The following is a 44,436-nucleotide window of genomic DNA, read 5'->3' as shown; positions in this document are numbered from 1 at the left end:
GGAGCCTTCGTTGACATTGCCGGGGTTGGACACGTCCAGGGTCGGGACGTCAGCGCCCGGATTGGGGTTGCCCGGATCCGTGCTTTCGGTGTCGACGATGGCGGCATTGCCGGTGTCGGTGATGCCGGCGGGCAGATCCACGCCGCTGGCGGTCTTGCCGCTCAGCGTGGCTTCGAGGGTCAGCTTCTCGCTGCCTTCGAAGACGGCGTCGTCGTGGGTCGGAACGGTGACCACGATGCCGCCGGTGGTGCCAGCCGGGACCTGGAAGCTGTAGGTGCCGTTGCCGTTGTTCACCAGGGTGACCGTGGTGCCACCGATGGTGACCACGGGCGTGCCGATGTCGTCGGACTCGATGTCACCGCCGAGCTTGAAGGTGATGGTGGTTTCTGCGTCGACGGCCTTGCCCAGCGTGATGTCGAACTTGGCATCGGAGCCTTCGTTGACATTGCCGGGGTTGGACACGTCCAGGGTCGGGACGTCAGCGCCCGGATTGGGGTTGCCCGGATCCGTGCTTTCGGTGTCGATGATGGCGGCGTTGCCGGTGTCGGTGATGCCGGCGGGCAGATCTACGCCGCTGGCGGTCTTGCCGCTCAGCGTGGCTTCGAGGGTCAGCTTCTCGCTGCCTTCGAAGACGGCGTCGTCGTGGGTCGGAACGGTGACCACGATGCCGCCGGTGGTGCCAGCCGGGACCTGGAAGCTGTAGGTGCCGTTGCCGTTGTTCACCAGGGTGACCGTGGTGCCACCGATGGTGACCACGGGCGTGCCGATGTCGTCGGACTCGATGTCACCGCCCAGCTTGAAGGTGATGGTGGTTTCTGCGTCGACGGCCTTGCCCAGCGTGATGTCGAACTTGGCATCGGAGCCTTCGTTGACATTGCCGGGGTTGGACACGTCCAGGGTCGGGACGTCAGCGCCAGGACCTTGGGTGTCGACGATGGCGGCATTGCCGGTGTCGGTGATGCCGGCGGGCAGATCTACGCCGCTGGCGGTCTTGCCGCTCAGCGTGGCTTCGAGGGTCAGCTTCTCGCTGCCTTCGAAGACGGCGTCGTCGTGGGTCGGAACGGTGACCACGATGCCGCCGGTGGTGCCGGCCGGGACCTGGAAGCTGTAGGTGCCGTTGCCGTTGTTCACCAGGGTGACCGTGGTGCCACCGATGGTGACCACGGGCGTGCCGATGTCGTCGGACTCGATGTCACCGCCGAGCTTGAAGGTGATGGTGGTTTCTGCGTCGACGGCCTTGCCCAGCGTGATGTCGAACTTGGCATCGCTGCCTTCGTTGACATTGCCGGGGTTGGACACGTCCAGGGTCGGGACGTCAGCGCCCGGATTGGGGTTGCCCGGATCCGTGCTGTCCGCCAAAGCGCTCACCCCACTAAAAAGTGGAAGCACCGTAGTCGCTGGTACAGCACGTCCATACTCCAGCGCCAGCGGCGACACTGCCTCAATGATGCTGGAAAGGCGCACAAAAGTGCTGCCGCCCTCGCTGCCGCCGGACAATGTGGCCGCAGTAGGATCCAGCTCATCGAACGGATCCTGGCCGGCATTGATGGCCGCAATGATCTGGTCAATCTGCGCATTCGCGGGGCTCGCCACAGCAGCCTCTTCCACGGTTGGCGGCTGGATCAGGTCCGCAGTGAGATGCACGTCCTGGTTCTCGCCCACCATCAGCGGTGGCTGGCCGTCCGCCTGCAACTGCACGGTGCTGCCGGAGGCCGTCACTATCTCGGCGTCAGCGGGGATGCGCATGCCTTCACGGAGCTCCGTCAGATTGCCATCAGGACCACGCATCCAAGCCTGGCCAGTGAGTTTGGTAACGAGAACGGTTTGAGCTGCCATGAGGTTCTGCCTATCCAGTCAGATTAAAAAGTGAAGGTGCACAGAGGCACCTCTCCAATATTTCAGCTGAAATGGTAGGGCCCAAGGCCCCAAGGCACTATTGGCGCCAAAGCCAATCGGGCTCTGTTTTATTCGATCTCTGCTGCTCCAGATCAAAAAAGCCTGAAGCCTGCAATATGCAGGCTTCAGGCTTTTCAGCAACCGACACTCCAGAGGCAAGAGGTGACTATGCGCTCATCTGCAGCCCCAAAATCAGGTTCAGGCCAACTGTTTGCGCCCGATACCGTGAACCTTCAATGTCAGCATCAATCGGTCCTGTACCTGCAGCTTCTCAAAAATAGCAGACAGATGAGCGCGCACGGTACGCTCGCTGATGGACATGCGCTCGGCGATCTCCGCATTGCTGTCACCCAGCGATGCATAACGTGCAACCTCCTGCTCGCGTGCCGACAATGGTTCGGCCCAGTCCGACTCCTGCTCAGGCAGGCGGGCATCCACATCACGCAACAGGCGCTGCAGCAGGGAACGACCAAGCCAGATATTGCCGCCAGCCATGCTTTGCAGCATCCGCGACAGCACCTCCGGGCTCGATTGCGCATGGGCATAGCCACATGCTCCGCGCGACAGCAGGTTCCGGCCCTCCTCATCGCTGGGACGGTTGCTGAGAACCAGAACCTGAAGATCCTTCAGCAGCTCAATCCAGCGTGAAGCAGTCGACTCTGGCAAGGATGGCAGGGCTGCATCCAGCACCACCACGGTACGGCCTTGCTGCTTCCAGCGTTGCAAATCGGCCAGGCTCTGGCCGCGCGCAGGCATCCACTGAGGGCCTGCGATCTGCTGCCATTCCTGCCACAGCGTGGCATCCTGAGTCAGCATCAATACAGGCAAGGCATTCATAGAGTTCCTTTGTAATTGTTGGCGATCCATGAACTAACGTTCGATCAGTGAATTGGACTTGGCACGCAGAATCGGCTTGAGCAGATACTGCATCAGGGTGCGCTTGCCGGTGAGGATATGCACCTCGGCCTGCATGCCCGGAATGATGGGACGCGAGTCATCCCCCACATGGGCTTTTTCCGTGCGCACCTTCACGACATAGAAGGAGTTCCCTTTCTCGTCCGTGACCGTGTTGGCCCCGATCTGCTCGAGCTTGCCCTGTAAGCCACCGTAGATGGCAAAGTCATAGGCCGTGAACTTCACCTCAGCCTGCTGACCGAAGTGCAGAAAGCCGATGTCGCGCGGATTGATCTGCACCTCCATGAGCAAGGTGTCATCCAGCGGCACGATGTCCAGAATGTCCTTGCCCGGCTGCACAACACCGCCGACGGTATTCGCCATCAAGGTGTTGACCGTGCCGCGCACGGGCGAGCGCACCTCGGCCAGCTTGACTCGGTCCTCCAGCGCCACCTTGCCTTGCTCCAGGGTCCCCAGTTTGGCCTGGGTTTCCGAGAGTTCGGAGCGAGACTGATTGCGCATATTCAGCTCCGACTCCTGAATCTTGCGCTCCGCTTCCTGAATCGCAGCCTGAATGCGCCCGATCTGCGCACCGGCCGCCTTGGCCTCGCCACAGAAGCGAGCCACATCCCGCTGCAGGCGCAACAAATCCACTTCAGACACTGCTCCGCTCTTGAGCAAGGGGCGAGTCACCGAAAGCTCCTCTGAAGTCAAACTGCAGCTGGACGAGGCCTGGTCGCGGTTGGCCTGGGTTTCACGCAGCTCTTGCTGACGTTGGCGCAACTGGTCACGCGCAATATTGACGTTGGTGTTGAGCTCCTGGGAACGGCTCTCCCACATGCGCCGCTCCATCTCAACGAGCTGGGGCGCCAGAGCCTGCACATCTTCCGGAGCCTTGAATGGCTCGCCCGATGCCAGGGCCTGAAGACGCGCGGCCTTCGCCTTCAATGCCAGAAGTTCAGCCTTGTTCTCACCGAGGGACGAGCTGTAGCGCGTTGGATCGATGCGCAAGATGACCTGGCCCTGCTCCACATGCTCGCCGGGATGCACCAGAATTTCCTTGACGATGCCGCCATCCAGGCTCTGCACCACCTGAACCTGGCGCGAAGGAACCACCTTGCCCTGGCCTCGCACCACTTCATCGATGCGCCCCAGGCAAGCCCAGAGCAGCAGAACCAGCACGGTGACCAGAGATACCCATATCAATAGACGCGAACCACGCGCCTGCTGCTGCCCTGCAGCCCACTGCGCATCGGCCTTGAGGTCATCCGGCTGATGCGTTCCGACAACCTCGCTGCCGTCAAGCAGCCATCGCTCCAGTCGCGTCCAGCGCGCCTTGAGCGCCTCCTTGAAGCGCGACGGCTTTTTTTCTGGTTTGGACTCGCTCATGCTCGCCCTCCTACTCCGCCAATCCGCCCCTGCTTCAGGGCCTCGATCACCTGATCCTTGGCTCCATCGGCAACAATTCTGCCGCCATCAATCACGATCAGCCGGTCAACCAAGGTCAACAGGGCCGTGCGATGCGTGACCAGCAAAATGGTCTTGTCCTGCGCGGCCTCTTCCAGACGACGCTTGAGCTGTGCTTCGCTTTGATTGTCCAGATTGCTGCTGGGTTCATCCAGCAGCAATATGGCCGGGTCGTTGATCAGGGCACGGGCAACAGCAATGGATTGGCGCTGGCCGCCAGAAAGTGACTCACCGCGCTCGCCAACCAACATGTCGTAGCCCTTGGGATTGCGGGCTACAAACTCATCGACACCGGCAATGCGTGCCGCATGCAGCATATCTGCCTCATCCGCGAATGGAGCCCCCACCAGCAAGTTGTGCTTCAAGCTGCCATAGAACAGCATCGGGTCCTGAGGCACATGCCCGATGGCCCGACGCAGATCCACGGGGTCTATCTGACGGGCATCCATCCCATCGATCAGAACCGAGCCTTCACTGGGCTGATACAGGCCAAGGACCAGCTTCTCAAGCGTGGTTTTGCCCGAGCCGATACGACCAATGATGCCAACCCGCTCTCCGGGTCGGAGCGAAAAGCTCACCCCCGAAAGACTGGCCTGCTCGCTTCCCGGATAGCTGAAGCTGACATTGCGAAACTCGATGGCGCCACGCAGATCCGGACGTGAGATGAACTCCCGGTCCGCTTCATGCTCGACCGGCATCTTCATATAGTTGTCAATGGAATTGAGCGAGGTGCGCGCATTGTGAAACTGCATCATCAGCCCCGCGACCTGACCGAAGGGCGCCAGGCAGCGTCCCGCAATCATGGAGGCGGCAATGATGCCGCCCATGGAAAGCGCCGCATCCTGCACCTGATACACGCCGATGACGACCACCGCAATGGTGACCAGTTGCTGCAAGGTCTGAACGAAGTTCACCGTACCGGACGAGATGAACTTGATCTTGCCCCCCATATAAGCAATGTACTGAGTGGAGCTCTCCCACAGACGCTGCACTCCGCCTTGGGCATTGAGCGTCTTGACCGCCTCCAGGTTGGTCAGCGACTCCACGAGCAGCGCGTTGCGCTGAGACGAAGCCTGAAAGGTCTTGAGCGTCAGACTCTCCATGCGCGCCTGGGCCCAGAAGGAAACCAGCAAGATCGCTGCGATCGCCACCACAGGCGGGATCAGCATCCAGGGCGAAACCCAGGCAATCGCCACCAGAAACAGAAGCACGAAAGGCAGATCCACCAAGGTCGTGAGACTTGCAGACGCAATGAAGTCACGGACCGATTCAAACGAGCGCAGATTGGCCGCAAACGAGCCAACGGATGCGGGTCGGCTCTCCATGCGCAAGTCCAGAACGCGCTCCATGATCTGCGCGGACAACTGCACATCCACACGCTTGCTCGCGGCATCGACCACATAGGCGCGCGTCGTCGTCAGCACAAAATTGAAGATCAGCACCAAAGAAATGCCGATAGTCAGCACCCACAATGTTTCCACCGCGTTATTGGGCACGACCCGGTCATACACATTCATGCTGAACAAGGGCATTGCCAACGCAAAGACATTGATGAGCACGGCGGCCAGCAAGGCATCGCGGTACAGGCGCCGGTTCTCCAGAATCACGGCCCAGAACCAGTGGCTGCTGCGAGGCTCCATGCCTTGCTGCACGGAGCGCTGCTCGAAGCGGAACTGCGGACGCACAAAGCACATCAGTCCCGTGTAGTCCTGCAGCAAGGCCTGCACCTCCACCTCGACAGGGCTATCCGACTCCGGATATTGCAGCAGGACGCGACCACCCTCCTGCGCCCTGAGCAACAGGCAGGCTCGACCGCCGTGAAGCAGCAGTATCGCCGGCAGCAAGCCCTGGGGGACATCGTCCATAGTGCGCTGCACGATACGCGTGCTGAACTGTGCGCGAGCCGCAGCCCGAGCCAGCAATGAAGGCGTCAGGCGCTGATCCACCAGCGGCAGACCATTGCTCAGGGCCTGAGCCGTATAGGGCTTGCCATGCAGGCTGGTGAGCTGCACCAGGCAATCGAGCAAGGGATCGGCATGGGTCTCATGGGCCGGCATGCGCCAGCCCTCGGCCGGCGCATGGCCCGCGCTGTGTGCACCCAGGAAGGCCGGGCCGGCATGCTCCGCCGCTGCTGCTGCGGCTTCCGGCGAAGCACCATGCCCTCGCTTCTGGGTCGCATCCGTACCGCTGACCGATGCCAATGTAGGTTCAACGTCTGGTCTGGTCATCTTCAACAATCAACCTATAAAAGCTCTTCATCATCATCAATCAGGTCCAGCGAATTACGCATGCGCTGGCGCGCCTGCTTGCGTTGGTTCAGCTTATCGAGCGCCTGAGGCGGAAGATCCGTCAGGCGCAAGGTCCCATTGGCAAGCAAGGCGTCGATCAAGTCCTCCAGAACGCGGATGAAATCCGCATCCAGTGCCGACAACTCCTGCCGGGAGGACTGCTCCGAAGGTGGTGAATCGCTTTTATCCATGTTGTTCATCAACTCCCACAAAAGATGCGCCAGACGCCAGCAATCATCACCGGCGCACAGCCGCGGCAGGTACCGGCGCTGCAGCCGGGGCTTTCGCAGGCGCGCCCTGTTCGGCCTCCACACTGAAAGGCACCGGCGTCAGATTGGCGGTGTCAGGCACCGAGGATTTGCAGCTGCGCAGCAGATCATCGGGCAAGGTCAGCGCCTGTTGCTCATCCGGGCGGCTATCGTCATGCGGCTGCGCAAGTCCCAGCACCGGCAGGATCTGACTGGACAGTGTCAGCCACTGGTACTCGGCCTTCTTCAGATCGTATTGCGCATTGACCAAGGCACGCTGGGCATCGAACAGCTCGTTCTCGGTGTTCAGCAGATCCAGCAGAGAGCGCTGACCGATCTTGAATTGCTGCTGATACGCCACACGGACCTTGGCGGTGGAAAGAACATGTTCACGCAGGAACGGCGTTTGCTGACGCAGACGGGCCATATTGTTCCAGGTGATCGACAACTCCTGCTGGAGGTTGCGGCAGGTGTAATCGCGCACGTCCTGCGCTGCATAACCCTGGGCAATTGTCTGGCGCAGGCGTGCCTCATCGGCACCTCCGCGATACAGGTTGTAGGTCAGCATCAGCTGCACCCGCGAGCTCTGCACATCCCAGTAGGCAGGCGAGTTCTGGTCACGATCCCGTCCTGTGGAAGCGAGCAGTTCGAGCTTGGGCATGTGTGCACCCTTGGCCGCCTTCTGACCGGCCTCGGCCGCTTGCACCAGAGCCTGCTTGGACAACAGCAGCGGGCTGGCGCGCAGGGAATCGCCGAAATCCTTGGCCACCCCGGAGACAGGCAGCTTGCCAGCCACCTCGGGCACGGGATCCAGCGTGGCCGCCGGATACTCGCCCACCACACGGCGGTAGCGCTGCAGCACATCGTTGAGGTTGTTGCTCTCGGTCATCAGATTGGTCTGCGCCAGGGACAGACGACCGCTGGCCTGCTCCAGGTCAACACCACGGCCCACGCCGGACTGCTGGCGCTCGCGCAGCTGCCCCAGCGTCACCTGGTGGGTGCCGAAGTTTTCGCGCGCCAGCTTTTCCATTTCGCGGTAACGCTGCACATCCAGATAGGCCGCCACGACATCGTTGGCCAGGTTTTCGGTGGTCGCACGCAGATCGTAGAACTTGGCCAGCTTCTCGAAGCCCAGCTGGCGGATATTGCTGCTGGTGGTGAAACCATCAAATATCAGCTGACGCAGCTGCAGATTCCAGCCCGGGCGATTCCAGTTCTGCGATGGAGAATCCTGAATATGGCTGCGCCACTCGCGACCGACCCAGCCTTGGGCAGTGACCTGGGGGCGCCAGCCGCCGCGGGCCACGTTCTGACCTTCAACCGACGACGTGAAATCCTGGAAACGCGCCTGCACTTCGGGGTGGGTCATCAGCGCCTGCTCCACCACTTTTTGCAGTGCGACGCCTTGTTCGTTGGCCTGTTGCGCATTCATGGTCGTCTGAGCCATACCCCCCATGGCCCACGAGGCCACACCCAGAGTGGCTACCACTTGTGCAATCTGACTGAATTTCATTGTTATCCCTCTTGTTTGACTCCGACCGGGCAATGCGATGCCTAGCCCGCCAACAAGTTGGCGAGAGCAATCGGTGCGACTTCTACAAATCGTTCCCGCGGACGCTGGTTGTTAATGTGGATCGGCTCGCTGCTGCCCGAAAAGGCATCGCATACGGCCTCAGAACTCGCAAAATGGAATTCTGTAACTCTCGTGCTCACAGTCTTTGGCGTCATGCCAACACCGCACAGGAGACTGACGGTCAGGTCAAGATTGTTGACTGATCGACAAAACTCACTATTTTTGCTTGACGAGCCACCACTTAGCAGTGGTGAAGGGATGACATCGCCAATCCCCTGGCCAAACAAGTCGCGCGGACAGGCTGTGGAGCGTCTATCGGCTAGACACAGCGCATTTGGAGATTTTCCTTTCCACGATAGCAAGGCGGAGCCTCCGGTTTCCGGCCGGTGTTCTTGACGCATAACCTTGCATGCGAAGCCGTGCGTTGATGGCAGATCTCCTGGCAACACCATCAAACAAATGGATTCAGTTGCAAATCTAGCACAAGGCATGAAAGGATTTGTTTCAAAAAACCACTAAACCAGCCGAACTTCGAATTTTTGCCAGGAATTGGCAATTCTTTTCATTCTTTCCTTATATCAAAGAAACCAAGAATCAATACCGTTTCCATCCACGCTATTCCCGTTGGAGCTAACGCAATCGGGTGAAATCAGACCCACTCCTACAGTGAAGTCGTCATCAAATACTTCACGCCGGATCGCCGCAGAAATAGAAAAAGGGCTTCTGACTCGATAGTCAGAAGCCCTTGTCTAATTGGTCGGAATGGCGGGATTCGAACTCGCGACCCCTTGCACCCCATGCAAGTGCGCTACCAGGCTGCGCTACATTCCGAAGACTTGAATTATACACAGAAATTCGACGTCAAAGAGAAAGCAGCGCCCTGATCTGCAAAAGCTCCTCTTTGACCTCCTCCATGCCCATGGCACCGGCAGGCTCCGAGCGGCCCTGCTCCAGCATTGAAGCCAGCAGATGGCTTTGCTCCAGCTCTTGCCCCTGCAGGGGCAGGGCCGGATGCACAAGCGCCGGCTGCTGCTCGACTGCCCTGCCGTGACCCGTCACCAGTTCACGCAGACGATTTCGTGCGCCGCTGATGGTGAAGCCCTGCTCGTAGAGCAGCTCGCGGATGCGGCGCACCATCAACACCTCATGATGCTGGTAGTAGCGTCGGTTGCCGCGCCGCTTCATGGGCTTGAGCTGCACAAACTCCTGCTCCCAGTAACGCAGCACATGAGGCTTGACGTCGCAAAGATCAGCGACTTCACCGATGGTGAAATAGCGCTTGGCGGGAATTGCTGGCAAAGATGAAGCCATGGCTGGTTGCAAGCGGTCAGTGAAGGAATGGGTGAAAGATAGGCAATCACGACTTGCACAAATCCGGATCAGGCACGGCGCTCTGTCGAGCGAAATGCCCGCTACGCATTCCTGTTTGCGCAAGTCCTAGCAATATAGCGCGAAGAGCTGACAGGACCTTGCACCGCGCGCGACGCAAGACTGTCAGCTCTTCAGTGACCGATGCTCCGCTTGACAGTGCATCCGCCGTGTGCCAATCGCTTAAGACCCCGAACTCTCGCCCTGGATCAGCTCCTTGAGCTTGCTGCTGGCATGGAAGGTCACCACGCGGCGCGCAGCGATGGGAATCAGCTCGCCGGTGCGCGGGTTGCGACCGGGCCGCGGCGCCTTGGTGCGGATCTGGAAGTTGCCAAAGCCCGAAAGCTTGACATCTTCGCCGTCCACCAGCTTTTGCGAGATCAGGTCGAAAAATGCATCCACCATGTCCTTGGCTTCGCGCTTGTTCAGACCAATTTCGTCAAACAGCAGATCGGCCAGCTGCGCCTTGGTCAGCGCGGGGCTGTCGATGCTCTCTACGGCAAGCTCCATGGGTCGATCTCCTTGTGGATTGAACATATCAGCGCAGACGAGCCGCAACGCGTTCAACCAGAGCCGCAATTGTGCCCTGCATGGCCGCGTCGATTTCCGCATCGGTCAGCGACGCAGTGTCACTGCCCAGCGTCAGACGCACGGCCAGGCTCTTCTCGTCCTGAGCCAGGCTGCCCGGCGCCGCTTCCTCGCCCGCCTTGAGCTTCTTGGGACGGAATACGTCGAACAGCACGGCCGAGCGCAGAATGCCGCCCTGCACACCTTGCTGCACGGCTTCCATCACCTGGGCGTGGGTCACGGCTTCCTTGACGACCACGGCAATGTCGCGCTCCACGGCCTGGTGCTTGGCCACAGGCTTGAACACAGGGACCTCGCGGGCCAGCACGGCATCGAGCTCGAGCTCGAACATCACGGGAGCCTGGGCCAGATCCCATTCCTGGCGCCATTGGGGGTGCAGTTCACCAACAAAGCCGATGGCCTTGCCGTCCAGCAGCACGCGCGCGCAACGGCCGGGGTGCATGGCTGGGTGTTCGGCAGGCTCGAAGACGGGCTTGGCCGGGGCCAGCAGCGCCTCCACATCGCCCTTGACGTCGTAGAAGTCGACCTTGGCCTCTGCCCTGCCCCACTGCAGCTGGTCGGCTGCGCCGTAGGCGAGACCCGCCACGCGCATGGGCTGATAAAAGCCCTTGACCGTGGTGTCGGAGTCGACCACGGACTCGTCCTTGAAGAACACGCGACCCAGCTCGAACACGCGCACGCGCTGAGCCTTGCGGTCCACGTTGAACTTGAGCACCTGCAAGAGCGAGCCCAGCAGGGACGAGCGCATCACGCTCAGATGGCTGGCGATGGGGTTGAGCAGCTTGATGGCGTTGTTGTTGCCAGCCAGCTCCTGTTCCCACTTTTCTTCGACAAAGCTGAAGTTGATGGTTTCCTGGTAGCCCAGGCCCGCCAGTTCGTGGCGCACGGCATAGGGACTGCGCTCGTTCTCGGCGCGCAGCTTGGGCGAGATCGGGGCCAGCGGCTTGGTGGTCGGCAGGTTTTCGTAGCCGATCATGCGGGCCACTTCTTCGATCAGATCCTCTTCCAGATTGATGTCGAAGCGGAACGTAGGAGCAGTCACCGAAATCACGCCTTCCGAAGCCACGGTGGCCGGCAGACCCAGGCCGTTCAGGGCATCCAGGCATTGCTGCTGCGTCACGGCCATGCCGATGACCTTGGCCGCACGCGCCACGCGCAGTTGCACAGCCTTGGAGGCGGGCATATTGGGCCGGTGGTCGTCCATGGCGCCGACCTGTGTCTCGGGCGTGCCGCAGATTTCCAGCACCAGCGCGGTGATGCGCTCGATGTGCTCGGTGGTGAACTCGGGGTCCACGCCGCGCTCGAAACGGTGACCGGCGTCGGTCGAGAAGTTGAAATGGCGCGAGCGGCCGGCCACGGCCTTGGGGAACCAGAACGCGGCTTCGATGTAGATGTTCTTCGTGTCGTCGGACACGGCCGTGGCGTCGCCGCCCATGATGCCGGCCAGCGACTCGACTTGCTTGTCGTCGGCAATCACGCCGACCTTCAGGAAATCGTCGATCTTTATGGTGTTGCCGTTGAGCAGCTTGAGCGTTTCGCCCTCCTTGCCCCAGCGCACATTCAGTCCGCCGCTGATCTTGTCCAGATCGAAGATATGGCTGGGACGGCCCAGCTCGAACATCACATAGTTGGAGATGTCCACCAGAGGGCTGACCGAGCGCTGGCCGCAGCGTGCCAGACGGTCCACCATCCACTGGGGCGTCTTCACTTGCGTGTTGACATTGCGCACGATACGGCCCGAGAAACGGCCGCACAGATCGGTCGCCTCGATCTTGACCGGCAGCTTGTCCTGCAAGGCCACGGCCGCAGCGGGGAAGGACAGGACTTTCAGAGGCGTGCCGGTCAACGCTGACAGCTCGCGCGCCACACCGTAGACGCTCAGGCAGTGCGCCAGATTGGGCGTCAACTTCAGCGTGAACAGCGTGTCGTCCAGGTTCAGGTACTCGCGCACGTTCTGACCCAGCGGCGCATCGGCGGGAAACTCCAGCAGGCCGCTGGCGTCTTCGTCGATGCCCAGCTCCTTGGCCGAGCACAGCATGCCAAAGCTCTGCACGCCGCGCAGCTTGCCGATCTTGATCTTGAAGGGCTTGCCATCGGCACCGGGAGGCAGCTCTGCGCCCACGGTGGCGCAGGGAATGCGGATGCCCACACGCGCATTGGGCGCGCCGCAGACGATGTCCAGCAGCTCGGGCTGGCCAATATCCACCTTACATACGCGCAGGCGATCGGCGTCGGGGTGCTGCACGGCTTCCTTGATTTCACCGACCACGATGCCGGTGAAGGGAGGCGCCACAGGATCCAGCTCTTCCACTTCCAGACCGGCCATGGTCAGGGTATCGGCCAGCTGCTGGGTGGTCAGGTTGGGGTTGCAGTATTCGCGCAACCAGGATTCAGGAAATTGCATAGTCAGACTCTTTGGCGTTCATGCCAGTCGCACCGCAAGCGGTCTGCCACTGGCTGGGCATGCGTATCTCAAAAAGATGAGCTATCAGCGCTCGGCGCATATGGATTTCAGCATCAAAACTATCTGAAATCATTTCATAGTATGCGCTAGTAGCTCACTTTTTTATTACTGAAACTGCGACAGAAAACGGATGTCGCCGTCGAAGAACAGGCGCAGGTCGTTCACGCCATAACGCAGCATGGTCAGGCGGTCGGGGCCCATGCCAAAGGCAAAGCCGATGTATTTTTCGGGATCCAGTCCCATGTTGCGCACCACATTGGGGTGCACCTGGCCGGAGCCCGCCACTTCCAGCCACTTGCCGGCCAGCGGGCCGCTCTGGAACTGGATGTCGATTTCGGCCGAAGGCTCGGTGAACGGGAAGAAGCTGGGGCGAAAGCGCAGCACCAGATCATCCTGCTCGAAGAAGGTCTTGCAGAAGTCGGTGAACACGACCTTCAGGTCCTTGAAGCTCACGTTCTCGCCGATCCACAGGCCTTCGCACTGGTGGAACATGGGCGAGTGGGTGGCATCCGAGTCCACACGGTAGGTGCGGCCGGGGGCAATCACGCGGATCTCGGGCATGGTCTGGCCGGCATCGAGCGCGTTGCGGTAATTCTTCACATGTTGCACGGCATGGCGCACCTGCATGGGGCTGGTGTGCGTGCGCAGCAGATTGGGCGCGTGCTGGGTGCCGCCTTCGACATAGAAGGTGTCGTGCATGGAGCGCGCAGGATGGTCTTCAGGCGTGTTCAGCGCCGTGAAGTTGAACCAGTCGGATTCGATCTCGGGGCCCTGGGCCACATCAAAGCCCATGGAGCCGAAAATGCCCTCGATACGCTCCATGGTGATGGAGACGGGGTGCAGCCCTCCCGCGCCACGACGGCGACCGGGCAGAGTCACATCCAGCACCTCAGCCTTCAGATGGGCCTGCAGCTCGGCGTCTGCCAAAGCTTTGCGACGGGCGGTCAAGGCCGCTTCGATCGCCTGCTTGGCCACGTTGATGGCGGCACCGCGCGACTTTTTCTCTTCGACGGAAAGCTGCGCCATGCCCTTCATGAGCTCGGTCATCTTGCCCGACTTGCCCAGAAACTGCGCCTTGGCATTTTCCAGATCAGCGGGGGTGTGGGCTTGCGCAAACAGTTGCTGTGCGCTTTCGACCAGAGAATCCAACTCGTTCATATCGACTCTTTATCGACTTGTAAAAATAAACAAGGGCTAGTGCCTTTTCAAGCCCTAGCCCTTGCTGTTTGTGCATCAGCAGCTACTGAACAAGACACGACTTCTGCAATCAAGTTCAAGCAAGATGCTCGCCCATCGGCAAATGCCTGTGGGGATTCTTGTCTGCAAAAGTCCTACAAGAGTAACTACCGATCGTGACCTCAGGCAGCCAGCTTGGCCTTGACTTGGTCGACGATAGCTGCAAAAGCAGCCTTGTCGTGCACGGCGATATCGGCCAGCATCTTGCGGTCGATTTCGATGGCAGCCTTCTTCAGGCCGTTGGCGAATTGGCTGTAAGTCAGACCCAGTTCACGTGCAGCAGCGTTGATACGAGCGATCCACAGCTGACGGAACACGCGCTTCTTGGTACGACGGTCACGGTAGGCATATTGACCAGCCTTCATGACCGCTTGCTTGGCAACGCGGAAGACGTTACCACGGCGACCGCGGAAACCCTTGGCCAGATTCAGAACTTTTTTGTGACGGGCGCGAGCCGTTACACCACGTTTGACGCGAGGCATGTGTTTTCTCCTAGTTCGTCAGTGAATTACAGGCCTGCGGAAGGCAACATCTTTGCGATGGAGCCCATATCGCCGGAATGCACGTTGACAATGCCACGCAGGTGACGCTTGTTCTTCGTGGTCTTCTTGGTCAAGATGTGACGCTTGAAGGCTTGACCGCGCTTGACGGTACCACCGGGACGAACGCGAAAACGCTTCTTCGCGCTGCTCTTGGTCTTCATTTTGGGCATGTGAATGCTCCTATTGAATTTGTGCTCGCAAGGCGGTGTGCAACCCGCACACACTTCGCTGGCCTCCGAGGCACTTGTTTGTCAGTCCGGCCAGGCCGGGCTGACTCTTGCAGGCAAGCCTGCAAATTCTTTGTCTGCCGCACAAAACAAAAGTGGGCCAAGCCCACTCTTGCCCGAAAGGCAAAACCGCAATTATGCCTTATCTGCAGCCTCAGGTGCAGCAGCGACGCCATCACCTTGTGGTTTTGCACCACCAGCAGGCTTCTTGCCACCTGCACGAGCCGGCGCAACCATCATGATCATCTGACGGCCTTCCAGCTTGGGGAACTGCTCCACCTGGATGGAATCGGCCAGATCGTCACGCAGACGGTTGAGCAGATTCAGACCCAGCTGCTGGTGCGTGATTTCACGGCCGCGGAAACGCAGCGTGATCTTGCACTTGTCGCCCTCCGCCAGGAAACGGCGGATATTGCGCAGCTTGATGTTGTAGTCACCATCATCCGTACCAGGGCGGAACTTCACTTCCTTGATTTCGATGACGGTCTGCTTGGCCTTGGCTTCAGCAGCCTTCTTCTGTTCCTGGTACTTGAACTTGCCGTAATCCATCAAACGGCAGACCGGAGGAGATGCGTTGGCCGCAATTTCCACCAGGTCGACATCCAGCTCGCCAGCCATGCGCAGCGCTTCTTGCAGCGGCACGATGCCCAGAGGCTCGTTGTCAGGACCAGACAGACGCACTTCAGGCGCCATGATTTCTCGGTTCAGTCGATGCTTGCGCTCTTCACGGTGGCGCCGATCGCGAAATTCAGTAGCTATGGTTTTCACCCTTGGATTGAAATGGCTACAACAGCGTAGCCGGCTAGCGTGCCTTGCACGCTGACCGGCCCGCCACAAAAATTAATCTGCTTCAGGCCTTGGCCGTGATGTCTTTGGCGAGCAATTCAATGAATGCATCAACCGACATCACACCGAGGTCTTTGTTACCCCGGGCGCGCACTGCAACCGCACCAGCAGCCTTCTCCTTGTCGCCTGCGACAAGGATGTAGGGCAGCTTCTGCATGGAATGCTCGCGTATTTTATACGTAATCTTTTCATTGCGCAGATCTGTCACTACCCTAAGGCTTTGATTCGGCAATGCTTTTTGCAGCTTCTGCGCAACTTCCTGCGCATAGTCGGCCTGAGCGTCCGTGATATTGAGCACGGCAGCCTGCACGGGAGCCAGCCAGGCAGGCAGCGCGCCCGAGTGATGCTCGACCAAAATGCCGATGAAACGCTCGAGCGAACCCAGAATCGCGCGGTGCAGCATGATGGGACGATGGCGCTCGCCATCCTCGCCCACGAATTCCGCATCGAGACGCTCGGGCATGTTCGGGTCCACCTGGATGGTGCCGCACTGCCATTCGCGGCCCAGTGCATCCTTCAGGGTGTACTCGATCTTCGGGCCGTAGAACGCGCCCTCGCCCGGCAGATACTCGAACTCGCAACCCGATGCACGCAGACCTTCGGCCAGCGCGTTCTCGGCCTTGTCCCAGGCTTCATCGGTGCCGATGCGCTTCTCGGGACGGGTCGACAGGCGATACAAAATATTGGTGAAACCGAAGTCGGCATACACCTTCTGCAGCAGCGAAGTGAAGGCCGTCACCTCGGCCTGGATCTGGTCTTCGGTACAGAAGATGTGACCATCGTCCTGAGTGAAGGCACGCACGCGCATGATGCCGTGCAGCGAACCGGTGGGCTCGTTGCGATGGCAGTTGCCGAACTCGCCAAAGCGCAGCGGCAGATCGCGATAGCTCTTGATGCCTTGCTTGAAGATGATGATGTGGCCCGGGCAGTTCATGGGCTTGAGGGCATATTCACGCTTTTCCGAATCGGTGGTGAACATGTTTTCGCGGTACTTGTCCCAGTGGCCGGTCTTCTCCCACAGGCCCTTGTCCAGAATCTGCGGAGCCTTGACTTCCTGGTAGCCGTTGTCCTGATAGACGCGGCGCATGTACTGCTCGACCTGTTGCCAGACTGCCCAGCCCTTGGGGTGCCAGAACACGGTGCCGGGCGAATGCTCATCGATGTGGAACAGATCCAGCTCGCGGCCCAGCTTGCGGTGATCGCGCTTTTCGGCTTCTTCCAGGCGGAACAGATAGTCCTTGAGCTCGTCCTTGGTCGCCCAGGCGGTGCCGTAGATGCGCTGCAGCATCTCGTTGCGGTGGTCGCCACGCCAGTAGGCACCGGCCACCTTCATCAGCTTGAAGTGCTTGAGCTTGCCGGTGCTGGGCACGTGAGGGCCACGGCACAAATCCTCGAAAGCGCCTTCGCGGTACAGGCTCACATCCTCGTTGCTGGGGATGGAGGCAATGATCTCGGCCTTGTAGGCTTCGCCGATGCCCTTGAAGTACTGCACGGCCTCGTCGCGCGGCAGCACGCGGCGCACCACCTGCTCGTCCTTGTTGGCCAGCTCGGTCATCTTCTTTTCGATGGCAGCCAGATCTTCGGGAGTGAAGGGGCGCTTGTACGAGAAGTCGTAGTAGAAGCCGTTTTCGATCACAGGGCCGATGGTGACCTGGGCATCGGGAAACAGCTCCTTGACGGCATAGGCCAGCAAGTGAGCGGTGGAGTGGCGGATCACCTCCAGACCATCGGCATCCTTGGCGGTGATGATGGACAGCGGCGAATCCTGCTCGATCACAAAGCTGGTGTCCACGACCTTGCCGTTGATCTTGCCGGCAAGTGCCGCCTTGGCCAGGCCGGAGCCGATCGAAGCAGCGACCTCAGCGACCGAAACCGGGCCCGGATATTCGCGCTTGGAGCCATCGGGGAGCGTGATGTTGATCATGAAATTCCTTGTCAAACCAAATTTGTGTGGGGGAGGGCCAGCGCCAGAGCTTTGGAGTTGCCTGAAAGCAAAAAGCGCGGAACCAGTCCGCGCTTTGATGAGGGTGTCGAGAAATCTCGGGCAGGCGCGAACCGCCAGCTGCCATCAGCAGCTGAAGTACATCTCCGATGTAGTTCGCGGTGTCATAACCGTTGATGCCTTTCTCGCCCTTGTGAATTGAAGTCGCGCCATTTTAACCCGGCAAACAAAAAAGCGCCCGAGACTTTCGCCCCGGGCGCATAACCCCACTTTTTCTACCTAGACAGAATCACGATTCAACGCGACTCAATGGAACTGCTCTTCCTCGGTGGAACCGGTCAGCGCCTTGACGCTGGAAGAGCCACCCTGGATCACGGTGGTCACGTCGTCGAAGTAACCTGCGCCCACTTCCTGCTGGTGCGAGACAAAGGTGTAGCCCTTGTCACGTGCCGCGAATTCGGGCTCCTGGATCATTTCCACGTAGTGCTTCATGCCCTCGCCGCGAGCGTACTCGTGAGCAAACTTGAAGGTGTTGTACCAGTTGCTGTGAATGCCGGCCAGCGTGATGAACTGGAACTTGTAACCCAGTGCGGACAGGTCTTCCTGGAAGGAAGCGATCTGGCTGTCGTTGAGGTTCTTCTTCCAGTTGAACGAAGGCGAGCAGTTGTAGCTCAGCAGCTTGCCTGGGCAGGCTGCGTGCACGGCCTGGGCGAATTCGCGGGCAAAGCCGATATCGGGCACGCCGGTTTCGCACCACACCAGATCCGCATAGGGAGCGTAGGCCACGCCGCGGCTGATGGATTGCTCCAGACCGTTCTTGACACGGTAGAAGCCTTCCTGAGTACGCTCGCCAGTCAGGAACGGGATGTCGTTCTCGTCATGGTTGCTGGTGATCAGGTTGGCCGCTTCGGCATCGGTACGGGCCAGCACAATGGTGGGCACGCCCATCACATCGGCTGCAAAACGGGCGGCAATCAGCTTCTCGACCGCTTCGCGGGTGGGTACCAGCACCTTGCCGCCCATGTGGCCGCACTTCTTGACAGCAGCCAACTGGTCTTCAAAGTGCACGCCGGCAGCACCTGCCTGAATCATGTTCTTCATCAGCTCGAACGCGTTGAGCACGCCACCAAAGCCGGCTTCCGCATCAGCCACGATGGGCAGGAAGTAGTCGATGAATTCCTTGTCGCCGGGGTTGATGCCCTTGCCCCATTGGATTTCATCGGCGCGCTTGAAGGTATTGTTGATACGGCGCACCATGGTGGGCACGGAGTCATAGGCGTACAGCGACTGGTCGGGGTACATGGTCTCGGAGGTGTTGCCGTCGGCGGCCACTTGCCAGCCCGACAGGTACACGGCTTCCAGACCGGCCTTGGCCTGCTGCATGGCCTGGCCTGCAGAGATAGCGCCGAAGGCATTCACATAGCCCTTCTTCGAGCTGCCGTTGATCTTGTCCCACAGCACCTCGGCGCCGCGCTGGGCCAGTGTGTACTCAGGCTGCAGGCTGCCACGCAGACGCACCACATCGGCAGCGCTGTAACCGCGCTTCACGCTCTTCCAGCGGGGGTTTTGTGCCCAGTCTTTTTCGAGGGCTGCGATTTGCTGTTCACGGCTCAGTTGCTGAGTCAGGGATTGGGGCATGGTGCACTCCTTAGCGGTTAAAACAAGATGAATTGGTGTTCGTCCTTGGGATCTACTTTATGTCTGTGACGTTCTTCCACATGGTCTTATGTCTTATAAAAGACTGAAATTTATAAACAATAAAATCAACAACTTATTTTTAATTTTCACAATGAGAAAACGCATTTCTCGTATTGAGAAATTTTGCGGCAGCGCAACATTTCTATTTTTCATAATACGAAATTGAATTCTTGCTTCATGAAAAATTTGCGCAAGCACGGCCCACTGAGTCCGCATCCTTTAAACGCAGTACGAAAAAAGTCCCCGGCACCGCCCCTGATCTGCTCATTTACCCGGCACGAGACAGGCCAAGTCACTTGAACAAAAACAGGTGACACGACAAAGACACAGTGCCCGAGGCGGCGAGAACCAAAAAACAACAGTTCCTTCCCCTGGGTCAAATGCATGCCACATGCCCTGCCACACTGCTTTGCATCACCTTCCCTTGCAATTGACATCCATTTCGCCACGCCATGCACACGCCCAGTCGCCCCATCGCCTATCTCTGCCTGGCGCTCAGCATGTCTTTGGTAGGGAGCTATGTAGCTCTGTCCAAGCCTCTGGCTGCCATCTTTCCGGTCATGCTGCTGGCCTGGCTGCGCTTTGGCATCGGTGCAGTGGCCATGCTGGGCTGGCTCAGGCCACCAGCACACGAGACAACTCTGACCAGGCAGACCAAGTGGCTGCTGTTTTTTGAGTCCTTCTTCGGCAATTTCCTTTTCACGCTGTGCATGATCAGCGGCGTGGCCTTGACCAGTGCGGTCACGGCGGGCGTGACCATGGCCGCAATTCCAGCCGCAGTCGCCATCCTGAGCTGGCTTTTTCTGCGCGAAGCCGTTGGCGCGCGCACATGGACAGCCATTGTTTTCGCCGTGGCCGGCATAGGGCTGAATGCCTTGAGCAAGACCGAAAGCGCCAGCCTTGCCGCACATCCTCAGCAAGGCCTGGGTCAGTTGCTGCTCATTGCCGCCGTGCTGTGCGAGGCCGCATATGCCGTGATCGGCAAAAAGCTCACCGCCAGCGTGAGCCCCAAGCGCATTACGGCGCTGATCAATCTCTGGGGGTTCGTGCTTTCCACGCCCGCCGGGCTCTATCTGGCCTGGCAGTTTGATTTTTCCCGGGTTTCGGTGCCCGCATGGGGCCTGCTGCTGTTTTACGCCCTAGCCGCCTGTGTCTGGACGGTGTGGCTGTGGATGACGGGGCTGCGCGCCGTGCCCGCATCGCGAGCCGGAATTTTTACCGTGCTGCTGCCCATCAGCGCCGCCGTGGTGGGTACGCTGGCCCTGGGCGAGCGCATCGGCAGCATGCAATTGCTGGCCTTCGGCATAGCCCTGACCAGCGTTGTGATTGCAACCTGGCCCGGTTCATTGCAGATCAGGCGCTAGGCGCCATCGATTTCAATCAGGAAAGCAGGTTGCGGCGGCTCAGCACAATGCCATCGGCGTCGGCATACAGCCAGTCGCCCGGGCGAACCCACAGTCCTGCGATCTGCACATAGACATCGCGCAGTCCCTGCCCTTGCTTGACGGTAGGCATGGGGTTGAGCGCCAGCGCATACAGACCCACGGGCGTGGATTTCAGCTCGGCCACGTCGCGCACGCAGCCATAGACAAGCACCCCGGCCCAGCCGTTCTGGGCCGCCGAGGCCGCCACATTACCTCCCACAAGTGCCCGGCGCAGCGAGCCGCCGCCATCGACCACCAGCACACGGCCACCTCCCGGCTCGGCCAGCGCCGCTCGCACCAGGCTGTTGTCGTCCAGACACTGCACAGTGCAGACCTCCCCCATAAAGCTGACCTGCCCGCCATAGCTGTGGAACACGGGCGGCAGCACGCGGAAATCGCTGCTGTCATCGCTGATATGCGCATCGCACAAATCGCAGGTGCTGAAGCCAAGAGAAGCCGAGGAATCGCTCATGAAAATCTCCACAGAACCAAGTCTCCCGCATCTTGCCCTGAGCACCGGACATAGCACAAGCACCATCGGACACGCACAGAGAGCAACTTTTTCACAACACTCTCGAGGAAAAACTCGTGAAAACGGCCACTAAAGGGCCTGAGAGCAACAAATCGAGGCAAAAAAACAGCCCACTAGCTTGGAAGAGCGATTTTTTGCCATTAGCATCAGACTCAGCCAGTGGATTGCAGCTGTATTTCGCTGGTGATAAGTCCACTACCCAATTAGGAATAAGCAATATGGCAACTGCAAAGAAGGCACCCGCTGCAGCACCGGCAGCAGCTCCCGCCGCTAAGAAGCGCACTCCCAACGCTGCCTTCATGAAACCTCTGACCCCCAGCGCCGCTCTGGCTGCCGTGGTTGGCAAGGATCCCCTGCCCCGCACTGAAATCATCAGCAAGCTGTGGGTCTACATCAAGGCCAACAACCTGCAAGACGCTGCCAACAAGCGCATGATCAACGCTGATGCCAAGCTCAAGGAAGTCTTCGGCAAGCCCCAAGTCTCCATGTTCGAGATGGCCGGCCTGATCGGCAAGCACGTCAAGTAAGCACTGCGCTTGCGCTGACCACAAAAAAGCTGGCCTGAGCCAGCTTTTTGCGTTTCTGAGACGAGGCCCTCTCTGGCCGAACGGCTGATACCGCCAGGCAAGCCGAGTGCTTGCGATTGAGTCCGGCGTGAAGCCACCCTGCACAGCAACGGGCAAAGGTAGTCTTGGGCTTTTTCAATACACATCGCGCCGGTAGCGGCCCGAGCCCAACAGCTCGGCCACCTTGGCCTCGCCCAAAATGGCCTGCAGCGTCAAATGCACGCCTTGGCCCATGCCGTTCAGGCTGCCGCAGACATAGATGGCCGCGCCACGCTCCACCCATTGCCGGACTTGCTCTGCATGGCTGCGCAGCAAATCCTGCACATAGCGCGAATCCTTGCCGTTGCGCGACCAGGCCTGATCCAGCCGTGCCAGTCGACCTTGCCTGAGCCATGCGCCCAGTTGATCGGCAAATAGCGCGTCATGCTGTGGGCTGCGCTCTCCGAACAACAGCCATTGATCACCAAGCTCTTGCTGCACACGCGCCTTGATATGGCTGAGCAGACCCGCCAGGCCCGAGCCATTGCCGATCAGAATCAGCGGCCGCCCGGCGTTGTCACCGAGCCGGAAGCCTCGGTGCTCGCGCAGGGTCAGCGGCAGTACATCCCCCTCGGCCATGTCGCAGCACAGCCAGTGCGACGCAAGGCCCGGCGAACCATCGGCACGCGTGCTCTGTCGCACCAGCAGTTGCAGGCTGCCATCGGCCGTGATCGAGGCGATCGAATAGTCGCGCGCACGCTCGGGGTCGGCAGGCACGCACAGAGACACCAGATCACCCGACTCCCACTGCGGCAGCTCGCCGGACTGCGGCGTCCACTCCAGCAGGTACAGCGCCCCGCCCTGGCTGCCGGGATTGAGCAAACGCCGCCGACTGAGCACAAAAGGTATGCTGGCCGGCGCCTGTAACCAGTCCGAATCCAGCTCCTGGGCTGGCGCAGACTCGCCCAGCAGGCTCTGCCTTATCTGCCCGACCTGGGTCTGCCAGCTCTGCAAGCTCGAAGCATCCATATTGTCCACGCAGACCAGATCGCTGCGCGCGCCGCTGGTCTGCAGCCACTCGTGCACTTGCACACCAAACGCACAGAACTCCTGGTATTCACGATCACCCAGCGCGAGCACCAGGCTTTGGTGCCGGGTCAGCGCAGGCTGCGTGGCCATGAGCTGCTGCACAAAGCCCAGCGCATGGTCGGGTGCATCGCCCTCGCCCGTGGTGGACAGCAGCCACAGGCTGTGTGCATATTGCTGCAGCAGCTCGGTCGTCAGCTTCTCGACGGGCAAAAGACGCACCTGCAGACCGCCATCGACCAGCATCTGGACCGTGGCCCGGGCCAGAGCCTCGGCCTGCCCCGTCTGGCTGGCATAGGCGACCAGGACGGCAGGCGCAGCAGCATCGCCTTGCGAGACGTTGTTCTCGGCCTCCTCGGCCAGGCGCTGCTTTCGCACCTTGGTGCCAATACCCCAGCACATGCCTGCATAGGCCGCGACCAAACCCATAGCCCCATAGATGCGCTCGGGCGTCAAAATCCATTCCACTGTCATGCCTCAAATTGGTTGATCCAGGCCGGTGTCTTGAGCACCTGTCTGCGGGCCTCATTGCCATCGGATGCGAGATGCGATGTGAGCACGGCTGCAATCTCATGTTCACGGGCAAAGTCCATGCCTTGCAGCGGACCCAGCACCGTGAGCACGGTGGCCAGCGCATCGGCATGCATGCATTCCTCATGGAACACGGTCACGCTGGCCAGATCATGCGTCACCGGCCAGCCCGTGCGCGGATCCAGCGTGTGCGAATAGCGCCTGCCGGCCTGCGTGAACTGATGCCAGAAATCGCCCGAGGTGGCAAAAGCACCCTCCCTGCAGGCGACGACCAGCGACTCAGCCTCTGCAGAACCACCCGTGCCCAGCTGCACCCGCCAGGGCCGCCCATCTGGGCGCTGCCCCCAGCTGCGCAGCTCACCGCCAATTTCGAACATGCCCGCCGCCCAGCCTGCGGCCTGCAGCTTGCGCACAGCCCAATCCACGGCAAAGCCCTTGGCAATGCCGCAAAAATCCAGCTCCAGGCCTCCGGACTGCTGCAACTGCCGGGTTTGCGCATTCCAGCGCAGATGGCCGTGGCCGCTGGCCTTCAGCAAACGCTCGATCTCCTCGCCGGCAGGTGCCTGCCCTGAATGCGGCTGCAGCGGGTTCTGACGCGGCCCGAACCCCCACAGCGAGACCAGCGCCCCCATGGCGGGATCCAGGGCCGCGCCGGATAGCCTGGCCCAGTGCAAGGCAGCCTCCAGAACCTGGGCAAACTCCGCCGGCACTACATGCGTTTGGCCGGGTCTTGAACGATTGAACCGGGTGATCAGCGAATCCGCTTCCCAGTTGCTCATCTGAGCGATGACATCATCAAACACCCGCTCCAGCAGGGCCTGCACCGGCTCCGTGGGCAGGTAATCCGGGTTGGCCAGGCGCAGCGACCAGTGCGTGCCCATGGTCTGGCCGGACAGAAGATGAATACGCCCGTCCTGCTGATGCTGCAGGCTTGCAGGTCTCCAGCGCTGCACGCCAAAGTCCAGCGCCGGCATCCGAGCGCGAGCCTGACCCTGTGCCGCCGACGAGGGCAGTTGCCAGAGGCTGGCGTCGAAGCGTACGCGGGGGGGTGTGGGCATGGGCATCCAGACAAAGGCGAAAACAGCAGCGAAAACAACGACGCGCCCGAAGCGGGCGCGTATTCAGTCCATCAAGCGCCAACGCTTAAGGCAGGACTTCCAGAGTAGCGATATAACCCAGGCGGCGCTCTGTGGCCTTGGCAATGCTGGTCTTCTTGTCCGTGGCATCGGCGTTCAGCCAGAACAGGCCTGCGCGGGGGAACTTGATCTTGACCTGGCCCTTGGCATCGGTCTTGAGCTTCATGGCGTCCACACCGTCGCGGTAGCGAATGCCGTCGGCCACCAGCTCCAGCTCCAGATCCGCAGCGGGCTTGCCGTCGATCTGGAATTCGAAGGTCGCCTCTTCGCTGGCCACCAGGTCATTGGGGTGGGTCACGGGCTTGAGCTCCAGGCCCTTGCCGGTCAGCGCCAGCGCCGAGGGCTTGCCCAGAGACACAAAGGTCTCCATGCGGCGCAGATTCTCGGTCACGCGCACTTCCTTGGCATCGGCAGGAATCTGCTTGAGCACTTCTTCCACCGAGCCGCGCAGGCGCTTGGGCTGACCGTTGGCATCCTTGTAGCCGCCCATCACGCCGGTCATCAGCATGGTGACGCGGTAGGTGCCGGTCTTTTCTGGCTTGAAGTCGAACATGCTGCGCAACTCGCCCTTGGCGACATTCTTCATTTCCACGGCTGCGCCATCGGGTGCGGTCACCTTGACGGCTTCCAGACCCAGCGGGCGGTGATTGAAGAAGAACACATCGTTGGACACGGCGGCATCCACTGTGACCCAGTCGGACTTGGACAGCACGGTGCTGGAAGGCTTGAACCACAGATCATGCGCCTGGGCGCCCAGTACGGTCAGTGCCAGAGCGGCTGCAGCGAGAGCACGTGTTTTGAACTTCATATCGGGTCCTTGAGAACAAAAAGGGTGACAAATCAAAAGAGAGAGGTGTGACGGCCAAGCAACACCCTAAAACTGGCGCTACGCAGGCAAGAGACACCAAGGAAGGGCCGCCCCGCACCAAGGGTGTCGTCCCCCTCCCGCGAAGCGAGAGAGGGGGAAGCGACGGGGCCGCCTAGGCAAAGCCGCTCAGGGGGTGAGAATCAAGATCAAGGCTTCAATTCCAGCTTGATCGCGCCCAGCTCGGTGCTGCCATTGGCGCTCAGGCTGGTGGCCTGCTTGACGGGCCACTCGAAGGGAATGGATACCAGCTCGCGGCCGCCGACTTCACGCGCGGCTTCCACCATCAGCTTGTATTGGCCGGGAGCCAGTTGGGGCAGCGGGTTCTTGCCTTCGGCAAAAGACAGCGCATGGGTGCCCACGGGCTTGGTCGGCTGGGTCACGCCGTCGATGGGAAAGCTCAGCTCGCGGCCGGTACGACGCCACCACTGGCGCATGTCCTTGAGCCACTTGGTGCCCTCGGCATTCTTCATCTTTGCGTCGTACCAGACGGACAGATTGGCAGCCACACCGCCATCGGCCTTTTCCAGCCACACGGCAACATAGGGCTTGTGGTATTCGGCCACCTGCAACTGGGGCACGGTCACTGCCACATTCATACCGCCCGCGATTGCCGGCAGGCCCACCACGGCGCTCAGCGCCACCGTGGTCTTGAAAATCCGCTTCGCCATTTTTTCTTCCTTCACAAAATTCTTGGGCTCAGTGCACGAGCAGCAACACCAGCAGGGCAGGCAGCACCAGACCCAGGCCCACCATGGGCCAGGTCATGGGCCGGCGCTGCGCATGCATCTTCAGGATCAGCAGACCCGTGATGCAGAACACCAGACAGCCAATCGCAAAGACATCTATGAACAGGCTCCAGGCTCCGCCCGTATTGCGCCCCTTGTGCAAATCGTTGAGGTAGGAGATCCAGCCCCGATCGGTCTTCTCGTACTCGACCGAGCCCTCCTTCAGGTCCACACGCAGCCAGGCATCGCCGCCCGGGCGCGGCATGGGCACATAGGCCTCGTCTTCGCTCCACTCCACGGCAAAACCCTTGGCGCTGACCTTGATCTGCTGAGCCAGCCAGCCATCCACCTCGGCAGGCAGGCTCACGGCATTCTTGTCCGCCGCTTCCACGCCCTGCTTCTGGGCTTGCTGCAGTTTTTCGAGCAGATCCGGGGGCAGTTGCGCATCACGCGACTCGACCTTGGGCTTGGACTCGATCTGCCCGGCGTGATTCAAGGTAAATCCCGTCACGGCAAACAGCAGCATGCCGATCAGGCAGATGGCGGAGCTGATCCAGTGCCATTCATGTAATTTTTTGAGCCAATACGCCCGCTGCGGGGCGTTGGAGGAAGCCGCGGTCATTCAGAACTTTCTGGGATTGCATCGCCGCCGGGCCGAGCCGACCTTTGGGACATAGCGCCACAAGGCCCGGCCTTGCTTGCACAGCAAGGCGGCATTCTAGTTGCGCAAAATTCTAAATGCATCTCACTTTTATTTACTTTACTTGACGTAAACAAAGCACCCACCCATCGCAAGGACGTTTACGCCATCCCGAAAACTCGTAGCGACCCAGGTTGGCAGAACCCGCACCGCCTATCCAGACAGCCCGTCTGTTGCCGTACTGCAACAAAACGTAGATTACCGGGCCCCATTATTGAATGGTATCGAGAATTATTATCAATATCACCTAGAATTCGCACGCTTTTTCAAAAATCGACTCTTCATCAAAAGCATGTCCAACAACCATCTGACCCCGACCGACTCCAACGGCTTGCGCTGCGAGCTCAAGCAAATCGTGATTGCCGCAGGCCTGTGCCTGATTGGCGCCAGCGCGATGGCTCAGCAGGAAACCACCTTGTCCACTGTGAATGTGGAAGCCGCTGCCGACGCCAGCTTCAAGACCGAAGCAAGCCCTCAAGGCAAGTTCACCGCCCCTTTGCTGGACACGCCCAAGACCGTTCAGGTCATCAATGAAGAGATCATCAAGCAGACCGGCGCCACCAGCCTGCAGGATGCCCTGCGCTCCACCCCCGGCATCACCTTCGGCAACGGCGAAGGCGGCAACCCCACAGGCGATCAGCCATTCATCCGCGGCATGGACGCCCAGTCCAGCACCTTTGTGGACGGCATGCGTGACATCGCCTCCGGCACCCGTGAACTGTTCAACGTCGAAGCCGTGGAAGTCATCAAGGGCGCGGACTCGGCCTACGCCGGTCGCGGCGGCGCAGGTGGCTCCATCAACATCACCACCAAGAAGGCCAAGAACGAGAATTTCATCTCTGGCGATGTGGGGCTGGGCACCGACAACTATCTGCGCGGCACGCTGGACATCAACCGCAAGATCAACGACACCACGGCTTTGCGTCTGAACGCCATGGGCCACAGCGCCGATGTTCCCGGCCGCAACGGTCCCGACAACAAGCGCTGGGGTATTGCCCCCACCGTGACTTTCGGTCTGGGCACCCCCACAGAAGTGACGCTGTCCTGGCAGCATCTGCAGACCAACAACACACCCGATGGGGGAGTGCCTTATCTGTATAGCAATGGTGTCAACGCAGCCGGTTCAACCAACGCAACGCAACTGCCCGGTGGCTCCAAGATTCGCCCCACTTACGGCAACAGCCGCGACAACTGGTATGGTCTGAACAACCGTGACTACGAGAAGGAAAAGAGCGATCTGTTCACGGCCTCGGTCACGCACAAGTTCACCGACACCAACAAGATCCGCAACAGCCTGCGCTACAGCAAGACCAAGCAGGACTATATCTGGACCCAGCCCGACGACTCCAAGGGCAATGCCCTCAATGGCTATGTCTGGCGCCGTGGCAACTATCGTGTCTATGACACCACCACGCTGCAGAACGTGACCGAGTTCACTGGCAAGGAGCAGACCGGCTCCATCGGCCACAGCTATGCCTTCGGCCTGGAGCTGTCCAAGGAGAAAGCCGATGGCAGCTCCGGCGCCATCCAGAGCGGCACCGGTGTGTGCACCTCGGTGTCCGACCCCTGGTGCACCACCTTGAGCAACCCCAGCGGCGCCAATGCAGCCTGGAATGTCCCCTTGACTCTCCCAGCGCAATCCACCGTCAACAAAATCGACACCATTGCCGTCTACGGCTTTGATACTCTGAAGCTCAACGAGCAATGGCTGGTGAATGCCGGTCTGCGCGTGGACCACTACAAGCTGAATGCTTCCGGCCCCGCTGGCGGCCGTGGCGCCAGCGCCTACCCTGCGTATGACCTGAGCCGCAGCGATACGATGTTCAACTACCAGTTGGGCCTGGTCTACAAGCCCGCATCCAATGGCAGCATCTACGCCAATATCGGCACCTCTTCGCGTCCCGGTGGCTCGACTCTTGGCAACGGCAGCGAGGACCTGACCACGACCACAGATGCGCTGATCAGCCTGAAGCCGGAAAAGACCAAGTCCATCGAGCTGGGCACCAAATGGGACCTGCTGGACAAGAAGCTGAACCTGACTGCCGCAGTCTTCCGCAATGAAGTGACCAATGTGCGCATCAGCGATGCAACCGGCACGTACATGGGTGGCAACAAGGAAGTCAATGGCATCGAACTGGGCTTTACCGGTCAGATCCTGTCCAATCTGAGCGTGTTCGGCGGCTATACCTTTATGGATAGCGAATTCAAGAACATGGGCAAGGACGATGTTCGCAACGGCCAGCCCTTCTACAACACGCCCAAGCACAGCTTCAGCCTGTGGACCAGCTACAAGCCCATGGCCAAGCTGACTCTGGGTCTGGGCATCTATGCCCAAAGCGATGTCAGTGCCGCATATATCAAGTCCTCCGTGGACAATGGCATCGTGACCAAGGGCGCTTCCGGCTATGCCCGCTACGACGCGATGATGGCCTATCAGATCGACAAGAACCTGACCTTCCAGCTGAATGTCTACAACCTGGGCAACAAGGTCTACTACACCGGCGTGCGCTCGCCTCATTACGCCAACATGGGCGCCGGCCGCTCTGCAGTGGCTTCGCTCAAGTTCACGTACTGATGCAAGCTCAGCCTGCGCTTGATCTGGCGCAGGCTTGCTGCAAACCATCACTCCAAGCCCCGCAGGCCCCGGATGCCAGCGGGGCTTTTTACGTGCACACTGCCTGGATACTGTTTCAGAATGCAGGATCATTGCTCTTAAAACAATAGCTTGTTACGCTTGCTTTTCAATGATTTCAATATGAAAAGATATTGAAAACAATATGCAGCAAGCGTAAGCAGCTATGGTTAATGAGAGACTAGGATCACCAACCGCCAGATACCGCCCCATGCTGCTACGCATACCCGCCCTGCTCACACCCGATGAAGTCCGCCACTGCCGCCAGGCGCTGGAAGCTGCCAGCTGGCAGGACGGCAAGGCCACGGCCGGCCATGTGGCCGCTCAGGTCAAGAGCAATCTGCAGCTACCGCTGGACAGCAAGACCGGCCAGCAGATAGGTGATCTGATCCTGGACCGGCTGGGCCGCAACCCGCTGTTCATGTCGGCGGCCCTGCCGCTCAAGGTCCTGCCGCCGCGCTTCAATCGCTATGAGGGCGGAGGCACCTATGGCAACCATATCGACAACGCGTTCTTCACCATTCCAGGTACCGCCATCAAGGTCAGAACCGATGTCTCCACCACGGTCTTCTTCAGCAACCCCGAGGAATACGAGGGCGGCGAGTTGATCGTGGAAGACACTTTCGGCCAGCAAAGCGTGAAGCTGGCAGCGGGCGACGCCATCGTCTACCCCGGCACCAGCCTGCACCGAGTCAACCCCGTCACACGCGGCACACGCTATGCCTCGTTCTTCTGGACGCACAGCCTGGTCAAGTCGGCGGAGCAGCGCCGTCTGCTGTTCGATCTGGACCAGAGCATTCAGCAGCTCACCCAGGAGCAGCCCGAACACCCACGCGTCGCCGCACTGTCTGGCACGTATCACAATCTCCTGCGCATGTGGTCTGAAAGCTAGCCCCGGGGAGACGGCAGCCCTTGCCGAGGCAGCCCATGCTGGGGCAGCCCATGCTGGCTGTCTCCCCTTGCTCCATGCCTGCTTTGCTGCCTCGCCCCAATCTAACCGGCTTGATTTATGACTGTTGAACGTTTGAATGCCGCAGGCCAGCCCGTCAAACCGCCACTGACGCAGATTTCCGCGCAGACAGGCTCCCTGGCGGACTACACCCGGCTGGCGCGCGAGCATATGGAAGTCCACGCCTGGGCGCATATTGAAAGCGGCGCCGATCAGGGGCTGACGCTGGCTCATAACCGCCAGGCGTTTGACCGCTTTCGCCTCTGCCCGGAGCCACTGGCCGATCTGTCCGGCGCCCATACGCGGCAAAGCCTGCTGGGCCGGAGTCTGGACTGGCCGTTGCTGCTGGCACCTGTTGCCTATCAACAGCTGGCGCATCCCGAAGGCGAACTCGCAACGGCACGCGCGGCCATGGCCATGCGCACCGGCATGGTGGTCAGTACCCTGTCCAGTTGCACCCTGGAAGCAATTGCCCAGGCCGCGCAAGCCGCAGCCCAGGAGCTGGGACGCAGCGGCCCGCTCTGGTTCCAGCTCTACCAGCAGCCAGCGCGCGAGCACACGCTGCAGCTGATTCGCCGCGCCGAAGATGCCGGTTATCAGGCGCTGGTCTGGACGGTGGACGCCCATATCAAACGCTCCAGCTACCCGCTGCCACCAGGCGTGGAGGCCGTCAATCTGCGCGGCATGCCCCAGCAGCGCCAGACGGGCGACCTGATGAGCGAGCACATTCTGTTCGGCTCCGAGCTGGCCCGAAGCGCACCCACCTGGGACGACCTGGTCTGGCTGCGTCAGCAAACCCGGCTGCCGCTGATCGTCAAAGGTCTGCTCTCGGCCCGCGCCGCCACGCAAGCCGTGGAACTGGGGGCCGATGCCATCGTGATCTCCAACCATGGCGGGCGCGTGCTGGACACCGCCGTCTCCGCCCTGGAAGTGCTCGCTGCCATACGCGCGGCCACGCCTGCCCATGTCCCGCTGCTGATGGATGGCGGCGTGCGCCAGGGCACCGATGTGCTCAAAGCCATCGCGCTGGGTGCCAGCGCCGTGCTGCTGGGCCGGCCCCAGATGCATGCCCTGGCAGTGGCCGGCATGCTGGGCGTGGCCCATATGCTGTATCTGCTGCGCGCCGAGCTGGAGCTTGCCATGGCCCAGACCGGCTGCGCCAGCCTCGATCAGATCGGGTCCGGGCTCTTAACCACTTGCTGATTGTGCGTAATTTGGCGGCATGCATTGCAAATGCGATGGATTCTCATTTATACTCCGCCTATTACATCAATAGCCAGCAACAACTGCCTGTAGCCATGATCGTCTGTGTATGCCGCCGGGTTTCTGACCGAGAAATAGCACGCCACGCGCATGCGGGGATGAGCTTTGACGAAATCCAGTTTGAATTGGGTGTTGCCACACAATGCGGGCGCTGCGAAGGCTGCGCACGCGATGTCGTCGCCCAGTGCAGTGCAAGCCATCCGATCGCGGCCATCCACAACGAAGCGCAATCCTGCGTGTCGGTGCAGACGGTTCAGCTTGCCACCAATATTCTGGAAAGCAAAGCATGGCCCACCTCTCCGTTGTCTCAGCCGTCTTCGGCAGCCTGATTCTGGTGATGGTATGCACCTGGTGGATCCTGCGTGAATGATGCGATCCCGTCTGCGTGCCCTGTTTCCTCTGCCAGCTATTGCCGGTTGACCAGCGCTTTTCCTTTCTGATTCCAGCCTGCGCTGGTTGCTCTTCTCGCCCTTATGTCCCAGTCTGATCGATTTGCACCTGCCAGCGGCGCGAGCCGCAATATGGCAGTTGCTGGTGCTGTGGTTGTTGTGCATGCTGCCGCCCTGTGGGCCATGCAGCATGGCCTGGCCCAGCAAAAGCAGCCAGAGATAGTGATTCCCGCCAGCGTGATTGCCCAGTTCGTGGCGCCGCCTGCTGCCGAACCCGCACCGCCGGCCCCGCCGCCGCCGCCCAAGCCTCCCGCGCCAGCGCCCAAGCCCGAAAAACAGCAGCCCAAGCCCGAGGTCAAGAAGGCTCCGCTGCCCAAGGCCATCAAGGATCCGACCCCTGCACCGGCCGCGCCTCAAGGAGCACTGGAGAGCAACGACAGCAAACCGGACAAGACGCCGCCAGCGCCACCCGCGCCCCCGGCCCCTCCAGCTCCGCCCGCACCTCCAGCGCCACCTGCACCGCCCAAGATCGAGCAGCCATCGAGCAATGCAGCCTATCTGAACAACCCCGCTCCCGCTTATCCTTCGGTCAGCAAGCGCATGGGTGAGCAAGGCAAGGTGCTGCTGCGCGTCTATATCAACGAGCAGGGCCAGCCCGAGAAAATCGAAATCAAGCAGTCCAGCGGCTTTGACCGCCTGGATGAAGCCGCCGTCAACACCGTGCGCCAGTGGAAATTTGTTCCCGGCAAGCGCAACGGCGTGGCCGAACCCATGTGGCACATCGTGCCCATCAACTTTGTTCTCAAATAAATCTGCAGTTCTCAGGAGTACCCATGGAATCCCAATTCGGCATTGCCCACGTCTGGACACAGGGCGACTTCGTGACCAAAGGCGTGGCCATCATCTTGCTGGTCATGTCGGTGGCCTCTTGGCTGGTCATCGTTCTCAAGGCCCTGGATATCGTGAAATTCAAGAAGTTCGCCACCCAGGCACAGGACTTCTGGCACAGCCCCGATCTAGCCACCGGCCTGGAAAAGCTCGGCAACGACAAGCAGAACCCCTTCCGCTTCATGGTGCTCGAAGGCCGTGAAGCCTCGGCCCACCACCGCAAGACCAGCGTCCATCTGCATGACACACTGGACATCAGCGACTGGGTGACCCGCTGCCTGCGCAACGGCATCAACGAATTCACTGCTCGCCTGCAATCCGGCCTGGCGATTCTGGCTTCCGTGGGCTCCACCGCCCCCTTCATCGGCCTGTTCGGTACCGTCTGGGGCATCTACCACGCACTGGTGGCCATCGGCATGTCGGGTCAGTCCTCCATCGACAAGGTGGCCGGCCCCATCGGCGAAGCGCTGATCATGACCGCCCTGGGTCTGGCTGTCGCCATCCCTGCCGTGCTGGGCTACAACGCTCTGGTGCGTGGCAACAAGGGCATCCTGAATGCACTGAACAGCTTTGCCCACGACGTGCACGCCTATTTCGTGACCGGTGCCCGCGTTTCCGTGGACGGTCAGATTTCCGGCAATGTGCTGCCCCTGAAGAAAGGCGCCTAAGCCATGTCGTTCGGAACCATGGATGATGGGGACAGCGATGATGTGATGAACGAAATCAACATGACCCCTCTGGTGGACGTCATGTTGGTGCTGCTCATCATCTTCATCATCACCGTGCCCGTGATGAAACACTCGGTCAACGTGGACCTGCCCCGCGCCACTAACCAGCCCGAGGACACCAAGCCTGCCACCGTGCAGCTGGGCATCACGGCCGACGGCAAGTATTCCTGGAACGGCCAGGACATCAGCGACGAGCAGCTGGATACCAATCTCCAGGCCGAGGCGCTCAAGGAGCCTCAGCCCGACCTGCATATCCGCGGCGACAAGGAAGTGCGCTACGAACGCGTGGCTCAGGCCATGGCCGCCGCCCAGCGTGCTGGTGTCAAGAAAATCGGCTTTGTGACCGATCCCTCCAAATAAGCTCATGCTTGCAAAAAAACGGCCCCTACAGGGGCCGTTTCTTATTGTGGAGCCTGCATCGAAACAGCATTCGTGCAGCTCGCCATAGACGCAAACAGCTCATGGAGCGCAGCCAAAAATACTCAGATGCGGCTGGACAGATTCCACATGAAAAATAAATGGCACTTTTTTGCGAATGAGACTAAGTATCACTTGCTTTTCAATTGAGAATTGTTATCATTACACCAGTTTTGAACTTAAGGAATCACGGCATGTCTGCACCGCTTGTTGCGACCTCACAGCCCAACAACCGCAGCTCTTCCTCCATGGCTGCTGCAAACCCCTCAGCCGCTGCCGGCTCCAGCCTGGGCCTGGACAGTGCCCTGCTGCTCAACGGCCAGAAGGCCGTCACCATCCTGCATAACGGCACGCCCTATCGCCTGCAGGCCACCAAGCTGGGCAAGCTCATTCTGACCAAATAAACCGTTTCATCGTGGGGCGACACCGCAAGTGTCGATTCGCCAGCCATAGTCGCTGTAGAGCACCTGCCCTCTCTTGTGCTCACACTTCACATAGCCACGCGTTTTTTCCTCATCCGCAACCCGCCAAAATAAAACCCCTGCGCGCATCAAGCGGCAGGGGTTTTGTTTTGGCCTCTGCCACCGCAGTGGCAGAAATCAAGCGATCACAGACCCAGGGCAGCAATGCCGGCCTTGGCAACCTGTGCGTCTTCGTTGGCCTTGACACCGGAGACGCCCACAGCGCCCAGCACCTGGCCATCCTTGACGATGGCCACGCCGCCTTCGAGCAGACCGTCCACAAACGGAGCGCTCAGGAAAGCGGTACGGCCGTTGTTGATCATGTCTTCGAAAGCCTTGGTGTCCTTGCGGCCCACGGCTGCAGAGCGTGCCTTGGCGGGAGCGATATGGGAAGAGATGGGAGCAGCACCATCCATGCGCTGCAACAGCAGCAGATGGCCGCCGTCGTCCACGATGGAGATCGTCACGGGCCAGTTGTTCTTCAGTGCTTCAGCTTCGGCAGCCGCAGCGATGGCTTTCACATCGGCCAGTTCGAGTTCGTGCTTGGTTTTCATGAGATAAAAAGCTCCGTTGGATTGTCAATGCAGCAAGCATATTCTGTACTTTGCAGGCAAAAGTAGATGCGATGTGAAAAACATTCCATCCTAAAACTGCCGCATTGCAACGGGGTATTGCAAAGGCTTCTCAAGACCCCCACCTAGAATGACAATGTTTCAACCCACAATTCCTGAAGGAGGAATGGCTACATGAACGAACAAGTCACCACACTGGGCTCTGCGGGCTACGGTGTCTCGCAGCAAGAGCGCAACCGTGTCTTGCGCAATACCTACTGGCTGCTGGCACTCAGCCTGATCCCCACCGTGCTGGGCGCTTGGCTGGGCGTAGCCACTGGCATGACTCGCGCGCTGACGGGCGGCGTGGGCCTGATCGTGTTCATGGTCGGTGCCTTCGGCTTCATGTTCGCGATCGAGAAGACCAAGCACAGCGCCGCTGGCGTGCCCGTGCTGCTGGCCTTCACCTTCTTCATGGGCCTGATGCTCTCGCGCCTGATCGGCATGATTCTGGGCTTCTCCAACGGCACCCAGCTGATCATGACGGCCTTTGCCGGTACCGCTGGCGTGTTCTTCGTGATGGCCATGCTGGCCACCGTGATCAAGCGCGACCTGTCGGGCATGGGCAAGTTCCTGTTCGTGGGCGCCCTGGTGCTGATGGTAGGCGCCATCATCAATGTCTTCGTGGGCTCCACTGCAGGCATGATGGCCATCTCCATGCTGGCCATCGGCATCTTCTCCGCCTACATGCTGTATGACCTCAAGCAGATCATCGACGGCGGCGAGACCAACTACATCAGCGCCACCCTGGCCCTGTATCTGGACCTGTTCAACGTGTTCCAGAGCCTGCTGGCCCTGCTGGGCATCATGGGCGGCGACCGCGACTAAGTCTCGCTACCGCTCAGTCAAAAAGGAGTGCCTTGCGCACTCCTTTTTGTTTGCAGTAACCTTGACGCCCAACGCGGTCATCGCATCGATGGATATTTCAGCCATGGACTAAATTTCCGGCTGCCGCTGCCGATAAGCAGACAAGATGAAGCCAAACCACCTTCCCCGCGCACTTGCCATTGCCCTGCTGCCTCTGGTACTGGCAGGCTGCAAGATTGAAGACATTCCGGGCCTGGGTCCAGACCCACGCACCGTGGCGCGCGAATCCGAAGCCAAGGCCATTGGCGGCGCCTGCCGGCATGCCATGCGCGGGCTGGAAGACTGCTACGTCCTCAACCCCAAGGCACCCAAGGCGCTGGTGTTTGCGGGCTGGAAGGACATGGATGAATACATGCGCTCCAACAAGATCGAAGGCGTGCCATCCGTATTGGGTCAGAGCGCAGCCGAAAAACGCAGCACTTCGGAGCCCGAAAGCAGCGCCAGTCGCAACCGCAGCTGAAATCGCTTGCGCCTGGCCCGGATCATGAGTTCCGGGCCAGTGCCTGCCAACGCCCGCACAGGCCGTAGCAACACTGCTACGGCCTTTTTTATGCTCAGCATCTCTCACGCCAAGCCTTTCAGATGTCATATTTCTTCTGCGGACTTTGAATACAAACAATTCTCATTTATATTCATGGAATATAAATTCCATTCTTAGCCGCACATACGCGCATCCCAGCGACGAGTTCTGTTGTGCTCTCAACCATGGGGACAAGACTGCCGTGCCAGATGATGACTTCAACCAAATACGCCTTGAGCATGAGGCCCTCATGCTGACCTATATGGAAGTGCAGACCCGCTGCACGGCCCAGATGCAATCGCTGGCACGGGAAGTCGAAGCACTCAAGCAGCAGCTCGTACATCTCAGGGCCAAGGTCATTGTCCGCGACAGCGCTCTGGCCTGGGAACGTGAACAGCGCAACGCCCTGGCCCAGGCAATGGCACTGAATCTGCTGCAGCAAGAACCTCAAGCTGCAACTGAACAGACAACGTCCGGCGTCGACTGGCCACTGGTTGAGGATGCCGACTGCCAGGCCCTGGCCGAGCAGCAGTTGCTGGAAGACAGCCTGCACGCCGCCGACCTGGTGATTTGCCAGACAGGTTGCATCAGCGACGGAGCCTACTGGCGCGTGAAGGATCACTGCAAGCGCACCGGCAAGACCTGCCTGCTGGTGGATCAGCCGACCGCCTTGCGGGTGGTTCGCATTCATCCATCGGGAGAAGACGGAAAAGTCGTGGCAGCCCAAGCCTGCATCGAAGGAGCCTCATGAGAGTCCACACGACAAACGCCTCGGCAGCTGATTTGCTGTCCGCCTGGAAGCAGCAAACCCGCACGGCGCTGGCCGCAGCGCTGGAGCATCGCCATCTCTCAGCACTTGAACACTACCGACATGCACAACAGCTTGGCTTGCAGTTGCTGGTCGCAGAGTCCGGCGACATTGCCGACGATGACCGCATCGCCGCTTTTGTCGTTGCCCACCTGAATCTGGCGGATGCCCTCGCCGAAGCAGATCGGGCGGGAGCAGCATTTGAATGCCTGCATGAGGCACAACAAACCCTGATGCCATTTCTGCAGCAGGACTCCACCAGCCAGTCCCTGAACCTGGCGATATACCGCCATCTGCCGCAGCTTCTGGCTGCACGGGCCGAGCATGGTGCAGCAGGCCCCCACGCCGTCGCGGGCGTCTGTGCCTCGACATCCGCCCCCCTTCCCACTCACCCCGCCAGCAACAGGCACTCTCGCCTTGCCAGCTTCGAGCCTGTGCATTCATCACTGCACTGACTCCCATCTCTCTCACTGCCAAGGCTTTTACTCATGAGCTACACCCTGCCCCCACTGGCCTACGACTACGCGGCGCTGGAGCCGCATATCGATGCGCAAACCATGGAGATCCACCACTCCAGGCACCACCAGGCCTATGTCAACAACCTCAACGCGGCACTCGAAGGCAGCGAGTACGCGCAATGGCCGCTGGACGATCTGCTCGCCAAGGTCGAATCGCTGCCGCAAACGCTGCGCCAGGCCGTGCGCAACAACGGCGGCGGCCATGCCAATCACAGCCTGTTCTGGCAAGTCATGTCCCCCAAAGGGGGCGGCCTGCCGCAGGGTGCTCTTGCCGCAGCCATTGACTCGGACCTGGGCGGCTTCGAGAACTTCAAGACCGAATTCACCAAGGCTGCCATCAGCCGCTTTGGCAGCGGCTGGGCCTGGCTCAGCGTGGACCGCAGCGGCAAGCTGCATGTGGAGAGCAGCGCCAACCAGGACAACCCTCTGATGCTTGGCATTGGCAGCGGCAACACGCCGATTCTGGGCCTGGACGTCTGGGAGCATGCCTACTACCTGAAATACCAGAACCGCCGCCCCGAATACATCGCCGCCTTCTACAACGTGGTGGACTGGAATGAAGTGGCGCGCCGCTTCGCTGCCGCCCCCCAGGCTGTCAGGAGCTGAACCATGGGCCCGGACGGACTGCAGAGTGCATCTTCAAGCCAATCGCCCCTGCCGCTCAGGACCAGGCTCGGGCTGCTGATCTCTGCGGCCGGCGCTCTGGTGCTGGCATCCATGGTCTGGAAGCAGCTGCAGACCAATCCCGCAGCACTGAATGCACTGCTGGGCGGCAGCGTGGCGGCGCTGGCAACGGCGCTGGGTGCTTTGCCGGTGCTGCTGACCCAACATCCGTCCGAACGTACACAGGACACGCTGTTTGGCTTTGGCGCAGGAGTGATGCTGGCTGCCTGCGCCTTTTCATTGATCCTCCCCGGTCTGGAAGCCGCCAAGGCAGCGACCTCGCCCGCCAGCAGCGAATGGCTGGGCGGTGCCTTGATCGGCGCAGCCATCTTGCTCGGAGGTGCAGCCCTGTTGGTCATGGATCGCCTGCTGCCGCACGAGCACTTCATCAAAGGCCGTGAAGGCGCCGATGCCAAGCAGCTACGGCGCACCTGGCTGTTTGTCATTGCCATCACCCTGCACAATCTTCCGGAGGGCCTGGCCATAGGCGTGGGCTATGCCGCCAACGAGGGACTGCGTGCCAACTCTCTCACGCTGGGCATTGCCATACAGGATGTGCCCGAGGGCTTTGTCGTCGCTGCCTCTTTGCTGGCGGCCGGCTATACCCGAGGCTTTGCGGTAGTGCTGGGCGCTCTGACAGGGTTGACCGAGCCCCTGGGCGCAGTGATCGGCGCCATCGTGGTCAGCAGCTCCACCATGCTGCTGCCCTGGGGTCTTGGCTTCGCCGCAGGCGCCATGCTGTTTGTCATCAGCCACGAGATCATTCCCGAATCGCATCGCAAGGGCCATGAAGCCTGGGCCACCACAGGGCTCATGCTGGGCTTTGTCTTGATGATGATTCTGGATACGTCCCTTGGCGGCTGAACTGCGCCGCGTAGGCGCAGTTCAGGGCGTGCTCGCTTATCCTCGCTTATGCGCGCTCGAAAACGGCCATGGACTCCACATGCGCCGTATGCGGGAACATGTTCACCACACCCGCTGCCACACAGCGATACCCCGCCTGATGCACCAGCAATCCCGCATCGCGCGCCAGCGTGGCCGGGTTGCAGCTCACATAGACAATGCGCTTGGGGAACTGCCAGTTTTCCTGCCCCTCTGGCAGCGGCGGCAGCAAATCGGGCTGCTCTTCACTGGCCACACCGGTCTGCTTGGCGCCGATGCGGATCTGGTGAATATCGGCCAGTGCCTTGGACAGGGCAAACGCACCTTCACGCGGGGGATCGACCAGCCATTTGTCGGAGTTGCCGTCGGCAATCAGCATGGCAGGCGTCATCTCGAACAGATTGCGCGCCACGAAGCTGGTGGGAGCCAGCTTGTCGTCTTCGCTGCGCGTGGCATTGTTGCCAGCGTAGTTTTCGTGCGAGCGCTTGACCAGGGTTTCCGAACCTTCGATGCCCAGCACCTCGCGCGCCATGGTGGCGATCGGTAGCGTGAAATTGCCCAGGCCGCAGAACCAGTCGATGACGCGCTCGTCCTTTTTCGCATCGAGCAGGCGCAGCGAGCGGGTGACCAGCACGCGGTTGATATGCGGATTGACCTGGGTGAAATCGGTAGGCTTGAAAGGCATGGTGATGCCGAAGTCCGGCAGACCATAGGACAGCTGTGTGCCGCCTTCTTCCATCAGGTGCACGGTATCGGGACCCTTGGGCTGCAGCCACCATTGCACGTTCTGCGCGGCGGCGAAGTCGCGCAGGCGCTGCTTGTCGGCGTCCGACAGAGGTTCCAGGTGACGCAGCACCAGGGCTGTGACATGGTCGCCGCAAGCCACTTCGATCTGAGGGCAGGTTTCGCGCGCATCCATGCTGGCGATCAGTGCGCGCATGGGCATGAGCATGGCATCCACATGGGGCGGCAAAATCTTGCAGACCTCCATATCGGCGATGTAGCGGCTCTTGCGCTCGTGGAAGCCCACCAGCACCTTGCCCTTCTTGGCCACATAGCGCACCGACAGGCGCGAGCGGAAGCGATAGCCCCATGCCGGTCCTTCGATGGGGCGCAGCAGCGTCTCGGGCTTGACCTTGGCCAGATGCCAGAGGTTGTCCTCCAGCACACGCTGCTTGATGGCGACCTGGGCCGCCACATGCAGATGCTGCATCTTGCAGCCACCGCAGGCCCCGGCGTGCAGCCCGAAATTAGGGCAGCCGGGCGTCACGCGCTGCGAGGATTCGCGGTGGATGTCAGTCAGCGTGGCCGCTTCCCAGTTGTTCTTCTTGCGATGGGTATTGGCGCTGACGATTTCACCGGTCAGGGCGCCGTCGATGAAGACCACCTTGCCATCGGGCTTTCGGGCTACGCCCTGGGCATCCATGTCCATGGACAGCACTTCCAGCCAGCCCTCGGGCAGCGCCGGGGCATCAGACGGGACTTCGGGCAGGTTTTCGGGAATTTTGTTGTCGCGGGATTCACTCATGGTGCCCGATTGTCTCAGGCCACCCCATACCCGAGAGCCGACCACGGCAAAAAACTACATGGGCGCCCATGTCACGCGCCCAGCCCACCGGCCTTCTGCAAGGCAAATCAAGCCTCAAAGTGCCGCCGACGCTTGTCTGACAGCTATGCAATCAGAAGCGTTGCTCTTCGCGCAGGCGGCGCTCGCGGTTGTTGCGCGCCGCGGCAATCTGGGCACGCTCGGCGATCAGGTTGACCTCGGTGGCGCAGTTGTACTCGTCGAGCGAGAAAAACATGCGCGCTCCGGGGGAGAGTTGCGACACCGTCTGGTGCAGAGGCAGGGATAGATCGACCGGAGCCACATTGGAGCGATAGATCAGCTCGTTATTGGGTGCATAGACAAAATAGCAGGCAGCCGATGCGACCTGGGCCCAAGCACAGGCCGACAGAACCAAGGCGGCACGCAAGACGGATGCAGCGGTCATGAACTCTCCCTTCCCTGACGGGGCTCCATGCCCCTGTAATGCGGCTATTTTACGAGTAGTGACGCAGCGACCAGGCCGATGTGAAATTTCTTCATTTCAAGAAAATTTCTTCCCGCTCCGGCTCCCACGCGCAAAGCCTGCACAGACATCTTGCTGATCCAGCCCGGGCATTCTCATGAATTGAAATTTCTGTATTGACAGAAATTTCAAGCAAGACCACACTTCGTTTCATGCAACTGAGTCCTATCGCTGAACGCTTTGTGCAGCACTGGGGAGATATGGGCAACGCCTGGGGCGTGAACCGCACGGTGGCGCAAATTCATGCACTGCTGTTCTTTCATGGCCGCCCCCTCAATGCAGACGAAATCTGCGAAACCCTGGGTGCGGCACGCTCCAACGTCAGCAACAGCCTCAAGGAGCTGCTGAACTGGAACCTGATTCGCAGCAGCCGCAAGAGCGGTGACCGACGCGAGTATTTCGAGACCTCGGCGGATGTCTGGGAGCTGCTGCGCACCATTGTGCGAGAGCGCAAGCAGCGTGAGTTCGACCCCACCAGCGCACTGCTGCGCGAACTGATTGCCCAGCCCGAATTCGAGCAGGAAACGCCCGATGCCCAGGATCGCGTGCACGAGACGCTGCGCCTCATGGATTCGCTGGGCATCTGGACCGACGAGATGCTGCGCCTGTCTCCGGCCACGCTGGACAAGATCCTGCGCCTTGGCGCCAGCGTCCAGCGCTTTGTCCGGGGCAAGGATGGCGGCCGGGAAAGCGGCCGGGAAAGCGGCCGGGAAAGCGGCAACGATTGAAGCTGAACTGAATTCTGTCAAGGAAGAAAATTACAAAGGAGTAGCGTATGCGAGTTCTGATCTGCGGCGGCACAGGCTTTCTGGGCCGACATATCGTGAATGCGCTGGCCCTGCTGGACCACGACCCCGTGGTGCGCAGCCGCCACAGCCAGCCGCCTCTGGACTTCAGCGCCTGCACGACAGCCGAAGCGTGGCTTGAACACCTGCATGGCATCGACGCCGTCGTCAACGCCGTCGGTGCTCTGCGCGACAAGCCCGGCCAGGACCTGCAGACCCTGCACTCTCTGGCTCCCATCGCGCTGTTTGATGCCTGCGCCCAGGCTGGCGTGCGCCGCGTGGTTCAGGTCTCGGCTCTGGGGGCCGGTCAGGGCGGCACCCAGTACGCGAGCACCAAGCGCGCGGCCGACGAACATCTGCTGGCGCTGGGCAGGCAAGCGCTGCTCAAGCCCGTTGTCGTGCGCCCCAGCATCATCTTTGGCGCGGGCGGCGCCAGCAGCCAGTTGTTTCTGAATCTGGCCAGACTGCCCGTTTTGCTGCTGCCCGAGCTCATGCGAAGCAGCCAGATTCAGCCCGTGGCCGTGCGCGATCTCGCCGAAGTGCTCGCGCATATGGCGACATCGGACACCTGCGAGGGTATCGTCGAAATCGGCGGCCCCCAGCCGCTTTCGACAGAGGCCTTTATCGCCAGCCTGCGCGCTCAGATGGGTTACGGCCCGGCTTCGGTGCATGCCCTGCCAGACTGGATGAGCAAGGGCAGTGCCAGGGTCGGCGACCAGATACCAGCCCTGCCCTGGTGCAGCGAAACCATGGCCTTGCTGGAAAACGACAACGTCACCGATCCTCAGACCCTGGCCTCGCTGCTGGGGCGCGCCCCCGTGGCTCCGGATGCCATGCTGGCCACCTTGCCCAAGGAAGGCCGCCGCCATGCCTGAGTTGCAAAACGGCAGCAGAACCAACCCTCAGCAGCAAGCTGCCAGATTCATGCACGCCAGTCTGGTCGTCGTCTGGCTGGGCACGGCTGTGGTCAGCGCGCTGGACTATCTCGGACTCTCGGGCCTCAACCACGAAGGTGCCCGCTTGCTGACCCAGGGCGGCATCGGCGATGCACGGTGGCAGGCACTGCTCATCTGGTCCGGCCTGCTGGCCGATCTGGCTCTGGGTCTGGCCTTGCTGCTGCGCCCCGGCCGCGCCATCTACCTGAGCGCCCTGCTGCTGATGACGGCCATGACCGTGATCGGCACGGCTCTTCAGCCCACGCTGTGGCTGCACCCTCTGGGTCCGCTGCTCAAGAACCTGCCCATCGCCGCCATGCTGTGGTTCTTGCTGCAAACAGACAACTCGTCCAACAGGCTTGAATCATGAATACCTATCTGTTGCTCAAGACACTGCATATCCTCTCCAGCGTGCTGCTGGTCGGCACCGGCCTCGGCTCGGCCTTCTATATGTTTTTCGCCAACCGCAGCGGCTCGGTCGCCGCCCAGGCCGTGGTCAGCCGCCTGGTGGTACGGGCTGACTGGTGGTTCACTACTCCCTGCGTCTTCATTCAACCGATCACGGGCATTGCCATGGCCCATCTGGCAGGCTGGCCGCTCACCACTCCCTGGCTCGCACTTTCTCTGGGGCTGTATGCGCTGGCCGGCATCTGCTGGCTGCCCGTAGTCTGGTTGCAGATGCGCATGGCGGCCCTGGCCACTCAGGCCCACAGCCAGAGCCAGGCCTTGCCACCGCTTTTCCGGCAGTATCAGTTGCGCTGGGAAGCTCTGGGCTACCCCGCTTTTGTGGCCATGGCCGGCACCTACTATTTGATGGTGAACAAGCCGGCGCTCTGGGGCTGAGGCGCCTGCAATGATCGGCTCGCCCACATCTCGCTCATCAGGAAGGACGGCAGCCCGCGCATTGCAGCGATAGCGGTCATGCCGCCTCAACCTTCTGCGACTCGCCGGCTATCGAAACACCCCAATCGCTTCCACAAGATTCTTCACCTGCCATTGCATGCTGCTCGACGCCTGCGCCCCCTGGGTCACCAGCTGCGCGTTCTGCTGTGTCAGATAGTCCATATCCGCCACCGACTTGCCGACCTGGCTGATCTCCTCGCTCTGCTCACGCGTGGCCTTGCTGATCTCGGCAATGAAGTCCGCTACGCTGCGCGCCTGGGAGACGATGTCCCCGATGTTGCGCCCCGCATCGTTCACAACCAGAGAGCCCGCCTCGATATTGGC

At 60.5% G+C, this 44,436-nt stretch carries 45 protein-coding genes and 1 tRNA gene; 20 read left to right on the top strand and 26 right to left on the bottom strand.

Features of this window, described 5'->3' with window-relative positions:
• The 16 genes from DFO48_RS24645 to aceA form a co-directional block, all read right to left on the bottom strand.
• The coding region (locus tag DFO48_RS24645; protein ID WP_147282774.1) for a retention module-containing protein at positions 1-1,836 on the bottom strand (1,836 nt) is incomplete at its 3' end.
• A gap of 258 nt (positions 1,837-2,094) precedes the next feature.
• Positions 2,095-2,733 (bottom strand): response regulator transcription factor, encoded by a 639-nt coding sequence (locus DFO48_RS24640; RefSeq protein ID WP_003075144.1) that lies wholly within the window; start codon positions 2,731-2,733, stop codon positions 2,095-2,097.
• A gap of 33 nt (positions 2,734-2,766) precedes the next feature.
• On the bottom strand, positions 2,767-4,179 hold the full coding sequence (locus DFO48_RS24635; RefSeq protein WP_114865064.1) for an HlyD family type I secretion periplasmic adaptor subunit: 1,413 nt from the start codon (positions 4,177-4,179) through the stop codon (positions 2,767-2,769).
• The gene (locus DFO48_RS24630; RefSeq protein ID WP_199407057.1) at positions 4,176-6,314 is read right to left on the bottom strand and encodes a type I secretion system permease/ATPase; all 2,139 of its coding nucleotides are present in this window, start codon (positions 6,312-6,314) and stop codon (positions 4,176-4,178) included. The genes DFO48_RS24635 and DFO48_RS24630 overlap by 4 nt, the downstream gene beginning before the upstream one ends.
• Before the next feature lie 185 nt (positions 6,315-6,499).
• Positions 6,500-6,745: a hypothetical protein gene (locus tag DFO48_RS24625; protein WP_003075147.1), complete on the bottom strand. Its 246-nt coding sequence runs from the start codon at positions 6,743-6,745 to the stop codon at positions 6,500-6,502.
• 37 nt (positions 6,746-6,782) lie between these two features.
• Positions 6,783-8,306: a TolC family outer membrane protein gene (locus tag DFO48_RS24620; protein WP_003075148.1), complete on the bottom strand. Its 1,524-nt coding sequence runs from the start codon at positions 8,304-8,306 to the stop codon at positions 6,783-6,785.
• 814 nt (positions 8,307-9,120) lie between these two features.
• A tRNA-Pro gene (locus DFO48_RS24615) sits at positions 9,121-9,197 on the bottom strand.
• 30 nt (positions 9,198-9,227) lie between these two features.
• A complete protein-coding gene (locus tag DFO48_RS24610) occupies positions 9,228-9,677 on the bottom strand; it encodes a MerR family transcriptional regulator (protein ID WP_114865062.1) in 450 nt (149 codons plus the stop codon).
• 240 nt (positions 9,678-9,917) lie between these two features.
• The gene (locus DFO48_RS24605) at positions 9,918-10,244 is read right to left on the bottom strand and encodes an integration host factor subunit alpha (RefSeq protein ID WP_003069978.1); all 327 of its coding nucleotides are present in this window, start codon (positions 10,242-10,244) and stop codon (positions 9,918-9,920) included.
• A 28-nt stretch (positions 10,245-10,272) separates the two neighbouring features.
• On the bottom strand, positions 10,273-12,726 hold the full coding sequence (gene pheT / locus DFO48_RS24600; RefSeq protein WP_114865061.1) for a phenylalanine--tRNA ligase subunit beta: 2,454 nt from the start codon (positions 12,724-12,726) through the stop codon (positions 10,273-10,275).
• 165 nt (positions 12,727-12,891) lie between these two features.
• Positions 12,892-13,944 carry a phenylalanine--tRNA ligase subunit alpha gene (pheS, locus tag DFO48_RS24595; protein ID WP_003069975.1) on the bottom strand — a complete coding sequence of 351 codons (1,053 nt, stop codon included), beginning with the start codon at positions 13,942-13,944 and terminating at the stop codon, positions 12,892-12,894.
• Between the two features lie 200 nt (positions 13,945-14,144).
• Positions 14,145-14,504, bottom strand: coding sequence for a 50S ribosomal protein L20 (gene rplT / locus DFO48_RS24590; protein WP_003053572.1), 360 nt, complete (start codon positions 14,502-14,504; stop codon positions 14,145-14,147).
• Between the two features lie 26 nt (positions 14,505-14,530).
• Entirely contained in the window at positions 14,531-14,734 is a 204-nt protein-coding gene (rpmI, locus tag DFO48_RS24585) for a 50S ribosomal protein L35 (protein ID WP_003053571.1), read from the bottom strand.
• Positions 14,735-14,926: 192 nt separating this feature from the next.
• Positions 14,927-15,559, bottom strand: a complete 633-nt coding sequence (infC, locus tag DFO48_RS24580; protein WP_080569844.1) for a translation initiation factor IF-3 — start codon at positions 15,557-15,559, stop codon at positions 14,927-14,929.
• An 82-nt stretch (positions 15,560-15,641) separates the two neighbouring features.
• Positions 15,642-17,561 carry a threonine--tRNA ligase gene (gene thrS, locus DFO48_RS24575; protein WP_003075153.1) on the bottom strand — a complete coding sequence of 640 codons (1,920 nt, stop codon included), beginning with the start codon at positions 17,559-17,561 and terminating at the stop codon, positions 15,642-15,644.
• Positions 17,562-17,885: 324 nt separating this feature from the next.
• Complete coding sequence (aceA, locus tag DFO48_RS24570) at positions 17,886-19,217, bottom strand: isocitrate lyase (protein ID WP_003053566.1); 1,332 nt, start codon at positions 19,215-19,217, stop codon at positions 17,886-17,888.
• 512 nt (positions 19,218-19,729) lie between these two features.
• Between aceA and DFO48_RS24565 the strand changes: the two genes are divergently transcribed.
• Positions 19,730-20,641 (top strand): DMT family transporter, encoded by a 912-nt coding sequence (locus DFO48_RS24565; protein WP_114865060.1) that lies wholly within the window; start codon positions 19,730-19,732, stop codon positions 20,639-20,641.
• A gap of 16 nt (positions 20,642-20,657) precedes the next feature.
• Here DFO48_RS24565 and rraA read toward each other — a convergent pair whose 3' ends face one another.
• Positions 20,658-21,173, bottom strand: a complete 516-nt coding sequence (rraA, locus tag DFO48_RS24560) for a ribonuclease E activity regulator RraA (RefSeq protein WP_114865059.1) — start codon at positions 21,171-21,173, stop codon at positions 20,658-20,660.
• A gap of 278 nt (positions 21,174-21,451) precedes the next feature.
• Here rraA and DFO48_RS24555 point away from each other — a divergent pair, with 278 nt between their 5' ends.
• Positions 21,452-21,760: an SWIB/MDM2 domain-containing protein gene (locus DFO48_RS24555; RefSeq protein ID WP_003053560.1), complete on the top strand. Its 309-nt coding sequence runs from the start codon at positions 21,452-21,454 to the stop codon at positions 21,758-21,760.
• A 174-nt stretch (positions 21,761-21,934) separates the two neighbouring features.
• Here DFO48_RS24555 and DFO48_RS24550 read toward each other — a convergent pair whose 3' ends face one another.
• From DFO48_RS24550 to DFO48_RS24530, 5 genes are all read right to left on the bottom strand, one after another.
• The gene (locus DFO48_RS24550) at positions 21,935-23,338 is read right to left on the bottom strand and encodes a sulfite reductase subunit alpha (RefSeq protein ID WP_114865058.1); all 1,404 of its coding nucleotides are present in this window, start codon (positions 23,336-23,338) and stop codon (positions 21,935-21,937) included.
• Positions 23,335-24,453 (bottom strand): FAD:protein FMN transferase, encoded by a 1,119-nt coding sequence (locus DFO48_RS24545; RefSeq protein WP_233506522.1) that lies wholly within the window; start codon positions 24,451-24,453, stop codon positions 23,335-23,337. The genes DFO48_RS24550 and DFO48_RS24545 overlap by 4 nt, the downstream gene beginning before the upstream one ends.
• A gap of 85 nt (positions 24,454-24,538) precedes the next feature.
• Complete coding sequence (locus tag DFO48_RS24540) at positions 24,539-25,339, bottom strand: DUF4198 domain-containing protein (RefSeq protein WP_114865056.1); 801 nt, start codon at positions 25,337-25,339, stop codon at positions 24,539-24,541.
• A 206-nt stretch (positions 25,340-25,545) separates the two neighbouring features.
• Positions 25,546-26,067 carry a DUF2271 domain-containing protein gene (locus DFO48_RS24535; protein WP_003075163.1) on the bottom strand — a complete coding sequence of 174 codons (522 nt, stop codon included), beginning with the start codon at positions 26,065-26,067 and terminating at the stop codon, positions 25,546-25,548.
• Positions 26,068-26,095: 28 nt separating this feature from the next.
• Positions 26,096-26,746 (bottom strand): PepSY-associated TM helix domain-containing protein, encoded by a 651-nt coding sequence (locus tag DFO48_RS24530; protein WP_114865055.1) that lies wholly within the window; start codon positions 26,744-26,746, stop codon positions 26,096-26,098.
• A gap of 370 nt (positions 26,747-27,116) precedes the next feature.
• On the opposite strand from DFO48_RS24530, the gene DFO48_RS24525 reads away from it, so the two are divergent.
• From DFO48_RS24525 to hemP, 8 genes are all read left to right on the top strand, one after another.
• Positions 27,117-29,399: a TonB-dependent siderophore receptor gene (locus DFO48_RS24525; protein ID WP_114865054.1), complete on the top strand. Its 2,283-nt coding sequence runs from the start codon at positions 27,117-27,119 to the stop codon at positions 29,397-29,399.
• A 268-nt stretch (positions 29,400-29,667) separates the two neighbouring features.
• Positions 29,668-30,348 carry a Fe2+-dependent dioxygenase gene (locus DFO48_RS24520; protein WP_003075168.1) on the top strand — a complete coding sequence of 227 codons (681 nt, stop codon included), beginning with the start codon at positions 29,668-29,670 and terminating at the stop codon, positions 30,346-30,348.
• 132 nt (positions 30,349-30,480) lie between these two features.
• Positions 30,481-31,608: an alpha-hydroxy acid oxidase gene (locus tag DFO48_RS24515; RefSeq protein ID WP_114865053.1), complete on the top strand. Its 1,128-nt coding sequence runs from the start codon at positions 30,481-30,483 to the stop codon at positions 31,606-31,608.
• 95 nt (positions 31,609-31,703) lie between these two features.
• Positions 31,704-31,997 (top strand): bacterioferritin-associated ferredoxin, encoded by a 294-nt coding sequence (locus tag DFO48_RS24510; RefSeq protein ID WP_034348510.1) that lies wholly within the window; start codon positions 31,704-31,706, stop codon positions 31,995-31,997.
• Positions 31,998-32,141: 144 nt separating this feature from the next.
• Complete coding sequence (locus tag DFO48_RS24505; protein ID WP_034348506.1) at positions 32,142-32,867, top strand: energy transducer TonB; 726 nt, start codon at positions 32,142-32,144, stop codon at positions 32,865-32,867.
• 23 nt (positions 32,868-32,890) lie between these two features.
• Positions 32,891-33,613, top strand: a complete 723-nt coding sequence (locus DFO48_RS24500; RefSeq protein ID WP_003075172.1) for a MotA/TolQ/ExbB proton channel family protein — start codon at positions 32,891-32,893, stop codon at positions 33,611-33,613.
• A 3-nt stretch (positions 33,614-33,616) separates the two neighbouring features.
• The gene (locus DFO48_RS24495) at positions 33,617-34,033 is read left to right on the top strand and encodes a biopolymer transporter ExbD (RefSeq protein ID WP_114865052.1); all 417 of its coding nucleotides are present in this window, start codon (positions 33,617-33,619) and stop codon (positions 34,031-34,033) included.
• A gap of 251 nt (positions 34,034-34,284) precedes the next feature.
• Positions 34,285-34,494: a hemin uptake protein HemP gene (gene hemP / locus DFO48_RS24490; protein ID WP_003053537.1), complete on the top strand. Its 210-nt coding sequence runs from the start codon at positions 34,285-34,287 to the stop codon at positions 34,492-34,494.
• Positions 34,495-34,697: 203 nt separating this feature from the next.
• On the opposite strand, the gene DFO48_RS24485 is transcribed toward hemP, so the two are convergent.
• A complete protein-coding gene (locus DFO48_RS24485; RefSeq protein ID WP_003053536.1) occupies positions 34,698-35,105 on the bottom strand; it encodes a heme-binding protein in 408 nt (135 codons plus the stop codon).
• Positions 35,106-35,297: 192 nt separating this feature from the next.
• Between DFO48_RS24485 and DFO48_RS24480 the strand changes: the two genes are divergently transcribed.
• The 6 genes from DFO48_RS24480 (at position 35,298) to DFO48_RS24455 (ending at position 39,402) form a co-directional block, all read left to right on the top strand.
• Positions 35,298-35,990, top strand: a complete 693-nt coding sequence (locus tag DFO48_RS24480) for a Bax inhibitor-1/YccA family protein (protein ID WP_003053535.1) — start codon at positions 35,298-35,300, stop codon at positions 35,988-35,990.
• 145 nt (positions 35,991-36,135) lie between these two features.
• Positions 36,136-36,489 (top strand): hypothetical protein, encoded by a 354-nt coding sequence (locus DFO48_RS24475; protein WP_003075175.1) that lies wholly within the window; start codon positions 36,136-36,138, stop codon positions 36,487-36,489.
• Positions 36,490-36,799: 310 nt separating this feature from the next.
• On the top strand, positions 36,800-37,300 hold the full coding sequence (locus DFO48_RS24470; RefSeq protein ID WP_114865051.1) for a DUF2325 domain-containing protein: 501 nt from the start codon (positions 36,800-36,802) through the stop codon (positions 37,298-37,300).
• Positions 37,297-37,812 (top strand): hypothetical protein, encoded by a 516-nt coding sequence (locus DFO48_RS24465; protein ID WP_114865050.1) that lies wholly within the window; start codon positions 37,297-37,299, stop codon positions 37,810-37,812. The genes DFO48_RS24470 and DFO48_RS24465 overlap by 4 nt, the downstream gene beginning before the upstream one ends.
• Positions 37,813-37,845: 33 nt before the next feature.
• Entirely contained in the window at positions 37,846-38,481 is a 636-nt protein-coding gene (locus DFO48_RS24460; RefSeq protein WP_114865049.1) for a superoxide dismutase, read from the top strand.
• Between the two features lie 3 nt (positions 38,482-38,484).
• On the top strand, positions 38,485-39,402 hold the full coding sequence (locus DFO48_RS24455) for a ZIP family metal transporter (RefSeq protein ID WP_114865048.1): 918 nt from the start codon (positions 38,485-38,487) through the stop codon (positions 39,400-39,402).
• A gap of 46 nt (positions 39,403-39,448) precedes the next feature.
• Here DFO48_RS24455 and rlmD read toward each other — a convergent pair whose 3' ends face one another.
• The gene (gene rlmD / locus DFO48_RS24450) at positions 39,449-40,948 is read right to left on the bottom strand and encodes a 23S rRNA (uracil(1939)-C(5))-methyltransferase RlmD (protein ID WP_114865047.1); all 1,500 of its coding nucleotides are present in this window, start codon (positions 40,946-40,948) and stop codon (positions 39,449-39,451) included.
• A 151-nt stretch (positions 40,949-41,099) separates the two neighbouring features.
• Positions 41,100-41,411: a hypothetical protein gene (locus tag DFO48_RS24445; protein ID WP_003075185.1), complete on the bottom strand. Its 312-nt coding sequence runs from the start codon at positions 41,409-41,411 to the stop codon at positions 41,100-41,102.
• Positions 41,412-41,641: 230 nt separating this feature from the next.
• Between DFO48_RS24445 and DFO48_RS24440 the strand changes: the two genes are divergently transcribed.
• From DFO48_RS24440 to DFO48_RS24425, 4 genes are read left to right on the top strand one after another with little or no spacing between them, the layout of a single operon-like run.
• A complete protein-coding gene (locus DFO48_RS24440; RefSeq protein WP_114865046.1) occupies positions 41,642-42,217 on the top strand; it encodes a GbsR/MarR family transcriptional regulator in 576 nt (191 codons plus the stop codon).
• Positions 42,218-42,264: 47 nt separating this feature from the next.
• Positions 42,265-43,149: an NAD-dependent epimerase/dehydratase family protein gene (locus DFO48_RS24435; protein WP_003075189.1), complete on the top strand. Its 885-nt coding sequence runs from the start codon at positions 42,265-42,267 to the stop codon at positions 43,147-43,149.
• The gene (locus DFO48_RS24430; RefSeq protein WP_114865045.1) at positions 43,142-43,579 is read left to right on the top strand and encodes a DoxX-like family protein; all 438 of its coding nucleotides are present in this window, start codon (positions 43,142-43,144) and stop codon (positions 43,577-43,579) included. Before DFO48_RS24435 ends, DFO48_RS24430 begins: the two co-directional genes overlap by 8 nt.
• Positions 43,576-44,052: a DUF2269 domain-containing protein gene (locus DFO48_RS24425; protein ID WP_003075194.1), complete on the top strand. Its 477-nt coding sequence runs from the start codon at positions 43,576-43,578 to the stop codon at positions 44,050-44,052. The genes DFO48_RS24430 and DFO48_RS24425 overlap by 4 nt, the downstream gene beginning before the upstream one ends.
• 108 nt (positions 44,053-44,160) lie before the next feature.
• On the opposite strand, the gene DFO48_RS24420 is transcribed toward DFO48_RS24425, so the two are convergent.
• Positions 44,161-44,436 (bottom strand): methyl-accepting chemotaxis protein (locus DFO48_RS24420; RefSeq protein WP_233506318.1); only part of this gene is annotated, 276 nt, incomplete at its 5' end.

Origin of the sequence: Comamonas sp. AG1104, from assembly GCF_003350425.1 — a bacterium.
GTDB lineage: Bacteria > Pseudomonadota > Gammaproteobacteria > Burkholderiales > Burkholderiaceae_C > Comamonas > Comamonas testosteroni.
The sequence above is the reverse complement of the archived record's forward strand: the minus strand, read 5'-3'. Positions and strand labels throughout refer to the sequence as shown.

Excerpts from the sequence above, each read along its gene's own strand:
- DFO48_RS24535 (WP_003075163.1), bottom strand. The coding sequence starts at position 26,067 with ATGGCGAAGCGGATTTTCAAGACCACGGTGGCGCTGAGCGCCGTGGTG.
- DFO48_RS24425 (WP_003075194.1), top strand. The coding sequence starts at position 43,576 with ATGAATACCTATCTGTTGCTCAAGACACTGCATATCCTCTCCAGCGTG.
- DFO48_RS24540 (WP_114865056.1), bottom strand. The coding sequence starts at position 25,339 with ATGAAGTTCAAAACACGTGCTCTCGCTGCAGCCGCTCTGGCACTGACC.
- DFO48_RS24605 (WP_003069978.1), bottom strand. The coding sequence starts at position 10,244 with ATGGAGCTTGCCGTAGAGAGCATCGACAGCCCCGCGCTGACCAAGGCG.
- DFO48_RS24620 (WP_003075148.1), bottom strand. The coding sequence starts at position 8,306 with ATGAAATTCAGTCAGATTGCACAAGTGGTAGCCACTCTGGGTGTGGCC.
- DFO48_RS24545 (WP_233506522.1), bottom strand. The coding sequence starts at position 24,453 with ATGCCCACACCCCCCCGCGTACGCTTCGACGCCAGCCTCTGGCAACTG.
- rlmD (WP_114865047.1), bottom strand. The coding sequence starts at position 40,948 with ATGAGTGAATCCCGCGACAACAAAATTCCCGAAAACCTGCCCGAAGTC.
- DFO48_RS24435 (WP_003075189.1), top strand. The coding sequence starts at position 42,265 with ATGCGAGTTCTGATCTGCGGCGGCACAGGCTTTCTGGGCCGACATATC.
- DFO48_RS24430 (WP_114865045.1), top strand. The coding sequence starts at position 43,142 with ATGCCTGAGTTGCAAAACGGCAGCAGAACCAACCCTCAGCAGCAAGCT.
- DFO48_RS24485 (WP_003053536.1), bottom strand. The coding sequence starts at position 35,105 with ATGAAAACCAAGCACGAACTCGAACTGGCCGATGTGAAAGCCATCGCT.
- DFO48_RS24480 (WP_003053535.1), top strand. The coding sequence starts at position 35,298 with ATGAACGAACAAGTCACCACACTGGGCTCTGCGGGCTACGGTGTCTCG.
- DFO48_RS24520 (WP_003075168.1), top strand. The coding sequence starts at position 29,668 with ATGCTGCTACGCATACCCGCCCTGCTCACACCCGATGAAGTCCGCCAC.
- DFO48_RS24625 (WP_003075147.1), bottom strand. The coding sequence starts at position 6,745 with ATGAACAACATGGATAAAAGCGATTCACCACCTTCGGAGCAGTCCTCC.
- pheS (WP_003069975.1), bottom strand. The coding sequence starts at position 13,944 with ATGAACGAGTTGGATTCTCTGGTCGAAAGCGCACAGCAACTGTTTGCG.
- DFO48_RS24445 (WP_003075185.1), bottom strand. The coding sequence starts at position 41,411 with ATGACCGCTGCATCCGTCTTGCGTGCCGCCTTGGTTCTGTCGGCCTGT.
- DFO48_RS24565 (WP_114865060.1), top strand. The coding sequence starts at position 19,730 with ATGCACACGCCCAGTCGCCCCATCGCCTATCTCTGCCTGGCGCTCAGC.
- hemP (WP_003053537.1), top strand. The coding sequence starts at position 34,285 with ATGTCTGCACCGCTTGTTGCGACCTCACAGCCCAACAACCGCAGCTCT.
- DFO48_RS24530 (WP_114865055.1), bottom strand. The coding sequence starts at position 26,746 with ATGACCGCGGCTTCCTCCAACGCCCCGCAGCGGGCGTATTGGCTCAAA.
- DFO48_RS24455 (WP_114865048.1), top strand. The coding sequence starts at position 38,485 with ATGGGCCCGGACGGACTGCAGAGTGCATCTTCAAGCCAATCGCCCCTG.
- DFO48_RS24460 (WP_114865049.1), top strand. The coding sequence starts at position 37,846 with ATGAGCTACACCCTGCCCCCACTGGCCTACGACTACGCGGCGCTGGAG.
- DFO48_RS24550 (WP_114865058.1), bottom strand. The coding sequence starts at position 23,338 with ATGACAGTGGAATGGATTTTGACGCCCGAGCGCATCTATGGGGCTATG.
- DFO48_RS24510 (WP_034348510.1), top strand. The coding sequence starts at position 31,704 with ATGATCGTCTGTGTATGCCGCCGGGTTTCTGACCGAGAAATAGCACGC.
- rplT (WP_003053572.1), bottom strand. The coding sequence starts at position 14,504 with ATGCCTCGCGTCAAACGTGGTGTAACGGCTCGCGCCCGTCACAAAAAA.
- DFO48_RS24465 (WP_114865050.1), top strand. The coding sequence starts at position 37,297 with ATGAGAGTCCACACGACAAACGCCTCGGCAGCTGATTTGCTGTCCGCC.
- DFO48_RS24495 (WP_114865052.1), top strand. The coding sequence starts at position 33,617 with ATGTCGTTCGGAACCATGGATGATGGGGACAGCGATGATGTGATGAAC.
- DFO48_RS24640 (WP_003075144.1), bottom strand. The coding sequence starts at position 2,733 with ATGAATGCCTTGCCTGTATTGATGCTGACTCAGGATGCCACGCTGTGG.
- DFO48_RS24525 (WP_114865054.1), top strand. The coding sequence starts at position 27,117 with ATGTCCAACAACCATCTGACCCCGACCGACTCCAACGGCTTGCGCTGC.
- DFO48_RS24475 (WP_003075175.1), top strand. The coding sequence starts at position 36,136 with ATGAAGCCAAACCACCTTCCCCGCGCACTTGCCATTGCCCTGCTGCCT.
- DFO48_RS24610 (WP_114865062.1), bottom strand. The coding sequence starts at position 9,677 with ATGGCTTCATCTTTGCCAGCAATTCCCGCCAAGCGCTATTTCACCATC.
- DFO48_RS24505 (WP_034348506.1), top strand. The coding sequence starts at position 32,142 with ATGTCCCAGTCTGATCGATTTGCACCTGCCAGCGGCGCGAGCCGCAAT.
- rraA (WP_114865059.1), bottom strand. The coding sequence starts at position 21,173 with ATGAGCGATTCCTCGGCTTCTCTTGGCTTCAGCACCTGCGATTTGTGC.
- DFO48_RS24630 (WP_199407057.1), bottom strand. The coding sequence starts at position 6,314 with ATGCCGGCCCATGAGACCCATGCCGATCCCTTGCTCGATTGCCTGGTG.
- DFO48_RS24440 (WP_114865046.1), top strand. The coding sequence starts at position 41,642 with ATGCAACTGAGTCCTATCGCTGAACGCTTTGTGCAGCACTGGGGAGAT.
- thrS (WP_003075153.1), bottom strand. The coding sequence starts at position 17,561 with ATGATCAACATCACGCTCCCCGATGGCTCCAAGCGCGAATATCCGGGC.
- DFO48_RS24500 (WP_003075172.1), top strand. The coding sequence starts at position 32,891 with ATGGAATCCCAATTCGGCATTGCCCACGTCTGGACACAGGGCGACTTC.
- DFO48_RS24470 (WP_114865051.1), top strand. The coding sequence starts at position 36,800 with ATGCTGACCTATATGGAAGTGCAGACCCGCTGCACGGCCCAGATGCAA.
- aceA (WP_003053566.1), bottom strand. The coding sequence starts at position 19,217 with ATGCCCCAATCCCTGACTCAGCAACTGAGCCGTGAACAGCAAATCGCA.
- rpmI (WP_003053571.1), bottom strand. The coding sequence starts at position 14,734 with ATGCCCAAAATGAAGACCAAGAGCAGCGCGAAGAAGCGTTTTCGCGTT.
- DFO48_RS24635 (WP_114865064.1), bottom strand. The coding sequence starts at position 4,179 with ATGAGCGAGTCCAAACCAGAAAAAAAGCCGTCGCGCTTCAAGGAGGCG.
- DFO48_RS24555 (WP_003053560.1), top strand. The coding sequence starts at position 21,452 with ATGGCAACTGCAAAGAAGGCACCCGCTGCAGCACCGGCAGCAGCTCCC.
- pheT (WP_114865061.1), bottom strand. The coding sequence starts at position 12,726 with ATGCAATTTCCTGAATCCTGGTTGCGCGAATACTGCAACCCCAACCTG.